Consider the following 57671-nt stretch of genomic DNA (forward strand, 5'->3'; position numbering starts at 1 on the left):
ACTGTCTTAGCAATTTCAGATATTGAAATTCCCCGTTCCAAAAGGGCAGAAATTTGATATCTTCTTCCCTCGGTCAACTGCTGATAATTCATAGTAGTTCTGCTTGTTTCTTTGGCGAGAAGAGCGTACCACTTTCGGCAGTTGGCTTCTTCTTCTATGCCTTTCCATGAATGTCGCAGTTATTATCTGAAATCGGGGGTATATGTCTATTCAGTGTTGCTACTGGTACGCCCTAGGGCGAACGCATGAGTGAACACTTATCGAACCATCATGTACATCATCTCTACAAGACGTCGTGAAATCATCCTTGATGGTTTCACTGTGCTAGATCTTTGTTTTCACACTATTGATTCACTTTCAATGACAGGTGTTTTTTCGTCTAGTAATTGATAAATAACGAAAAGCACAACATTAGAAACCATTAATCCGAATTTTTTGCGAGCACGTATACTCAAAGGCTTAAACTATGACTGGACACATCTTGAGATCGTTGACTAGTCTTACATTCTCAAACATGAGGGATATAAAACTTATGGGCATTATTTTATTTTTGTTGATCGGTGCTGTTGCTGGATGGTTAGCAGGAAACTTTATGAAAGGCGGCGGCTTCGGTGTGGTTGGTAATATCATTGTCGGAGTTTTAGGTGCGGTACTTGGCGGATTTGTCTTTAATCTTTTAGGTCTATCCGCAGGTGGCCTGGTGGGTTCTCTTGTAATGTCTACCGTTGGCGCAGTATTACTTCTGTATATCGTTGGCGTAATAAAGAGACTTTAATCGCTCTTTATCTATCGAGATAAGGGAGTAATTCACGTACCATACGGCCATTATTCCCAATGCATTAAGCGATAATAAAAAGCCATGACCACTATTCCTATCAAGCAAGAGTCTGAACCTGAGGTGAGCTGTAGTACTTGTCGCGCAAGTTGTTGCCGTTTAGAGGTGATGATCATTAGTGATACTGGCGTCCCACAAGAGCACATTGCCACGGATAAATGGGGCGGGGAAACTATGCTTCGTTTAGAGGACGGTTGGTGTTCTGCAGTCGATAGAGACACGAAACTGTGTACTATCTACGAGAATCGTCCGTGGATCTGTCGCGAATTTGAGATGGGATCTTACGAGTGCCGTAATGAGTGGGAATCTCGAAATTAGTTTATTAAACTAGAATCATCAGCTAGAGCTTTGATGATTCGTTGAATATAAAAAAGGGTCGGTATATACCGACCCTTTTGCTATTTTATGAACTCAGTTATTTCTGCACAGCAGAGATTATTGTTGAGTTGCTTGAATTGCTGTTAGAGCAACAGTGTAAACGATATCGTCTACTAGTGCGCCACGAGACAAGTCATTTACCGGTTTGCGCATGCCTTGTAGCATTGGACCGATAGAGACTAGGTCTGCTGAACGCTGTACCGCTTTGTAAGTTGTGTTACCAGTGTTTAGGTCTGGGAATACAAATACAGTTGCTTTACCTGCTACAGGAGAGTTAGGCGCTTTAGAAGCCGCTACGTTTTCCATGATTGCAGCATCGTACTGTAGAGGACCGTCGATCACGAGATCAGGACGTTTCTCTTGAGCAAGTTTGGTTGCTTCACGTACTTTATCTACGTCTGCACCTTTACCTGACTCACCAGTAGAGTAAGAGATCATAGCAACGCGTGGGTCGATACCAAATGCCGCTGCAGAGTCAGCAGATTGGATAGCGATTTCAGCCAGTTGCTCAGCTGTTGGATCAGGGTTGATTGCACAGTCACCGTATACCAATACTTGATCAGGCAGAAGCATGAAGAAGATTGAAGAAACGATAGACGCATCAGGTGCTGTCTTGATGATTTGGAACGGAGGTACGATAGTGTTTGCTGTCGTGTGAACGGCACCAGAAACAAGACCGTCTACTTCGCCATTCTCAAGCATCATTGTGCCTAGGAATACTGAATCTTGAAGTTTCTCACGAGCAACAACTTCAGTCATGCCTTTCTTAGAGCGAAGCTCTACAAGACGTGCAACGTAGTTTTCACGAACTGCATCAGAGTCAATGATTTCAACGCCAGCACCTAGCTCAACACCTTGTTGTGCTGCAACACGACGGATTTCTTCTGGGTTACCAAGAAGAACACAGTTCGCGATACCGCGCTCAGCACAGATAGCCGCAGCTTTAACTGTACGTGGCTCATCACCTTCAGGAAGAACGATACGTTTGTTAGCACGACGAGCAAATTCAGTTAGTTGGTAACGGAATGCTGGTGGGCTTAGACGACGAGAAGCAACAACACCTTCAGTTAGTGTGTCGATCCAAGGACCATCAATGTGGCTTGCAACGTGTTCGTTAACGAATTCGATACGCTCTTTATCGTCTGCAGGCACTTCAACGCTGAAGCTTTGAAGATTCAAAGAAGTCTGCCAAGTGTTACCTTGTGCTTTAAAGATTGGAAGACCAGCTTCAAATGCAGGCTTACATAGTTCGCGAATTTGTTCTGGGATGTCGTAACCGCCAGTAAGCAGTACAGCACCAATTTCAACGCCGTTCATTGCTGCAAGAGCTGCTGCTACGATTACGTCAGGACGGTCAGCTGAAGTCACTAGAAGTGAACCAGGCTTGAAGTGCTCAATCATATTTGGAAGAGAGCGTGCACAGAAAGTGATGCTCTTAATACGACGGCTAGCGATGTCACCTTCGTTGATGATGTCAGCGTTTAGGTGTTTAGCCATGTCAATCGCACGAGTTGCGATTAGCTCAACGCTCCAAGGCACACAACCTAGTACGCGTACTGGGCTAGTGTTGATAACTTCCATTGCTTGGATGTTTGCTTGTTGAGCTGCATCTGAATCGTCAAAGATTTCAGATAGGTCAGGACGTGTACGGCCTGCTTCATCTACTGGAGCGTTAAGTTTGTTGATGATAACGCCAGAGATGTTTTTGTTTTTCTTGCCACCGAAGTTTGAAACAGCAACTTCGATACGCTCTTTAAGTTGAGAAGGGTTGTAAGTGCCAGGAGTAGCAACAAACACGATCTCAGCGCCAAGAGTTTTAGCGATTTCTTCGTTCACTTGGTTAGCGAACGGGTGTTTACGAGTTGGAACTAGACCTTCAATTAAAGTCACGTCTGCATCGTTAATTTGGTTGAAACGCTCAACAATAGTTTCTAGCAATACATCCATTTGCTCATTACGGATAAGTGCTTGCGCTTCATCCATAGGAGTTGGAGTGCCAATTTTGATATCGTTGTTTGATTCAAGAATGGTAGACGTTAGATCGGGTTGGCTGCCACCTGTACGTGGTTGAGCGATAGGTTTGTAAAACGAAACGTTTACACCTTTACGCTCCATAGCGCGAATAACACCCATGCTAACACTAGTAAGACCAACACCGGCGCTAATTGGGACAAGCATAATGGTACGAGACATAGTCTGAAGACCTCGAAATGTGTAAAAAAAAGTCTCAGCTGGGGGAACAGCTGAACCAAAAGTAAACAGGTGAGGAAAACCTCACCTGTTTAGGATATTAAAGACCAGCTAAGCGAGCTGTGTCTTCTGCGATAACTAACTCTTCATTTGTAGAGATAACCATGGCAGGAATGCGGCTGTCAGCAGCAGTGATAGTACCTTCGCCACCGAAGCGAGCTTTAAGGTTTGCTTCACCGTCTACTTCAATACCAAATACGCCAAGACGGTTTAGTACCATCTCACGAATTGGAGCAGAGTTTTCACCGATACCACCAGTGAATACGATAGCGTCTAGACGACCTTCTAGTGTTGCTGTGTAACCTGCAACGTATTTCGCTAGACGGTGACAGAATACGTTCATCGCACGAGTTGCTTCTTCTTTTTTGCCGTAGTTTTCTTCAACAAAACGACAGTCAGAGCTCACTTCAGTTAGACCTTGTAGGCCAGACTCTTTCGTTAGCATAGTGTTGATTTGATCAACAGTGTAACCAAGAGAATCGTGTAGATGGAAGATGATCGCAGGATCGATATCACCACAACGAGTACCCATTACTAGGCCTTCAAGTGGAGTAAGACCCATAGACGTATCTACACATTTACCGTTTTTAATGGCACAAACTGAAGCACCGTTACCTAGGTGACAGTTGATGATGTTAAGTTCATCAGCAGGTTTGCCTAGTTGCTCAGCAGTTTCGCGAGCGATAAATAGGTGAGAAGTACCGTGCATGCCGTAACGACGGATGCTGTGCTCTTTATAAAGGTTGTATGGAAGAGCGTATAGGTACGCTTCTTCAGGCATAGTTTGGTGGAATGCAGTATCAAATACCGCAGACATTGGTAGAGTAGGGAACGCTTTTTGCGCCGCTTTAATACCAATGATAGCCGCTGGGTTGTGTAGAGGTGCAAGTGCTGCACACTCTTCGATACCCGCTACAACAGCATCATCAATAAGAACAGACTCAGTGAATTTTTCACCGCCGTGTACCACACGATGGCCAACAGCACCAAGTTGTTCTGATAGTTCAGGTCGAGAAGCTAGGATAGTGTCTACTATAAAAGTTAGCGCTTCATCGTGTGCCGCACCATTACCTAGAGCCGCTTCGTGTTTGCCATCTAGCTTCCACTTGATGCGAGCCTCTGGAAGGTGTAGACATTCAGCAAGACCAGTAAGGTGCTCGTCACCGTTGTCTGCGTCAACGATAGCGAACTTAAGAGAAGAACTACCGCAGTTTAAAACTAAAACTAGCTTTGACATGTTTGTTTCCTGTATTTCATCTGATTGTTCAGAAAGAATGAATTTAGTCTTTATGAGTACCCACAGCTCGATATTGAACCGTTACTCAGTTTGTAGTTGCAACAATTTCCCTTTGTTGACTGTATATACCTTTCATCAGGATACGTTTTCAATCCTTGCTAACACGCCTCACTGTCGCCTAATATGTAGTTAACAGCGAAGCATTGATAAGACGCTGACAAGGATAGCGATAATAGGCAAATATAACAAAAAAAATTGAAACTTCTTTATCTTTTATCAATTTTTTGTGTTTATTTTTTAAATTTTAAAATATTTTTTAGCGGTTTAAGCATGGTTGAAAAAACAGGTATGTTCCACAGGTTGAGAGAGGGTCAGATGTATATGGATCTGTGGCCTATGCGAAAAGAGCTGTCACCTATGTTTCCAGAGCATAGAGTGATTAAAGCCACTCGGTTTGGTATCAGAGTCATGCCTGCGGTTGCGGCAATCAGCGTGCTAACTCAGCTGACATTTCAAAATGGCAATAGCTTACCTCAAGCCATTGTGGTGGCTTTGTTTGCTATTAGTCTGCCTTTGCAAGGATTTTGGTGGCTAGGTACGCGTTCAAATACTTTGTTACCGCCGGCTTTAGCAAGTTGGTATCGTGACATACACCAAAAAATTATTGAATCCGGTATTTCTCTTGAGCCTCTTAAAGCTAAGCCTAGGTATAAAGAGCTAGCTCAGTTATTGAACCGTGCATTCAGACAGCTGGATAAAACGGTATTAGAGCGCTGGTTCTAGTTGGCAGCCATTCCCTTAATATGTTCAACGCAATAGCGGATTATTGTGTTGAATGATCCCTACCTTGCATGACATTTTTCTTTTGACTACCACTTTATACCAATCGTACTAAATAACTGGTCATTCTAGCTTGTTAAAATACTCGATAACTGCGTTAGAATTTTTGATTGTAGAATAACTACTTATCGAAAAATTCTGCCTTGTTTTCGAGCATTTTTCCTGCGCTATTTCTGAACACTTACTTAGTGTGATTGGTATTATTGTGACATTTCATTAACATCTCATTAAATATGAGATCTCTATCATATTATTCACTTTTGTTTTCTGCGTCTAAAGGGTAATAATGGATTGTTGGGCTGAGGACTGCGCCCAATATGATGTTTATTTTGGCCTAAATAATGGGCAAGACACTGTCATAGAAACGGATATCAAACTCAGCTTGTTTGCTGAATCAAGGAGTGAAAATGAAAACAACTAACCTTATTATGAGTGCTTGTATTTTAAGTGCCGCTGTTTTATCCAGCGCCAATGTGCTGGCTAAAACAGCCAAAGTGGCCGTATCACAGATAGTTGAGCACCCCGCTCTAGATGCCACACGTCAAGGTTTGCTAGATGGCTTAAAAGCCAAAGGATATAGCGAAGGGGAGAACTTGCAGTTTGATTATAAAACGGCCCAAGGTAACCCTGCGATTGCGGTACAAATAGCCCGTCAATTTGTGGGTGATAATCCTGATGTGCTGGTGGGTATAGCCACTCCTACAGCGCAGGCATTGGTATCAGCAACTCGCACTATTCCTGTGGTATTTACCGCTGTCACCGATCCGGTTGGCGCAAAATTAATTTCTCAACTAGAAAAGCCGGGTAAAAATGTCACCGGTCTATCTGATCTTTCTCCAGTGGCGCAACATGTGGATTTGATAAAAGAAATCCTGCCACAGGCAAAGACGATTGGCGTGGTGTATAACCCAGGAGAAGCCAACGCAGTGAGTTTGGTTGAGATCCTTAAAGCGACCGCCAAAGAGAAAGGGTTGACGGTAGTTGAGTCCACGGCACTAAAAAGTGCGGATGTATTATCTGCAACTCAAGCTATAGTGGCAAAATCGGATGTGATTTACGCCCCCACAGACAATACGGTAGCCAGTGCTATTGAAGGCATGATAGTGGCGGCTAACCAAGCGAAGAAACCGGTATTTGGCGGAGCGACCTCTTATGTTGAAAAAGGGGCGATTGCTAGCCTAGGTTTTGATTACTACCAAATTGGCGTGCAAACGGCGGACTATGTGGCCGCGATTCTGGATGGGCAAGCTCCCGGTTCACTGGATGTGAAAGTAGCCCAAGGCTCTGATTTGGCCATTAGCCAAACGGCCGCTAAAAAACTAGGTATCGCTATCCCTCAATCCGTTGTGGCTCGAGCTACCGAAATTAAATAAGCCTATAGTTCCTCTTATACAAGAGGAGCGATGTCACTTTGTGGATCTTTAGGTAGCAGAGGAGTATGTATGTCTGCTTTCGCGTTTTTTGGGGCTTTAGAGCTGGGCTTGGTATACGGTCTGGTTGCTTTAGGTGTCTATCTTACTTTCCGCGTGCTGGATTTTCCCGATCTTAGTGTGGATGGCTCTTTTCCTATGGGAGCGGCGGTGGCTGCCACCGCTATTGTCGCCGGCGTTAATCCGTGGTTGGCAACGGCTATGGCGATGATTGCAGGGGGCGTCACTGGATGGGTGACGGCGTTTCTCGCGGTGCGCTGTGGCATTTTGCATTTATTGGCTTCGATTTTAACTATGATTGCCGCTTTTTCTATCAACATTCGTATCATGGGTCGGCCCAATGTTGCTTTGCTAGGGGAAACCACTATTTTGACCCCTTTTGAAAGCCTAGGAGACCCAATGCTGATTCGTCCTTTGTTGGTGGGGCTATTGGTGTTGATCGTGGCGTTATTGTGCATTCGTTTATTGAACAGTGATTTTGGTCTTGGGCTGCGCGCCACAGGAGTGAATGCCAGAATGGTGCGAGCGCAAGGGGGGAGTACCTCTTTTTATACCTATTTTGGATTGGCTTTATCCAATGCTCTGGTTGGATTTGCTGGCGCATTATTTGCGCAAACCAACAGCTTTGCCGATGTCACCTCTGGGGTGGGCACTATCGTAGTGGGCTTAGCTGCGGTGATCTTGGGACAAACCTTGATACCGGGACGTAAAATCTGGGTGGCGGTGGTGGCGGTCATCGTGGGTTCCGTGTTGTATCGATTAGCGGTCGCTTTTGCATTAAGTTCCGGCATGTTTGGTTTGCAGGCGTCGGATCTCAATCTGGTTACTGCCGTTTTGGTGGCAGTGGCTTTGATCGCCCCCAAAATGAAAGCAAAATATAAAGCCAAGCAGCAACTGCTGCAGGCACGTAGCAGTAAGGAAGTCGCATGATAGAGCTCAACGATATTCAGGTTACCTTTAACCCCGGAACCATCTTAGAAAATCGTGCGTTACGCAGTGTTGATCTTGTGGTTCCTGAACATGAGTTTCTTACGGTTATTGGTTCTAATGGTGCGGGTAAATCCACTTTACTGGGTGCAGTCACTGGCGAAACACCTATGATTGACGGCAGTGTGATTATTGATGACATTGATGTAACACGTCGCACGGTAGATCAAAGAGCAAGCCTTTGTGCTCGTGTGTTCCAAGACCCTTTAGCGGGCACTTGTGGTGAACTCACCATCGAGGAAAATATGGCCTTGGCATATCGCCGAGGGCACCGCCGTGGTTGGAGCCTATCATTATCTAATAAGCGTCGGAAACTGTTTCAAGATCGTATCGCGATACTAGGTTTAGGCTTAGAGGATAGGCTAGGGGACAGCATCGGATTGCTCTCTGGAGGACAACGACAAGCGGTTAGCCTGATAATGGCAACACTTTCTGATAGTAAATTATTATTGTTGGATGAGCACACTGCCGCACTGGACCCAAGAATGGCGTCTTTTGTGATTGATTTAACTAAAAAAGTCATCACGGAATTTAACCTGACAGCCATGATGGTTACCCATTCAATGAAAGATGCACTGGCCTGTGGCGACCGCACGGTTATGCTCCATCAAGGCAAAATTGTATTGGATGTCGCCGGTGAGCAACGGGCGAATATGCAAGTGCCCGACCTATTAGAGATGTTCAGCAAAGTGCGTGGTGAAGAACTTAGCGATGATGGTTTGTTACTGAGTTAGGGGCGAGAGACACTTTGTGGTATTTCTTGTTTAAGTTGAGCGTGATGTCTTTACTTCTAAGTTAAAGACATCACGTTTTTATTGGCTGTGGCAACAACGGATGATGATTTAGGCTTGAGCTAATAATTCACTGTGATAACGATGAATATGTTCAACAATAGGTTCTGCGGTATTAAATCGGCGAATATTGTGGAATAGCTCTTTTGCTTCTGGGTATTGCTGACGTAAGTAAGAGAACCATTGTTTGACTCGGTTTGGGTAATATAAGCCTTTATCGCCTTTCATTTCATATTCGGAATATCGTAATAATAAGGCAACCACATCACTCCAAGGCATAACGGCTTGATTGTGTTTTACGACATTGCCTAAGTTAGGGACATTAAAGGTTCCTCGGCACACCATAAGGGAATCAATGCCTGTTGTGTTAAGGCAGCGTTGACCGTCTTCATAATTCCAGATCTCACCATTAGCAATCAATGGCATTGTGGTGTGCTGGCGGATCTTAGCTAAATAATCCCAGCGAATTTGATCCGCTTTATAGCCACCCATTTTTGTTCTGGCATGAATGGCTAACTCATTAGCCCCAGCACTTTCTACTGCATCCACTATCTCAAAGCAATCTTCAGGGTTTTCCCAGCCAAGGCGAATTTTAGCGGTCACAGGGATATGACTAGGCACGGCCGCTCGGCAAGCATTGATGATTTGATACATCAAATCAGGCTCTTTCAATAATACCGCACCCCCTTTGCTTTTGTTGACTAAGCGGGCAGGGCAACCAAAGTTAAGATCAATGCCCGCCGCACCTAGTTGATAGGCTTTGTGAGCATTTTCTGCCATCCATTGTGGGTGTTGACCGAGCAATTGAAGGTGTACAGGCGTACCTGACTTAGTTTTTGAGCCTTGCAGCAGTTCAGGGCAAAGTTTGTAGAACGAACGATCAGGCAATACTTGGTCACTGACGCGCACAAACTCGGTAACGCATAGATCAAAATCATTGATATCAGTAAGGATTTCTCGCATTAAATGATCGAGAACACCCTCCATAGGGCCAAGAACGAGACGCATGTTATTCTACCTTTGTGTACAGGAGGCGGGATTTTAGTGGGTTTTGGGTAAAATGTCACCGATAAATATCCGTGGCAGATCCTAGTGTAGAAGCGAACGCGCTTTTCACTCATACTAGATAGCTATTATATGTGCAGATGTGGATGAGTGGATATTATGAGTCATTTAATTACCCTACCTAAAGGTGAGCAAGAAAGTTCCTACTTTTGGGAAGGGGCCATATTAGCGGCTAACCTAACGGTGAAACCTTTAGAGCCGGAATTATGGGCCGAGGATCTATGCAGCGGTGCGTTTGAGGTGGCAAAGCCCAATATTATTGAGCATATCAATGGCCAATACGGCAAGCTCAAAGCCAATCAGTATTCGGTTCTTGAGTTAACCCATAACGATAGCGAACATTTAGCTGATGTAGCGGAAGGCTTTTTGGCCATTTGGCCAGCGGTTGAGCAAGAGTGGCAATCCCTAGATATTGCCGATGGTACGGCAAGAATGTTATCCGCATTATTAACCACTTGGTCTTTATTGGTTGATGAACAGCAAACCCATCAACAAATGCAACAAGCAGGCTATGAGCAACTGCCACAAATTAGCGATTTACAACCGCAACTTGATTTAATGATTAATGAAGTGGCGCAAGCGGCGGATGAGCTTATGCTGGGCAATAAAAGCCAGACGTTGAACCCGTTTAAAGAGGTGGGACGAAACGATCTATGTCCTTGCGGTAGTGGAAAGAAATTTAAAAAATGCTGTGCTGCTTAGTTTGTAAGTGATGAGTTTTTACAAGACTGGCCAAACGATTAAAAAGAGGAGCAGATACGATCTGCTCCTCTTTTTACGTACTTAATATTAACCAGCAATCATTGCTGCTATAGGTAAACTGAAATTAGCCCGCTGTTGGCTTTTGTAAGCCCTTCAATTGCAGCAAAGTGAAAAGAGAGGCAACAACAAGGCTGGCAGAGAAAATAATCACTAGCCACTGTGGCATGGAAAGATTGAGGAAGCTCCATACAATCTCACTACAAACACCAGTGGGGTGGAACATCCAAGGTACCCATTGATCCAGTGGTGCCCAACTTGGAAATTGAACAAAGATGTCACAGGTGTTAAACGGCGAAGGATGCAGTTGGTAGCCAACATGTTCAAGTGCAAGTTGCAGCCCTTTAGCACTGGCGGCTATCCAGCCAATTAAGCCAATACTGCGAAAAACAGGGTTGCTAGGTTGGCATAAGCCAATACCAGCTGCGGCGATAATCCCCATCATAGCCACTCGTTCATAAATGCACATAACGCAGGGTGCTAGCAGCATAACATGCTGAAAGAACAGAGCGCACAGTTCAAATGCCACAATAGTGAGAAGCAGTAACAGCCAAGATAAGCGTGAGCGAGAAAATTGATATAAGTTTTCGAGCATGACATTAAGTCCTTTTATGCACAAAAAAGCCAATACAACAGTTATACCAGTGGTAAATAATGGGTCATGTGGGGAGTAAAAACACCGAATAACAGGGTTTTTACTACGCTATAGATAACCATTAACCTACTATGATTGGTATTCATTATACTGGCTGATAATAGTCACTCCTTTTTACCTTTTTATTAAGGGCAAATCAATAGAGTGTTACTTGGCTTAGTGACCTAAAGCAGAACTTGCCGCACCTATTGCCTGCATCGGTGGATCGGTTATCCAACCGAGGTCATAAAAGGCGGCTGTCATAGGGTCTAATAAGAACATGATCCCAAACATCCCCACCAGTGCCAAAACAATGGTGTATGGGAAAGCCATAATCACCATTCGTCCATAAGAGAGACGAATTAGTGGCGCAAGTGTTGAGGTGAGTAGGAATAAGAAGGCCGCTTGACCATTAGGCGTAGCAACAGAGGGTAGGTTGGTTCCGGTATTGATGGCAACGGCAAGTAAATCAAACTGTTCGCGATTGATCACACCGTGCAACAGAGCCTCTTTAACTTCATTAATGTACACTGTCCCCACAAACACGTTATCTGACACCATAGAAAGGACGCCATTAGCAATGTAAAACAGCACTAATTGTGTGCTTTGATCTTCCACAGCCAATACAGCATCAATAATAGGTGCGAATAAATCTTGTTTAATAATAACGGCAACAATCACAAAGAAGACAGCAAGAAGCGCAGTAAAAGGCAGTGCTTCTTCAAATGCTTTGCCTAAGGCGTGCTCTTCAATAATCCCAGTAAATGCGGTGGCAAGAATGATCACCGACAGGCCCACAAGCCCTACAGCCGCAACGTGAAAGGCTAGACCAAAAATCAGCCAAACTGCAATGGCACCTTGCACCCAAAGTTTGGCCACATCTTGTTTCGTGCGACGTTTTTTTTCTTCTTGGTTGTAATTCACTAATATTTGACGCACCTGAGGTGGCAATTCAGAACCATAGCCAAAGATTTTTAGTTTTTCGATAACAATGGTGGTTAACAAACCCATTGCCAATACGGGCAAGGTTATGGGTAGCATGCGTAAAATAAATTCACCAAACAACCAACCCGCCTGATCGGCAATAATGAGGTTTTGTGGCTCGCCTACCATGGTCATTACACCACCAAGGGCGGTACCAACGCCAGCATGCATAAGTAGTGAGCGTAAAAACGCGCGGTACTCATCAAGATCATCACGAGTGAGTTCAGTAAGGTGACCATCTTGAGTGTGGTCATGCTGACTGTTGTGGCCTTTCCCTGATACCACTTTGTGATAAATGGCGTAGAAACCAATAGACACACTAATGACAACGGCAATAACAGTCAGAGCATCAAGAAAAGCAGAAAGAAAAGCGGACGCGGCGCAAAATGCGACCGATAACATGGCTTTAGAGCGAATCCCTAGCAATATCTTAGTAAAGATAAGTAGCAATAACTGCTTCATAAAATAAATACCGGCCACCATAAAGATCAATAGCAACAGTACTTCTATATTTGCGACCAGCTCATGCTTAACCATTTCAGGGGTTGTCATGCCAATGGCGATGGCCTCAATGGCGAGCAGTCCGCCGGGTTGTAATGGATAACATTTTAGCGCCATGGCTAAGGTAAAAATGAATTCAACAACCAGTAACCAACCGGCGGCAAAGGGGTCAACATGGAAATAGACGAAAGGGTTAATAATTAAAAAGCCAATAATGGCGAGTTTGTACCAGTCTGGAGCCTTGCCAAGAAAATTCTTGATAAAGGCGTTTCCTAGACTCAAGGGCATAATGCTTCTCTCTATAAGTAATGTAAATCGGGTTAGGTCGCTATTTGACCGCTCCTGCAATAACCGGATTCAATTAGTAGGTAAACTTAAGATTTGCAGTGAGATAAGTTCATATATTGGTGGGCAGCGAGATGTAATATCTCGTAACACTAATATTATTGACGCAAATTTACTCTAATAGCTTTGTTAGTCAAATTATTAATGTGATCTAACTCTCAATACGAGTGAAAACAAATTAGGGGAAAGTGGCTGTTTTAACCGCTGTTTTGTAAGTGCTTGGTTGTGTTGGTAAAAATTCAGTGTGTTAGTCGTACTCTAGGGTTTGATTGTGTTGAATTTTTAGGGGTTATTTGTGATGTTTTACTGATTTTGTAATTAAGTGTCACTTGCATAATCGGTTTTGTTTCATTTTGTTTTGTTGTTGCTATGAAACATAGGCTTGCTTTTTTGATTTTTTATTCACTTATATTGTTTGTATTTATTGGTGAGCCTTTGATCCTATTGACTACAAGTGTCGGACTTATTTTTGTAATCGTAAATTAGGTGGTATGATGAGTTATATTTGAATTAATTTTTGACTTGGAACTGCCAATCTATGGTTATTAAGGCGAAAAGCCCTGCAGGCTTTGCAGAAAAGTACATTATCGAAAGCATTTGGAACGGACGTTTTGCGCCTGGTTCTATTTTACCTGCGGAACGTGAACTTTCTGAGTTGATTGGGGTAACAAGAACCACGTTGAGAGAGGTGCTACAGCGCCTTGCTCGTGACGGTTGGTTGACGATTCAACATGGCAAACCCACTAAAGTAAATCAATTTATGGAAACTTCAGGTTTGCATATTTTGGATACTTTAATGACTCTGGATGCGGATAATGCTACGAGCATCGTAGAGGATCTGTTGGCGGCGAGAACGAGTATCAGCCCAATCTTCATGCGCTATGCGTTTAAGGTGAATAAAGAGCAGTCTGAGGCTACATTAAAGCGTGTCATTGAGTCTTGTGAGGCGTTAATGGCTGCAGATTCCTTTGCTAGCTTTATGGATACTTTCCCATACTCAGATAAAATTGCGCAGAATGTGAAAGAAGACAATGAGAAAGACGAGTTGAAACGTGATGCAATCATGATTGCCAAGACGTTTAACTATTATGATTACATGTTGTTTCAGCACTTAGCTTTCCACTCGGGTAATCAAATTTACGGTTTGATTTTTAACGGTATTAAAAAACTGTACGATCGTGTGGGAGCTTTCTACTTTTCAAGCCCGAAATCACGTGACTTAGCCTTGCGCTTTTATAAAGATCTTCTGGCTATATGTGAAGACGGAAATCGCGAACGTATTCCTGCGGTTGTACGTCAATATGGCATTGAAAGTGGTCAATACTGGAACGAAATGAAAGTCAGTCTACCGACTAACTTTACAGAAGATGACAGCTAAAATAACGCGTCAGTATTGATGATTTGACCCTGCCTTAGCGCAGGGTTTTTTGTCTGTCACGCCTCTTAGTACACGGCTGTTCACTATTTTTAATGGCAACATTATCTCACCTCCCTTTACACAGTGATAATAGTCAATAATATCTTTGTGGTGGATGTGCGACTAAACTATAAAAGCACGTATCAGTTAAAGGATGGTGTTCTAATGAAAAGTACAATGAGCTTAGTCTTGTCCATTATCGTGTTCTCCCCCGTCGTTTTAGCCCAACAAAATGTTGATACGACGAAAGTTAACTCCACTTCAGTGTTGATGGCGGAAAACAAAAGTGGGTCAAGCACAGAGAGAAAGGTGGTTCCGTCAACATCCATTAAAAAGGATGACATGATGAACCCAATGCAGAGTACTACTGACTCACCTATGTTAGATAAGGCGGATAAAGAGCCTCGTAAACGGATTCATCACAAACGTAGCTAATTTGCCGGTGAGCTTATAACTGCTTCTTTCTAGAGGCAGTTTCCCTGAGTCGCTTTTTACTATAAATACCCCTTCACTTGCACACCAATAAGCACAATCAAAAACTAATATATATGCATTGCTGCCATGCCCATCTATCAGAATTAATCAGTGAATGACTTATACCAACCGTACTAAAAAACGGGTCATTCTAGCGTGTTAAAATACGCGATAACTGCGTTAGAGTATTTGATTGTAGAATAACGACTTATCGAAAAATCCTGCCTTGTTTTCGAGCATTATTCCTGCGCTATTTCTGAACACTTACTTAGTGTGATAGGTATTAAAAGTCTTAAACTGATGTCGGTTGTTCGATGTTATGTGAAAGATTTACTTATCCGGTAAGGTCTATTTATAGCAATCACAGTAAGTGAGCATAGGGTTTCTTTTGCAAAAAGTAGTCGAGTTAAGCCTAGGTTAGGAGGATCCGTTACTTACTTTGATGGCAGGTATCTGCCTCATAAAGGGTCATGTTTTGGCCGATGAACGGAATGGATAATGGAGGCGAGAGTGAACCTTTTTGAGGTGGATACCGTAAACAATCGTTAGTCCCTAATTGAAAATGATAGCAAATTCTGTGTCAGCATAGGTCGTTGATATCATCAAAGTAGTACAAAGTAAGGGACGCTCGTAATGTTAACTTTGTTTAATGAGGGCGTGAAAATGAAATATATTTCTGGATTATTAGTGGCTTGTATTGCGCTGTTTGCACCTGTGGTTTTAGCGCAAGTAGATTCAACTACTGGCTTTATGGGTTCTTCTGCGATAGTGGTGGCGGAAAATCGCAGTGGCGACAGCACTGATAGAGTGAGGAAGGGTTGGCATTCAGATAGGCAAAGCCAACCTAGCATGACAGATAGCATGAAAAAACACAGCCAACATGACAATGGCATGAAACAACATAAATTCATTAACCATAAACGGGCTTAATCCTCACGGATAATGATACCAATCGTACTAAATAACGGGTCATTCTAGCTTGTTAACATACACGATAACTGCGTTAGAATTTTTGATTGTAGAATAACGACTTATGGAAAAATTCTGCCTTGTTTTCGAGCATTTTTCCTGCGCTATTTCTGAACACTTACTTAGTGTGATTGGTATAACCCATTGACCTGCACAGAGAGTGAAAGGTGTCTTTGTTGTTTCAACCTAGCTGGTTTGTTGATTGCTTTCGAGCAATAAAGCTTCAAAGGCTTCTTTAGATAACGGACGGCTATAGTAATACCCTTGTGCAAATTCACAGTTATGGGTTTGCAGATAGTTTTTATCCCAAGCGGTTTCAACGCCTTCAGCAACTACTTTCAGGCCGAGCGCTTTTGCCATAGCAATAATGGCATTAACGAGTTCTTGAGACGACGGGGTACTTTCCATATCTTGTAAGAATGATCGGTCTATTTTCAGTTTACTGAATGGAAATTTCTGTAAATAGCTCAATGCTGAATACCCAGTACCAAAATCATCAATAGAGAAATGGATGCCAATTTTCTTGATGTCTTCTAATAAGCGATTGGTCTCACTGTTATTGCTAACCAACAAACTTTCAGTAATTTCAATGTCGAGCAAACTTGGATCGAGCCCTGATGACTGCAGAGCGGTTAACACATTCTGCATAACGGTGTCTTGCTGTCTAAATTGAGCCGAAGAGAAATTGACGGCAATAGATAACGGTTGAATGCTTTGCCACTGCTGTATTTGATGACAGGCCGTATGTAAGGCAATTTCACCGACTTTATGAATAAGTCCATTTTTTTCGGCTATAGGGATAAACTCATTGGGTGACACAAATCCTAACTTATCATCATTCCAGCGCATTAGAGCTTCAGCGCCTGCTATTTTTTCACTGTTTAAGTCGATGATCGGTTGGTAATAGACTTCTAGCTTACCTTGGTTGATGGCTTGGCGTAGCCTTGCATCAATATCAAGGTTACGTTGAACATTGACGTTCATATTCGGTTCATAGAAGCTAAACCCATTACGGCCTTCTTTTTTGACCCGATACATAGCAATATCAGCGTGTGCCATGAGATCTTCAGCTGTTTGACCATCTTGAGGGTAAATGGACATACCGATACTGGAAGAGACAAAGAACTCACTTTTATCGAGCAAGAAGGGGTCTTCAAAGGTAACGAGTAGTTTTGATGCTAGAGATTGTGCTTCTTCTATTGAAGATAACTCTGGAATTACTAATAAGAACTCATCGCCACCAATACGAGCCACCACATCGGTTTTACGCACCGAGTCACGCAGACGTTGCGCTGTCTGTTTTAATAGTTGATCCCCAGCTAAGTGACCTAATGTATCGTTAATTTGTTTGAAGTTATCAAGGTCAATAAAAATGACTAAGACATTTTTATTGCTTCTTTGCGCTTGTAACAAAGCGTGCCTTAACTTCTCATCACCTGACTTCCTATTTGAAAGTCGAGTTAACGCATCATGGGTAGCTTGATAGGCTAATTCCAGTTCATACATTTTTCGTCGATCAATTTCGGTTTTAAGGCGATTGTTTTGACGGGTTAATGCCGATTGTTGCTTGTGTGTTTCTTTAATCTTGGTAGTAAGAACAAGATTGGTGTTATTGATACGCAGCGAGTAGTACAGCCCAAAGATAACCGGTAAAGCTAAAAAGGATAAACCTGCGGTAAACCATGTCGAGGTAATGATTTGGCTTTCGGATACAGGCTCAAACCAAGCATGCAGCCTAAAAGGGGTATTTTTAACTTCTCGGCTAAAATATAAAGTATTTTTTTGGTTTGCGTTTAGGTGATCTTTCTTTGATTCAAAGGTATTCCAAATGGGCAGTATGGCTTGGTTGGCAACGAGATCAAGTTGACTGCTGCTGTTGAGGTACTCTTGAGAGGTCAATAAGTGAATCAAAACGTCTCTTTTTACGTAGCCTACGACGACACCGACTAATTCGCCATTAAAGTACACATTTTGTAGCATTCTAATGAGCATGTGGTCGTGTTTAAATTGAATATCAATTTTGCTATCCACATGACGCATTTCATCAAATGGAATACTGCTAACATCAAAAGGCTGTTTACGATGAGAATCTGAAATGACATTCGATTTAAAGCCGACAATCAGCATTCGATCAAATAGGGCGACCTTATTATGGGTTGATTTGGTTAAACTTATGAGATTGTGATTGAGTTGCAGTAGGCTAGAGCCTAATCCATATTTCATGGACATCCCCGATGCGAGGTTAGCAAAAAACGTGTAAGTCGTTTTATGTTTTGCGACCCCTTGGACGTCATAACGCGTCTCAGCTAAAAAATAGCTAAGGGATTCAGCATATGTTTGCACCTTTAGGTTGAGTTCATTAATTTGAGACTCTTTTAGGCGATCTTGTCCTGCCTGGGTGACAATAATCATTAATAATAGGTAAGCTCCCAGCAGGAAGCCTCCGATTAATATTGCATTTCGGCTATGTAGTTTAAGCCTCATTCTCATTTGTCGTTGTTCTCGTGAGCCTCGAAGTAATCACTATAAAAGTAGAAAACAGAAGGATAGTATTTTTCAATTAAAAGATGATACGTACCATTACTTCTAATCAGTTTTAGGTAATCATTAAACGCCTCACGCAATTGTGGGGAATCTTTACGAAAACCGGCAGCCATAAATTGCTCTTCTGATACCGGGCCGATCACTTTGATTTCACCTGGCCATTTCTCTAAAGCGATTAAGGTGTCAGGGACATCTAGTAAAGTATTGGCCGCATCGTTATTTAAAATGACGGGAACCATTTCATTTAACTTACGTGCCTTTTCTGGAAGTATAATATTAGCGCCTGTCTCGTAGAGATCATAAAGGTTTGGATCTAAACAGGTTTGTTCCATTACCAAGACATCTTGACCTTTAATTAGTCGCTTAACCTCCACGATATCATTATCGATAGAGTCGCTTGGGGAGATAGGCTTTAGTTTTGAGTCTGACCGAGAAACAAGCCATACAGCAGAAGGGAAATAGTCATCAGAAAAGTCCACTAACTCCTCTCTCCAAGGAAGAATGGTTGCCCCGTTAGCTATTATATCCCCTGTAATCGGTTCACTGGCACCATATTGTATTTTATTGTCTTTAAATACAGCTCTCTTGCCGGTAAGTTGTCCAAATGCACGGCTCCAAGTGCTAGGTACAAATTCGTATTTTACGCCTATGTATTGAGCAAAGCCTAGCACTAGTTCAACATCTAACCCTCGCGCAGAATATAATCCGTCGGTATTGATGTAATTAATAAAATTGGCATAGGGGATGCCGATATGTCTAATGACACCAGCTTCACGAATCTCTTTTAAATCATGGGCGTAGCATGCCTTAATACTCAACAGTAATGTAATTAAAATACTGCCAATAAACGTCCACAGAGTCTTGGGTGCTGTCATTAATGAAATTATCCTAAGTAGAGTATTGGGCTCGCTCAAAACAAGTGAGCCCAACCAAGGTTACGCCATGCGTTTGTATAAATGAGCCATAGCCTTAACTAGCTCTTTTACATCATCTTCATCATGGAAAAGGTGAGTTAAGATACATAGTGCATATGTATCAGTAGTGTCACCTAGATGCAACGGGAAGTTCGTGGTACGGATAATATAGCCGTATTCTTCGCGAAGGCGATCACGAAATTCGGTAAGGCGAGTAATGTTAGCCACATCGTCAAAGAATGGGTTAAATGCAGTTAAATCACTAGACAGTTCGCGGTTTGGCGGATAGAAGAAAGCCCCTTTTGGTAACTGCTTAGCTAGCTCTTCTTTACATAAAGCACTGAGGTCTAAAATGCGCTCTTCGATCTAATCACGGCCAATTTGATCCCAAAGTTTACAAGAGTCCGTTAATGCTTGCTTTGATGGGTAGTGATCATTACCAATATATTGCATACGAGTTGCAAAGCTTGAGGTTTCATATTTATCATCCACCTAATGAAGAGTTAATTTGATAGAAAGGACGGCGATCTGCAGGCCAGAAACGTACTAGACGCTCAGCTTCTTGGCGAATGTATAAAATACCGGGCCACAGTGCTACTTATGGCCTGAACCTGCGTAGAAGTCACAGTCAAAATCGTGTAGGTTTACATTCATCATACCGATAGTATGTGCGGCATCAACTAGGGTGGGGGTTCTGTTATTACGGGCAAGTGCACAGATTTCTTTTGCTGGAAGTAACGCCCCTGTTTTATAGGTGATGTGTGAGAACATGACTAGACGAGCTTTGTCTTTAGCATCCGCAATCGCTTTAGCAAAAGGTTTTACGTAATCCGCTTTACTGAGTTTTTTCTCGCCAGTGTAAACAGGAATTTCTACTACGACTATTTTGGCACCAGAGCGCTCTGCTGCTGCAAATAGAGGGGAAGTACCACCAATATGCTCATGGTGGGTGGTAATAATGATGTCGCCTTTTTTAAAGTCTAGTCCACCAATGATAGGGCTCATGCCATCGGTCGTATTACGGCTAAGAACAATCTCATTCTCATCAGCACCAAAGCCTGGAGCAATGTCTGCAACCATTTCGCTCACATAAGGCCATGCACCAAATTTGTTTTGCATGTCCCAAGGGTATTTAGCGACCAGTTCGTTATTCTCATTAAAGGCTTGCAACACGCTGCTTGGCATAGAACCTGTGGTGCCAATGTTCATATAAACACTATCTTTAGCAAGGGAGAATTGTTGCTGCACTTTCTTCCAAAAGTTTTTATCTGAAGATGAATTACCTACGAAGTTTGGTTGTTTTGCAGAAGCACTTGCTGAGAAAAGAGAGGTACTTAATCCTGCAACTGCGACACCAGCGCCACCTTTTAAAAAGTTCCTGCGATTAAACTTAGACGTGATTTCACTCATTGTTCCATTTCCTTTGATTAATAAACTATTAATGTTGATAGTGTATGTAAAGTTAATATTAGGTTTTGCTAATGCGTATGAGCATTTAAAATTAAGAAATGCACTTTCGAACGCAAAAAATAAGATATTTCCTGGTAAGCAATGAACTAGGCTTAGTGGAAATACATTATGTTTTGTGCACTCTAAATTACATTGATGAGGGGTACACACACTCGATAATCATTGGTTGTCTGAATGATTCCATTATAAATAATAATGTTTGGTTATATTTATTATGCAATGTCATTGGTATTCGTTCGGGGAGAAAGTTTGATGAAATGTGATCTTTCTAGAGTAATGTAAAAATATAATTGATTGAAAATCAAGGGTTTGAGCTGAAATATGTTATAGGATTGACTTTTAGTATGCAGTGTTGATGAATGTAAAAATACGCGAAAGGAGGGAGGAAGCTATTTTGAGTCTATTGCCGTACAATAATAAAAACAGTTTGTAAATATGAGTGTTTTGACTCTGTTTGTATTTTGCGCCGTGCAGTACGGGTTGCTTATATCAATGAATGAAATAATAACAATGAAATATCAATAGTGGATTGAATTGTTATGCTAGTGTTTGTATATAATTATTAATTTTAACTAAGGCTATACCTTGGCAAAGAGAACTCCAATAATAGAAATTACCTCTTACGGTCTCTACTCTCATTGGGATGCAGACTCAAAAGATCTTCCTAAAATAGTGCAGTTTACTAACACTATAGTTGCCGATGAAAATATTGAGTTCGGATTTACGGTCAATATTAAGAAAGCAAAAGGGACGTTGCTCAATTACTGCATTTATCATCCAGGGATAATAAATAAGAAGGGTAAAGTCCTTGAGGCATTTGCTGGTGACATTTATGTGCGAAGTAATGATTGGAATTTCTATTTAGGAGATACCATACAACTGTTACACCCAGTTGACGGTTTAGAAAGTAATCTAGGCGAATGGCGTATGGTACTTGAAATGCAGGGTAGAATAATTGCCGAGAAGACGTTTAAGGTAGTGGCTCGTGATGAAGGGCAGTTTTGGAAGCAAAGAGGTTTTTAGAACAGTATTTTTCAAATGATCAGATAGAAAAAAACCTGACGGTTTCAAAGAAACAGTCAGGTTTTATTTTTAAACCGTAAGGTTTATCTTCTAATTACTTCTTAAGGTTAGTGAAGTAGTCGAAGATTACTGGTACGTCGTTGTTACCCATGCCTGCATCAACAGCAGCTTGTAGGCTAGTAGAAGTACCTTGAGCGATTAGAGACTCAGTACCAAGCTCTTCACAAAGAGCAAGGAAGTAACCAAGGTCTTTGTTTGCGTTAGCAACAGAGAAGCCTAGTTTTTCTTCGCCGTCTACAGCGTAGAATTTACAGAACTGCATGAACGGAGAGTTTGAAGGACCAGCTGACATGATGTCAAACAATTGTTGGCCGTCAACACCTGCAAGTTTCGCTACTGCGAACGCTTGAGACATAGTAGCAACAGTTGTCATACCCATGAAGTTGTTAACTAGTTTAGTTACGTGACCTGAACCTAGAGTACCTAGGTGGAATACGTTTTCGCCTTGCTCTTCTAGAAGAGGTTTAACTTTGTTGAACGTATCCATGTCGCCAGCAGCCATGATGTTTAGAAGGCCATCTTTAGCGTGTGCAGGAGTACGACCTAGAGGTGCGTCGATCATGCCCGCGCCTTTAGTTGCTAGTTCAGCACCGATTTTCTTAGTAGAAGCAGGGATAGAAGTACCGAAGTCGATTAGAGTAGAGCCTTCTTTAATACCCGCTAGGATACCGTCTTCGCCGTAAACAATTATTTCAACAACTGCTGAAGTTGTTAGGCAAAGTTCAACAACGTCACTTGCTGCTGCAAGTTCTTTTGCTGAAGTAAATTGTGTCGCGTTACCACGAGCAAGAACAGCGTCAACTGCGTCTTGGTTAAGGTCCATTACGTTTACTTGGTAGCCGCGTGTTTGTAGGTTTTCAACCATGTTGCCGCCCATAAGGCCCAGGCCGATGAAACCAATAACAGGTTTAGTCATGTCTAACTCCGAAATATACTATTGTATGATTATATCGACAGAGAGGATATACGCCCTACTGGATTTAATCAATCAGAGATTGCTTAGAAATGTATACTTAGCTCAAATTTTTGGCATAAGGGCTGAAAGTAGAGTAACTAAATGTGTCAGAAAGCCCACTTATTGCCAATAAAGTGACCTTTATGAGTGATTGACAAGATTGTTGATAGTGACGTTCTTTTTGATAAATGACAGCGCGACGTGTCAATCGGTGACAAAATACACCGCTATAACGTGGTGACACTGGCGGGCAAAATCTGCTGTGCGACTAATTTCTTCAGCAACTGCTGCGTTTGCTGTCTAAAGTAATCTCGTAACAATCTTACTGTTGGTGTGATGGATTGCCTACTCGGGCAGACTAACCAAAGTTCAGTGGATTCGGCGGTAAATTCCGGGAGAACATTGATCACCCGCCCTGAGAGTAAATCGTCTGCCATATCTAAACAGGATTTGATCGCAAAGCCATGACCTGTGACGCACCAACGACGTACCAAATCGCCATCATTTGAGGCTCTATTACCGGTAAGTTTGACTTTAAAGCTTTGCTCTTGCTGTTGAAAGCGCCATTCATTTTGAACAATGTCACCTAATTGATAAAAGAGCCCATTATGCTGTTTTAGCTCATCTGGGTGGGTGGGGGTGCCATGTTGTTCTAAGTAGGATTTAGTGGCGCATAAAAGTCGGGGCACATTGCAGATTTTAAACCCATACATGCTGGCATCAGTAGGCCGGCCATAGCGTAGTGCCATATCCACAGAGTCTCGATAAAAATCAATATTACTGTCGCTGATGTTACTGCGCAGTTTGACTTGAGGGTGCGCTAGAAGAAACTCATCAATCCAAGGGGTGATGACATTTCGCCCCAGATCGGAGGAAAGGGCAATTCTAATTTCACCGCCGAGGACATCCAGATCATCCTCAACATTTAGCTTCGCTTTATCTAACAGTTGTAAGGCTTGTTCGCAGAGGGGTAAATATCGTTCTCCGGCCGGTGATAAGCGTAATTGTCGGGTGGTGCGAATAAAGAGCTCCACTCCGACCGCTTTTTCTACTCGTTTGATGGCAGCGCTAGCGGTCGCCATTTGCATGTCTAAACTGTTGGCCGCCGCGGTAATGCTACGAAATTCAGCAACTTTAAGCAGCACCTTAAGGTCATTTAATAACATTTACTCAATCCATTTTTGAAAATATATCAATTAATATAGTGTTTTTTGTTGAACTCACAAGTCATACCATAGCCATCATCATTTAAAAATAGACGAGTCGTTGTCATGCCATCACTTAATTTCCAACAAGGGCCAATTCGCCCCCCTTCAGAAGCAGAAAGTTTATTAATTAGAACGACACAAGGGTGCCCTTGGAACAAGTGCAGTTTTTGCACTTTATTTGAAGGTATGTCCTTTTCTATACGTTCTGTTGCCGATATCAAGCGTGATATTTGGGCGGCTAAGGCCTTTTATAAACAGCGAAAATTTACCACCTGCTTTTTGCAAGATGGTGATTCATTTGCCATGCCAACAGAAGATTTACTCGAGGTTTTAGCCACCCTTAAACAGGCATTTCCTGAGTTGCAACAAATCAGTTCCTACGGGCGCGCCCAGACGATGACCAAGAAAACGGCTACAGAAATGAAAGCCATATGTGACGCGGGTTTAAATATGCTGTATTGCGGTATGGAATCCGGCTCGGCTCAAGTATTGAAGAAAATGAAAAAAGGCATTACCCCTAAATCAATTCTTAAATCGGCTGAGTTTGCCAAGCAAGCGGGCATGAAAATGATGACCTTTATCATTATGGGGTTAGGGGGCAAGGAGTTGTCTGATGATCACGTGCAACAAACCGCACAACTGTTAAATCAGATTAATCCACATGAAATACGTGTACTGTCATTGGCGGTTAAGCCGGGGACGGATTTGGATGATATGGTGCAAAAAGGGCTGTTTACGCCTTTAACTGAGCAGGAGATGGTAGCCGAGCAACAAGCATTAATTGAACAGTTACAAGGCATTGATAGCCAATATGGTAACTTCCATTCCATCAACTTACTTATGGAGTTGAGTGGGCGTCTTCCTGAGGATAAAGCCTCATTGTTATCGACCATAGATCGCTTTTTTAGTATGAGCGAAGCCGAACAGAACAACTTTATTTTAGGGCGTCGAACTCACTATTATAACGCATTGAGTGACATGAATAACCGCTTGTATTTCGATACGGTGCAACAGCAACTATCGACACTTAGCCATCTTGATCCCCAAGCGCTGGCTGCGATGTTTTATCAGCTTCGCCAGCGGATGATTTAAGGTAAGCGTGGCAACGCATCCACGGTAATAGCCGCAACTTAAGAGCTATGTACGAACCAGCGACCAATATGGGTCGAGTAAAACTCATTTTCTCGCTGTGTACACCAACCTTTGGACAGTTTGCGACGGTTAAACTCACTGCCTATGGCCGCATGAGTCTGATTGGTAGCGCGACCATAATATAAGGTATCGCAAAGCTGAATGTTGGTCATATGCTGTGGGTACACATTTATTGGGGATGTGTTCATATCCAGTTTTTTCGCTTGGTTGTGCGTACACCCGGCCAAGCTAAAGAAGAACAATAGAATAAAGCACCGTTTGACCATTGTCGTGAACCATATATTGCTAAAAAGAAACACCATTATGCAAGGTAACTGTGCGGTCTATGTCAAATTATCGACAGGAAATTAAAGGCAAAAAGCAGAGTGTAACTGAGTGTGTCAAACAGACATAATTCACTGCAACAATGTGTGTATGACAAGGTAGTATTTAAAAGTATTGATATGTTTGATAACGATTTTTCCTCGTAACAATATCCAATAACAGCAGTAACACATAAAGCACCATAGAAAATGGTGCGTTTTTTGAATCCTACTGAACTTTTGAATCTATGAATAAAAAACGGAACAGTTTTACTTTTGCAATTCTTGCCTCTTTTTCATTATCTATTACCGCCGCCCCCATGGCTGTACCAAACCCGCCATCGCTATCGGCTAAGGGCTATGTACTACTCGACTTCTATTCTGGGGAAATCATTGCTGAGCAAAATTCGAGAGAACGCTTAAAGCCTGCCAGTTTGACTAAGTTGATGACCTCCTACACCGCAGGCCAAGAGCTTAATCGAGGTAATATTTCAAAAAATGACAGCGTGACAATTAGCCGTAATGCTTGGGCAAAAAACTTCCCAGACTCATCGAAAATGTTTATTGAGGTGGGCAGTAACGTACAATTTAGTGATCTGTTACGTGGCTTGATCATCCAATCAGGGAATGATGCCTCCGTTGCAATTGCAGAGCATGTGGCGGGTTCGGAAGGAGCATTTGTCGACTTAATGAACTCTTGGTCACAACGTTTACAGATGACGGATACGTATTTTGCGAACCCTCATGGCCTAGATGATCCTAACCAAATGACCACCGCTTACGATATGGCAAAGTTAGGGCAGGCATTAATTCGTGATGTACCGGATCTTTATCCCCTTTATAGTGAGCGATCTTTTACCTACAACAATATTACTCAGCATAACCGTAATGTGTTACTTCGTGACAGAAGCATTAATGTTGATGGAATGAAAACAGGTTACACCTCAGGCGCAGGATACAGCCTAGTGAGCACCGCCACTAAGGGAGAAATGAGGTTAATTTCTGTTGTATTAGGCACCTCCAGTGCCAGCACGCGTGCATCGGAAAGCAAGAGTTTGCTCAATTATGGTTTTCGTTTCTTTGAGACAATCAAGCCTCACAGCGCAGAGACGGAGTTAACCAGTACACGAGTGTGGATGGGTAAGGATAACCAACTCAGTGCGGGTGTGGAGAAGGACATCTATATGTCGGTGCGCCGCGGAAGTGGAATAGAAGCCGTGGTTGATGTGCACCGTCAATTAAAGGCGCCTATTTATAAAGGGGACACCATTGGTTCTGTTAGCTATGTAGACTCAAGCAAAAATGTATTAAAAACAACGCCCTTGATTGCGCTACATGACATACAACAGGGCAGCATATTTAAAAGGTTGTTCGATCACATTCGCTTACTGTTTGTTTAAGTACGCGCATTCACAGTTTTAATCTCGTTACATAGTTTTTTAATGTCAGTTAATGCAAAATACAATCATTATCATTAACTGAGTGAGTGACGATGAAAAAAGTGTTTGTATTTGGTGCTTCCAGTGGCTTAGGTGCGGCGATTGTGGATCATTTTGTCGGTTTGGATTATGCGGTGACGGGGGTAGCTCGTCATCCTACTCACAATCCATTGCTAGCTAATATCTCAACAATTGCTTGTGATGCCACAAACAAGGTACAGGTGGAAGAGGCGGTTGCACAAATAGCAAATGATGCTTGGGTTATTTCCACTATGGGCAGTTTTAAATCTGATAACCCTGTGGATTACCTTGGCCATCGATATTTAGTGGATGCATTACAAGCTAAAGGGGTAAAACGTTTTTTGTTGGTGACATCACTAGGCTGTGGCAAGAGTTGGCAGTACTTATCACCCCAAGCAAAAGCGATGTTTGGTGATTCGGTTCGAGAAAAATCTTTAGCGGAGTCTTGGTTACAAAGCAGCACCTTGGATTACACTATTTTGCGACCAGGTGGGTTGCAAGATGGGCCGAGCAACGGACAAGGTGTTTTGTCGCAAGACACAGAGGTGCATGGCTCTATTTCACGTGGGGAAGTGGCTCATTTGATACAGCGCCTGTTGTTCTCTGAGACGAGTATCGGCCAAATCTATCAATGTGTGGAATAGGGTAAAATAGGGGATGGGTCGCAGTGTCTTTCGGCTGCGATGCGTTAAGGCGGTGGTGATTGCTCACTGTATACAGATAATGTCATACGAACAATCACCACTGTGACTTATTGGGGCTGTTTTTTAAAAATCAGAGAGGTATTAATGCCCCCGAAGGCAAAGTTATTGCTCATAAAATACTCTACATTGAGAGTGCGACCTTTATCTGTGATGTAATCTAGATCGCCACACTGCTCATCCAAGCTCTCTAAATTAAGAGTGGGGTTAAACCAATTACAGTGCATCATTTCAATGCCTAACCATGCTTCTATTGCGCCACAAGCCCCAAGAGTGTGGCCAAAGTAACTCTTGAGCGAACTGATCGGCACTTTACCTAGAGCATTAGCCGTAGCGTTACTTTCGGCAATATCCCCGCGATCCGTTGCAGTGCCGTGAGCGGAAACATAATCAATTTTTTCAGGAGCCAGTTTTGCGTCACGCAGTGCCATCTCCATACAGATTTGCATGGTTTCTCTTTGCGGTTGAGTGACATGGGTGGCATCGCAGTTACTGGCAAAACCAATCACTTCAGCGTAAATTTTGGCGCCACGCGCTTTAGCATGTTCATACTCTTCAAGGATCAGTGATCCTGCACCTTCACCTATCACCAAACCATCTCGGTCAGCATCATAAGGGCGAGGCGTGCTCTTTGGCGTGTCATTTTTTAAACTGGTAGCAAATAAGGTATCAAACACGGCTGATTCTGTCGGGCAAAGCTCTTCTGCACCACCGGCAACCATCACGGTTTGATAGCCATGCTTAATGGCTTCATAAGCGTAACCAATGGCTTGGCTACCAGAAGTACAAGCACTGCTGGTGGGGATCACGCGTCCCTTTAACCCAAAGAACAAGCCCACGTTAACCGCTGCGGTATGGGGCATCATTTGCACATAGGTAGTGGCGGTAATGGCTTTAGTGGATTTATCGTTTAGCATCACGCCAAATGCACCAATGGCATCGGTACTGCCGGTAGATGAGCCATAAGCAATGCCCGTTTGACCGTTGCTTAGTACCTCAGCGCCAATAAGACCGGCTTGAGTTAAGGCGTTTTCGGTTGCTACTGTGGCCAACTTAGAGACTCGGCCCATGCCACGAACTTGCTTACGCTTATAGTGCTTTGGCAGTTCAAAGTCATTAATGGGCGCGGCCAGTTTGGTATTTAGCCCTTCATATTGCTCAAAAGAGGGCATATATTGCGTTGCGTTTTCGCAAGCACGTAGTTTCGGTTCTATGCTTTCCCAGTCATCACCAAAGGCGGTAACACCAGACATACCCGTTACAACAACTCTGTGTGTCATATTAGACCTCCATTGACAGAAATGACTTGGCGCGTGACATAGCTTGCAATGTCAGACATAAGGTAACTCACCAATCCTGCGACTTCTTCAGGTTCACCCATACGGCGCAAAGGCACTTGCGGAAGGGCATGCTCTTTAACATGCTCGTCAACCATACCGGTATCAATCAAACCTGGGGCAACACAGTTGGCGGTAATTTTTCGTTTAGCCAGTTCCAGAGCCAGTGATTTGGTCGCGCCGATGACGCCAGCTTTTGCCGCGCTGTAGTTGGTTTGCCCTCTGTTGCCCATAAGGCCAGAAACCGAAGTAAGGCAGACAATACGGCCCCCTTTACGTTTTTGTACCATAGGCATAATGCAAGGATGCAACACGTTATAGAAGCTATCTAAGTTGGTGTGAATCACACCATCCCACTCTTCTTCGGTCATGGCTGGAAACGCGGTATCGCGAGTAATACCTGCGTTATTGACTACGCCATAATAGGCCCCATGCGTGGCGATATCCGCTTCCAGTTCCGTGCGACATTGCTCACGATCACTAATATCAAATTGAATGAGACGTCCTGTACCACCATTTTGTTCAATTACCGCTAAGGTATCTTTCGCACCATTAATATCACCCATATAGTGAACCGCAACGGTAAACCCATCGCTGGCTAATTGAATGGCGATTGCTTTACCTATGCCTTTACTGGCACCAGTGACTAAAACTTGACGGGTCATTGTTGACTCCTGATTTTCATTTCTTTTAATTTCTCTTCAGAGGGTACGTACACATTGAGTTGACACGTGGCAACGACGTGCTTATCTAACTCAATGCGCGCAATAAAGACGGCCATACCATTATCTTCCATTAACTTCTCTGCATATATATCTAAAATTTGATTTTGTTGAAATGCATCGCAATGAGAAACATAGCGGCGACTACCCAGCAAAAAGCCTATTGCTGGGGCTTGCCCTTGTTGCATGGCATGATAGCCAGACCATGCAGCAATGGATTGAGCCATAAACTCAATACCCACATAGGCTGGAATACTGTTTGATTCGACATTGAAGAAAGGGTTCTTCTGGCCAATTTGCACCTGACAGTGAATCGACTCTTGTTGAATATCTACTGCTCGGTCGATGAGGATCATGGGCTCATCATGCGGGAGCAGTTGTTGAATCTCAGGATAGTCAGTCATTTACGTAACCAAAAATTAAGCTGATGTTATTCCCACCAAAGGCAAATGAATTACTTAAAATCGCTTTTCCTTGTAGCGTTATTGGCGCTTCTACAAGGGATATCTCGATGTCGTCAGCCTTATCAATGCACTGTTGTTGGGGGAGGGGTAAATTGTATTTTAATATATGCCAGGCAATGGCCGCTTCTGTTGCGCTGGCCGCGCCTAATGTGTGACCGGTCAATGGTTTGGTCGAACTCACCGGTACCGCACTGCCAAACAAGCGATAGATGGCTTTACTCTCCATACTATCGTTAAGGGGCGTGGCCGTACCATGCGCATTCACATAACCAATATCATGCGCTGCTAACCCTGCGTTATCTAAAGCTTTTTGCATGGCTTGTTCGGCTCCCAATCCTTCCGGTTGCGGCGCTGAAATATGGTAGGCGTCAGAACTGTCCCCTGCACCCAGTAGAGCAGTCTCAGTGCGCTGATAACTCAGTAGCATCAGGGCTGCAGATTCACCAATATTGATACCATTTCGAGAGGCCGAAAACGGCTGACAAAGGGTTGGTGATAAAGCTTCAAGGCTGTTAAAACCGTTTAAAGTGAGCTGACAAATAGAGTCAACGCCCCCCACCAACACCGCATCGACTAGGTGGCTATGTAGCAGTCTTTGCGCGCTAATAAACACTCGCCCACTAGAAGAGCAGGCTGTTGAGACAGAGTAGCATGGACCGCTGAGACCAAAGTAGGCGGCAATAAAGTCACTGGTGTTGCCTAGCTCTTGTTTTTGATAGTGATAGTCCTCTGGGAAGTCACCACTATCTAGTTTGCTTTTATAGGCGATCTCACCATCGGCAATACCGGAGGTACTGGTGCCAATAATAACGGCAATGCGATCAGCACCAAATTGTGCAATAGCCTGCTTCACTGAGTCTTCTATTTGCATCATTGCCGATAGCGCTAGGCGGTTATTGCGAGAGTTAAACGCCATAAGATGATTAGGCAGCGCGGGTAGGCTGTGCTGTATTCGGCCTATAACCGTTGCTGACTGGGTATTGAGTATATGATCATCGAGCACCATGTTAGACCGTTGCTGGCCTGATAAACATGGGTGAATTTGCTCGTTGTGCATCCCCATCGCTGAGTGAAGGGCACAATCTTGAATAAAAATAGGTTGCGATGTGTGTGTCATAATAATGGCTTATCTATGGCGCGCTAATGGGGGCGCGAGTTGTTTTTTCAAATTGAAGTGTCGTAATAGTGATCGTGTAGTCATCCACTAACTGATGAAACACGATATTCCCCTTCAATCTATTTTTATCACTGTACTGGATATGGATAACCTCAGTCCCTTGATCATCATAGATGCTTCTGGAATGGTCATTATCAATTATTTTCCACCTTACCCCATTTAATGGGCCTTCCCAAGCAGAAACCGGCCACAGAGTAATCATTAAGTTGAATAATACTTGCTGTGGTTTTGGCAGTACACCATCTAAGCCTGTAAGCACATCAGTTGTGATCTCATCCCCTTGATATTCAACGGAAAGAATGCGAGTTCCCCATGATGAAAATCCAGCCAGAACCAGTGTATCTTGGTTAACTTGCAGCTGTACGGGCAGTTGCTGGGTTTGATCCGATTTACCGTTATGCCATGTTGCTTCGATGAGTTGACTGGCGGTAACGGAGTAACCTAATGACTGTGGTGTAGGTAAATGCACTTTATGTTGTGCGGTGATATTTACCGCAGGTGTGTGGTGCTGTGGTGTAGAGGTGCACGCGCCCAGTAACGTGCCCAGTATTAGGGTAAGCAGTATTTGGCTATATCGCGTCATTTTTCTGCATCTGTGACAGGTTAAGTGGTTTGCTAGAACTATGGATAATTTCATCACGGCTCCTTTGCGTTAATGGCGAGAGGAGAAAGTAACCAAGCAACTAAAATGCCCCATAAAACGGTAATACCAAAGCTATGGATGGCATGAGTTTGGCTTAAAGAGAGCAAGCCAAAAGAGAGCAAGGTGGTCAGGGCGGATAAAGTAATGGCCAGTAAGGTGCTTTGACTGCGAGATTTTTCAGCAAAAAACAGCGTGTAGTCAATGCCAATGCCAATAATCAATATCAATGCCAATAGATTAAATAGGTTTAAAGATGCGCCAGTGGCCGCAGCCGCTGCAAGACCGGCAAGACAAGCAAGCAGTGACGGCAATAAAATTTTCAGTGCGTGTTTAACACCATAGCGTTTGAGTAAAATCAGAGTAATGACGGCAAGAGCTGCCAATAATAACTCAACCACCTTGACGCGATACTTAGCAAATAACGCCGAAATCTCTTGAGCTTTATTAAGATAGCTAATATCGGAATGGGAATGGGCGTAGGCTTTGACCTGCTCATCATCAGTGAGGTTGTGCAATACCACAACACTCGCGACTTGCTTCCCTGTGACGCCCACATATAAAAATTGTGTAGGGTCAGAGACGGCAGAGGCAAGGTAGTCTTGAAGTGTTATTGGGGCAAAGGCCAGTGACAGCTTTGGTGGCTCATGCAAGTTAAGGGCTTGGCTTAATCGAGCGCCTTGCTGTTGATAAAGCTGTTTGATCAATTGGTAGCTTTCACGTTGGCGCTCGGTGGAACTGATGTATTGTGATAACGATTGATAACCGCTAATTTCCCCTTTGCTTTGCCAAGTTGCAAACTCAGTCTCTAGAGACTCTAAGCGTTGCAATAACTCTTCGTCGCTGGAGGCGGTAACGACTAACATCTGTTGCGATGAGTGCATTCCGGTGAGTTTTGAAATAAACAGCTCTTGCTGCTTGAGGTTATCGGGCATAGCTTGCAGTTGCCTAATGTCATCATTGTAATGCAGCCCTTTAAGAGGAATGAGTGCTGCAGCCAAACATAGGGCCGGTAGAGAGATCTTAACCCAACGTTTTGACCATAAGATAAGCCAATATTGGCAAAGTTTTTGCCCCGGTAACGGGCGGTTTGCGGTGGGTTTAGTGGCTAAAATGGGATACCAAGCCACAACTGTTGCGTAGGCGGCAATTAAGCCAATAGACGAAAACAGTGCCAACTGTTGCAAGCCGGGGAAGGGGGCAATCAGCATCCCTAAATAACCAATTAAGCTGGTGGCGAGTCCCATAGTGATGGCGACAAAAATATGCTGTAAACCTTTACGGCTATCCCAGTGTTCACCGGCGGCGAGGCGCTCAGTTAAATAATGGAAAGCGTAATCAATGGATACACCAATTAAGCTTGCGCCAAACACTAAGCTAAATAAATGAATGCGTCCAAATATCAAGGTGGTCAAAGCTAAAGCCGATAACAGTCCTACCGTGATGGAGAGAATGGCCAAAGACAAAGGTGCGGCGCTGCGAAATACCCCAATAATTAATACGATGACACCCAGTAACGAAAACAGGCCGATGGTGCTGATTTCAGATTTGGCGCTCTGGGTGCCAAATTCCGCATAAAATAGTACGCCAGTATGCCAAGTGTGCGCTTGATACTGCTGAGTGAGCGTCTGCTCAATAGCGTGTATCTTACTGACTCCACGCTGAGCGCTTAAACTGTATGGCGAATCTTTTAGAGTGGCGGTGACTAAGATGTACTTTTTATCCGCAAGGGTTCTAGTTAAATAGCCGTTATCTAAAGAAAACGCAGAGTTGGCTTGGGTTAACTGCGCCAAGTAATCGCGAAACAGTAAAAAAGGATCGCTGCTTAACTCTTTGCCCGTAACCCCAGAAAATGGGTTGTAAAGTGACTGAATGACATATTGAACTTGATCTTGTGGGGCATGTTTAAGGCGTTCACGTTGCTCAACACTTAACTGCACAAAGCGATGAGTAAAGTAATAGGAGGCCCACTGTTGCTGTTGCTTGGCATTGACCTTGCCTACGACTTCTGTAAACAGCCCCGTCCCCATAAGAGAAGACTGTAAATGACTGGCCGCGGTGAATGCGTGTTTATCATCATTAGCGGTAACAACAAAAACCACTTTATTACTTAAGTTACTAGAGAGTGACTCAAAGGCTTGCTCAGCTACCGGATTTTGTTCATTGACGGGCAACAGTTTAAGAATATTAGTTTCTATAGGCGAGTGGGCAGAGCCTAGCCATTGCTTGGCAAGTATGGCTAAAAAGAGCAATACCAATACCAACCATGCCCAGGCGATATGTTTACTGGTGGAATTGAGTCGCACGTTACAACTCGTTGTTGAAGCTGAATTGTGCTTTTTCAGCATCATTAAGTGTCTCAGGTTGATGGGTTTGATTGGAGAACAGAATCTCTGTTTTATCCCCACGGATCTCTTGCAGTGTCAGGCTATTAATATCTTGACTGCCGACCAATACAATCGCTTGAAATACGGCGTTTAATGGCGCTTTTTTCGGTGTCAGAGTGAGGGTCCACTGCTTTTCCTTAGTCGCAAACGCAATAGCAAATTGCTGTTGTAAGGCTTGGGTGTCCCCATGAAATACCGATAAAAACACATGGCTAAAATAGAACGCCATAGGGTTCTCTTGCGCGGTAATGACTTGCGCTGCTTGACCTGAGAATGTTTGGCGTAATTTATCTTTGGTTAAGACTAAATTAACCTTAAAAGGGCTGTTTTGTTGCCACAGTAATCCATGCTCTTTACTGAGTACAAATTGTCCTTTTGAGCTTAAAGGCTTGGCAAACATTTGAATGGTGCGCAGTTGGGTAAAGTCTCCACGCACAATAGAATGTTGTGAGAGTTGTGCTTGTAATGAAGTGAGATCGGTCACCTTAGCCCAAGCGCAGTTAACCCAAGCACATTGAGAAACGATGATAAGGGCAAATGCTAACCACTTTTTCATTTTACACACTCCCATTTTGATGCCAACTTTCGACCTTGTCGGTAAATACCTTAGGGGAAACAAAGTTCATCTCTTGTTTTTCAATTGAGACGGCCACTTGCATGGTGTATCCCTTAGACATTCTTTGCCCAGTATTGGCATCATAAATAACGTAATCTACGCGTAATCGATTTTCCCACTCACTCAGTTTAGCGGTGATTCGAATTTGATGACCAAAGGGGATCGCTTTTACGTATTTAACACGGGTATCTATGATGGGCCACATATAGCCCGATTGCTGCATGGCTAAATAGCCGTAGCCAATTTTATCCATCAATACTCGACGTGCTTCTTCAAAAAAGCGGAAGTAATTACCGTGGTAAATGACCCCCATAGGATCAGCATCTTGAAATGAGGTGACTAATGTCACCTCAGATTCGAGCGGAAATCGAATTTCTTGCTCCATTACTCCTCCGGGTACAGAGCCCAATGGCGCTGTTGGATACGAGCCATAAAGTGGCGTAGATCCTGCTCAAGAGGGCGATCTTCTTCAACAAATTCAAACTCTTCAAGAACCGCATCACGAATTGCTTTAAGGTTATCGCTTAAATGCTCATCATCTAATTGATTGTGACGACGACGGATTTCAAGGGCTTGAACACTGGCGAGTAAGGCTGCTGAAGCCACTTGCTCGGTGAGCTCTAGAACGCGTATGCAGTCTCTTGCGGAGATAGTACCCATGCTCACTTTGTCTTGGTTATGACATTCTGTTGAGCGAGAGAATACGCTGGCAGGCATGGTGTTTTTCAATGCTTCTGCCGTCCATGCCGAAATACCAATTTGTACTGCTTTAAAGCCGTGGTTAATTGGTTTACGTTCACCTTCAGCGCCGGTTAGGTTAAATGGCAGGCCGTTATTAAATTTGTAATCCATTAACTGCGCCATTTGACGATCAAGTAGATCCGCAAGGTTAGCAACGCCGGTTTTTAGCGTATCCATTGCCATAGCGATATGACCGCCATAGAAATGTCCACCGTGGAGAACGCGTTCGTTGTCACCATCGATGATAGGGTTATCGTTGGCGCTGTTAAGTTCGTTTTCAATTAATGAACGCAACCAAGGTAGGGAATCTTGAACCGTACCAATAACGTGCGGGGCACAACGCAAAGAGTAACGATCTTGCAGGCGATCGCTGTTACGCGGTGGGCGCTCAGCGTTAAGATCTTCACGTATCCATGCGGCAATTTGTTGCTGACCAGGATGAGGTTTAACCGCAAATAATGCTTCGTCAAAGTGGAATTGATTACCGTTCATGCCAACAGAAACTAATGCTGTAATTTTGGCACATAACTGGGCTAGGTATTCGGCGCGTTTGTAAGCAAGACAAGCTAGGGCTGTCATTACCGCAGTACCGTTCATCAATGCTAAGCCTTCTTTTGGCTTCAGCTTAATTGGGGTAATGCCAAGTTCAGCAAACACTTTCGCTGTTGGCTGAATTTCCCCTTTATATAACACTTCACGTTCGCCAATAAGGGCGGCCGCAAGGTATGACAGTGGCGTTAAATCACCACTTGCGCCAACGGAACCTTCTTGAGGAATGCGCGGCGCAATATCGTGGTTAATTAGGGTAATGATTTGCTGTAGCAATTCAGGAGTGACACCTGATACCCCTTGCGCTAGAGAACAAAGGCGAGTAGCTAATACCGCTCTTGATTGCTCATGAGTTAAATCAGCGCCCAGTCCACAACCATGGAAACGAGTTAGGTTTAAAGGTAGGTCATCAATTAAGTGTGGTGGAATTGCAACAGTACAAGAATCACCATAGCCTGTAGTGACACCATAAATAATGCCCTCTTCACGCAAAAGTCGCTCTAAAAAGGCGACGCCACGGTCAATTTTGGCCGTGTATTCTGGTGAGTTATTGAGGTTAGCATCAGCACCTTGTGCAATGTTAACCACGTCTTCGATAGTCAGCGCCTGTGCGCCGAACGTAATGGTGTTACTGTTTTTTACTGTCATCTTTCTGATCACTTAATGTCCAAAAATTAAAAAAATTATACCACTGCAAAGGGGCTTGCAAAGTGTAGTGCTGCAGTCGTTTGGCATAATCTTGTACTACCTTTTGTAAGGCTTGTTGACGCTCCTTTCGAGGTAAAGTAATGCAATCACTAAACGGTTCGAAATACACATCAAAATGAGGCTCTTTTTTAGAATCGTCTCTTAATCCAAAAAGCAGGTAAACCGGCGCTTTAAGAACAGAGGCCAATAAAAAAGGGCCTTGTGGAAAAGGAGCGGGCTTTCCTAGGAAATCCGCCCAAATTGAACGGCTTTCTTTGCTGGTAGAGGTGCGGTCACCCACAATGACCACCCATTCACCTGCTTCAATTTTTTGTTGTAATAAAATGGCGGTATCTGGGCCCATGGTATTAACCTGAATAAGGTTTAAATCCGAGCTTGGGTTCACCGCTTTCATTACCGTATTAAAGCGCTCAGCATGTTGCGTAAACACGAGCGCATTAATCTTTACATGAGCGTGCCTACGGGCTAAAGCGCGGCACAGCTCAATATTGCCTAAATGGGATCCAATCAATACCACGCCACGGCCTTCTTTAGCTAACTGACTAAAGTGTTGCTGCCCATGAATGGTTAAGTTATCAGCATTAAAATCCCCTTTCCAAGCGGCCAATTTATCTAACATGGTATGCCCAAAAGAGAGCAGGTGATGGTAGCTATCTAGGGGCTCAGGTAGAGTCAGTTGCTGCTGTTGTGCATAGGTTTGTAGCTGAGTTAAAAATGCCTCTGAAGCCTGTTTGGCCTCTTTACCCGTTAGATAGTAGTAGCGCATAACCCCTTTGAGGATGACATTAAAGACTTTGCGCCCCAGTAAGCTATAAATAGCCAGCATGAGTTTGATGCCGAAAATCGTGCCTTGCTCTTGCCGTTTAGACCAATGGGTTTTGCCATTAACGGCTTCTTTTCGCCATTTTCTAGCCAGTAATTTCGGTATTCTTGGCAACATCCCAAAAAAGAGTCGCGTATGCATCCAGCTGATTTTGACGTTATCCCATAAGGCGTCAAAGTGGGAGATGCCCCCTTCTGGATAGATGACGCGCGTATCTACAAAATCGATATCCACACCCTCCCAGTACATACGTACTAGAATTTCGATATCAAAATCCATACGAGTGCCAATAGCGTACTTATCCAATACTGAGACGGTCTTGGCAACAGGGTAGGCACGAAAACCGCACATACTGTCTTTGATGGATAGCGATAGAGTTTCAATCCAAACCCAAATGTGCGTCGCGTAACGCCCATATAAACGAGACTTAGGTACGCTGGCATCGTATACAGGTTGTCCTGAAATGAGTCGTTTAGGGTTTTGTTTTGAACTGGCCAGTAGGCGAGGCAGGGCATCAATATCATGTTGGCCATCAGCATCAATTTGAATGACGTGACTGTAGCCAAGTTGGTGTGCCTTACGAATCCCAGCCATGACAGCGCCACCCTTACCTGAATTTTGCGTAAGGGTTTCGAGAGTTATGCTACTGTCTGATGCCAACTCTTGTAATGATTGTTTGGTTTCGAGGTTACTGCCATCGTCTACCACAATACAAGGTAGAGAAAAGGGCTTCAGTGATGCAACGACTCCGGCCATGGTACTACCATGGTTATAACAAGGGATCAAAAAACACGCTTGGTATGGTTGCAAGTTATTCCCCTAACTTCATTTTGCCAGAGGAGTGAACAATACGGTTGCCGTTTTTTTGTGAGCTGTAGGTAAAAGCGAGCTTTTCTTTAGCCGGATCCCAGCTTAGGGATAACGTCACTTCCGCATCGGGTAAAATAGGCTCTTGAAATTTAATTACTTCCATCCCTTTAAATAAGGCTGGGGTATTAAGGTGCTCCACAGCGTAAAATAGCGCCCAGTCAATTTGGCTCACCCCAGGTAATAGGGGAAAGTGAGTAAAATGACCGCGAAAATCCAAGATGTCGGCATCAACTTTGAGTGTTAAGTTGGCTTCGTTATCTGAGACGTCGAGCTTGATAAGGGTGGGTTTTCTTTTATCCATGGCGGTTCACGTCTTTATGCTTGGAAGAGTGTTTTAATGTCATCTACTTGGCGCTTCCCTTGGCTATTAAGGGGCACTTCACAAACGAGACGATATTTTCTGGGAATGGCGACCGGCTCTAGCCAGTCTCGCAGTTGCGCACGTAGCGCCAACCAAAATTTGCCTTTGCCTAATCGTGCCACTTCTTCAGCGCCAGATGCCGTTAAAACCAATACTGCGCAAATGGCTAAACGATCATTCACCTCAAGGGCAATAGTGGCACTTTCTTCTATCCAACTAAGCTGCTCAAGGCGCTTCTCAACTTCAACTAAAGAGACACGTTTTTCTTCAATTTTAACGACGCGGTCGGTGCGACCTTTTAAATCAAAGGTGTGCTTATCATGAAATTGACATTCATCCGCGGTTTGGTACCACTGCTTGCCTGCAATATGAGGGGCGCGCAAGCGAAGGCAGTTTTCACCATTAAGCTCAGCTTCAACACCAGGGAAAAGCTGCCAAGGAGTGGTTGAAGAATGTTGTTGCCTAAAGGCGATACCGCCCGTTTCAGTACTGCCGAAGACTTCAATGGGCAATGCAGAAAATAGCTGTTGGCTGTCTTTGGCTGCTTTTTCGGGTAATGGGCCACCTGATGAGAAAACAGCAGCAAACGGTGTATGGGCGGTGCTTTCTACTGGGTGGGCATTTAAGCGTTTTAGCAAGGCAGGGCTGCTAATCAGTGTAGTTTGCTCATTGGCATGGGCCATGACCTGCTCTGGAAATTCAAGATTGTCGCAGGCAAAAGGGCGAGCAGCGCACAATGGCCATAACAGGCGGAAAAGCAGCCCGTAAATGTGCATATGAGACACCGTGCTTTGAATGTGGCTATGAGCAAGAGTCGCTCCCCAAAGGGTTTGTAAAATCGCTACTTCGGTATCAAGTTGTTGCACCGTTTTGCAAATGGCTTTAGCTTTGCCACTGGAGCCCGAAGTAAATAAAGTCACCGCTATATTTTCAAGCTGTAACGATGAAAAACGTATCGAGGCGTTGCGCTGAGGCTGTGATATTACCTGTAGCGATGCTAAGTGAGTTGTGGCTGCCATTTCACCATCGTGAAGCAGCAGATCAAAGTGTTCGCTGAGCTCTTTGAGTGACTCTGTTTGATAGTTACCTGGTAAAATTAAGGATTTATTGGCATGACAGGTCGCTAAGAATCCCACCGCAAACAGGTAGCTATTAGTAAAACACAATGCAATGCGTGTTGCGCTATGTTGGGTTAATTGAGCCGCATAATGGTGCACGTCATTTTGAAAGTCAGCCCATGACATTTCGTCAGTTTGGTCGCCATTACTCTGTGCAAACGCGACAACGTGGCTGTTGGCGCGTTTTGAGCTAAGTAGATTAGCAATAGAGTCTATGTGAGCGTGCTGAGCATTCATTTTTGCTAACGATCCTTACGAATAAACTGACGAACAGCCCACTCACCAGCAAATAAAGAGCCAGCAAGGATATAGCTGATAAAGCCGTTGTATAGGGTCCAAAGTTTTAATGAGTAAAAGCAAGTGAAAAGTGCAAATAACCCATTAAAAATAAAGAAAAAGCACCACATTATGGTGACTTTTCGTGTGTAGATAACGCCACTTTGTGGTAGTTCGGGTTCTTGCAGCCGTGCTAGTCGTTCCACGATAGTTTGTGGCTGACGTAAGCTGGATGCAAACACAGCCAGCATGCAGATATTCACCACCACCGGATAAAAGGTGAGCCAACCATGTTGCTTAAATACAGCCCCTAAACAAACCAGAGTTATTCCCACAACCGCACTAATTTGTGCAACGTATTTTAACTCTTTTAATTGAGTTCGTTGCACACTGAGCAAGCGAATGCCTAATGCGAGAACCAGTAGCAGTCCCACGATGGAAAAACCAAACCTATCAATGCCAAAGTATATGGCAAAGGGATAGGCCAGTAGAACAATCGCTGATGCAATGGTCAGCAATCGACGCATTAATCTTCCTTAAGAAGCTCGGCGACTGCATTCACAACGTCATCAACGCTGCGAACCGCGCTAAATTCAGCGGGTTTAATTTTTTTACCAGTGACATTTTGTAAATGCACTACTAGGTCAACGGCATCGATGCTATCTAAGTCGAGATCGGTATAGAGTTGAGCTTCAGGGACGATATCTGCAGCATCCAGTTCAAATAACTCAACTAATGCATCTTTAACTTGTTCAAATACCTGATCTTTACTTACGTTTGTCATGACTACTTATACCTACAAATTATTGGCTGATTTGTGAAGAAATATAGTTAGCAAGATTGCTTACTGAAGCAAAATGCTCACGGGTATTTGAATCATCAGCATCAATGATGATGTTATATTTCTTTTTAATCGCTAGACCTAATTCTAGGGCATCGATTGAATCTAGGCCTAATCCATCACCAAAAAGCGGTGCTTGTGTTTCAATGTCATCAACGGTTAAGTCTTCTAGATTCAGCGCATCAATAATCAATTGTTTAATTTCGTTGTGTAGTTTTTCCACTTGGACCCACTTTGTAACTAATGATTGTTAGGAAATAGTATCTCAGCTAAATGCTGCTGCAAACGGCGCGCGGCAATTGTCGGAGATTTAGCTTGTTGTATAAAAGGTTTTACCTGCACTTTCTCTTTTACTTCAATAAGGAAAAAAGGTTTATTTAACGGTACGTTATACCATTTTTTCTCTTTAGTTAGAAAGCTCGGTGAGACGGTTATATGCACTAAACGTAAATCCCGTTGGGTGCGTATTGCAATTTGAGCTGCGCCTCTTTGTATTTTTGAACTTACCCCAGGTGTGGTTCGGGTTCCTTCTGGAAACACCAGTAACACATTACCTTGTTGGAATCGCTCTTCGCATCGTAACAGAAGATCGTCCGCTGTCTCATTTGGAATATAACCTGCCGCTTTTACAATGTGTTTCATAAAAGGGTTAGCCCAAATGGAGGACTTTACCAAGCAATCGCATCGTTTGAGTTGGGATGCAATCAACACGTAATCTATCAAGCTTGGGTGATTGGCGATGATGAGACAATCGCTATCTTGCTGTAAAATATCTGCCCCAATGATTTTATAATCAATGGCGCCGGTAAACTTCATGAGCTTACAAAACCCATTAAAAGATTTTTGGATAGCACCTTGAACTCTGTATTCTTTATCCCTTTGTTTTTTAGTAAATAAATGGATTAAAGGGATAATTACAAAACTAAGAAATAAGCCACCAAGCCCAAACACAGTAAAACAAAATCCGGTAGCGAGCACTCGCCAACCTTGGTTGAATGACTTCATCTGTTTTTATGCCACTGCCATTTTTGCAAAGGCGATGAGATCGTCCAATTTGCATTTTCTGATAAAAAATGACGCATAAAAGTCAATGCCTGCGGCAGTGGAGACCTTGCCGTATCATTGGTTGTTTGCTTGGTTGCCGAAATTTTGTCGCCGGATGATAACACTAGCCCTAGCCCAAAGCCGCGGTAAACTTGGTTTTCATATATGGTATATGCATCAGGCAGAGGTTCATCAAAGTTAATAACCAGTACTTTATGGCTTGGATAGCTCTGTAAGTAGCTCCAAGCTTCAACCAATGCACTATGAAATGTATTTTGTGAGGCGGCAATAGAGGTGACCGGAATAGGCTTTTTAGCAGCAATGGTGGCAAGGCCCGCAGCCGTATTGTGCACCGATTGCGAAAACGCCATAGGGGAGGCTTGCTCTCCTTGCACAATATCATTAATTAATTGCACGCTACGGTGTAATTCACCATGGCGACTGCTAAACACAAGGTAATCCACCTCATGCTCATCAAGTAACTCAAGGGTCGTTTGAACGGCAAGTTTACTTAGATTGCTCATTCGGCGTCGCATCATTGGTGGAATGAGAGCGGTGACGAGTTTGCTTTCTTCGGGCCAAGTGCCACTTTGTGCCCACAGTCGCCATTCGGCAGGTGTTGAAACGCCGGGAGAATAGGCATTCCACGCATCAATGTTGAACTGTAGTTTTGTATTTAATTTATGCATAGTATCTTGAAAGGTAAAGGGTTTCATAAGCATGTAAACAATTGATGGGATCTTATAAGAACCATCACCGATAAAAAACAGACACAGTTTGCGGATATCCATTCATTTTTGCAAAAATTATTTTCACTGCAACTAATACATTAACGCAATAAACTCAAAAGCAAAAGGTGGTAGTATTTGGCGCAATTGCTATCGTTGAAAAAAACGTGTCAATATTGTTATAGTTTGGCTCAAACGGCTAAAAAGCATCTAATTACTTACTGAAGGTTTATCTGTGTTAAATAAAGTTCAAGACCCATACACCGCTCTGGAAGCGAAAACGGAAGCGCAAAAACTCTCTTTTGCTCCTATCGTCTTCCATACTGCGAGAACATTGCGTGACTTAGGGATTTTAGCCGTATTAGATTCAGCCGGTGAACAGGGACTCTGTGCGGACGATATTAGCCAGCAGGCAGGAGTATCGGAGTACGGTGTTAAAGTGCTTCTTGATATGGCGGTTAGCGCCAATATCGTCACCTGGAACAAACCAAACTACGCTATTGCCAATTTGGGTTTCTTTTTACTGCACGACGGCATGACTAAAGCCAATATGGATTTCACTGCGGACGTTTGTTATGCCGCCATGATGCATTTAACAGAAGCGATTGTGGAAGGGAAACCGGCTGGTTTGAAAGAATTAGGGGATTGGGAAACCATCTATCAAGGTTTATCTAAACTGCCGGAGCAAGCCAAGCAAAGTTGGTTTAACTTTGATCATTTCTACTCTGATCGTTCTTTCCCTAAATTGCTAGAAACGGTATTTGGTAATGAGCCGAAAACTTTGGCTGATATCGGTGGTAATACGGGTAAATGGGCCATGCAGTGTTGTAATTACAACACTGCTGTCAATGTCACTATTGTGGACCTTCCGCAGCAGTTAGAAATGGCAAAACAAAATGCCATTGAGAACGGGTTTGAGTCTCGTATTAATTTTTATCCCGCCAATATGCTCAATAAAGAGCAGACGTTACCGGAAAATATTGACGTATGGTGGATGAGCCAATTCTTAGATTGCTTCTCACCTATGGAAATATTGACCATACTTAAGAAAGTGAAGCAGCAGCTACGTGAAGGGGACTCTATCTATATTCTTGAGCTCTTTTTCGATGCACAAAAATACGATGCCGCCACTTATAGCTTAAATGCAACCTCACTGTATTTTACCTGCCTTGCTAATGGTAACAGTCGTTTTTACCGCAGTGATGACTTCTTAGAAATTGTTGAAGCCGCGGATTTAGTAGTTGAAGAGCGCATTGATAACATCGGTTTAGGCCATACCTTGCTTAAAATTAAAGCGCGATAAGCGAGTTATTCAGTCGCAGTAAATACCAAAAGGCCCTCAATGCTGGTTAACTAGAAATAGTTTCAGATATTGAGGGTCTTTTTCGTTTTAAGATCAATGATGAGCAGAGCGGTTATATTAATCACACTAAGTAAGTGGTCAGAAATAGCGCAGGAAAAATGCTCAAAAACAAGGCAGAATTTTTCGATAAGTCGTTATTCTACAATCAAAAATTCTAACGCAGTTATCGAGTATTTTAACAAGCTAGAATGACCCGTTATTTTGTATGATTGGTACTAATTAGCCGTTGCCCCTTAGCCGCAATGATTTTGTTGGCTAATTCAGCAAAGCCAAAGCCGCCATTGTGCTCTAGTAAATGGCTAGGTTTATGAGTTAGCTGCGTCAGCACTTTACGGATATTGTTGACGCCATAGGTCGTTGGCAACCACTCAAACATGGCTTCATCATTGAGTGAGTCTCCTACATAACTCACTTGTTGAAATCTGCTTCCTTGATTATGACCGTTGGCTCTTAGATAAGCCTCTGCGGTGGCTCGTTTATTGTGATCGCCAATCCACACATTGAGATGAATGGAGCTGCGGGTTGCGTGTACGGGCTGTCCATCAATGACAAGGGATCGACATTGATGCATTAATTGTTGAGCTATTTTATCACTCACCGGTAGGCGGTCTTGGCTTAGGTTTATCGCCACATCGCACCAGCGAAAGCTTTGATCAGAGGCAAAAGTAATATCAGAATATTGAGCCAATAGCACTTGTAAATGCTGTTTCAATTGAGCTTGCTGGTTTTGCATTTTTGATAATGGTAACTGCGTGTGCACTTTGAACCCTGTAAGGTGTTTTACCATCCAAAAAGCACCATTTTCGCCAATTACACCGTGAATAGGCCAAAGTTTGGCCATTTGATCGCACCAACCAGCGCATGCGCCTGTTACAGCAACCACGTTGACACCCACTTGCTCAAGTTCATATAGCGCTTTTAACGTGACATCGGGAAGTTTTCCCTGCCATGTTAGCGTGTCATCAACATCGGTAAGTAGCCATTCTATATTCTGTAAATGCTCATTATTTAGTGAATCAACGGAGCTTAGCATTGGCGAACTCTTATTGGGTGATAATCAAAAGTTAAGTTTAAACGAATTATCTTATGGTAATAAGTCGCTAACACGACATTGATGTAAAGTTTTTGCTACATCATTAGATTCGGGGGTGCGCAGTCTGAAGGTAAGAGTAACATAGTATTTGTGGCCGTTTGGTTAAGTAAGATCTGAACAGAGTTTTCTCATTAGCATAATATAATTCGTTAAAACAGGAATACCTTATTTTATACTGGTCATCTTTGATGTGTGATAACCGCATAAAATAGAGGCCTAACTTTTCTTGCCTTTCTCATTCGTTGTCACTTAATTTGGACATAGTGTCGACATTAATCGCTACATAAACGTAAATATGGATGTAGCCAACCAATGACAGGCAAATATTAAAATTGGATTTAAAATTGAACAGTAAAAATGGACTTAACATTGCAATCTTAGCGCTACTAATTTCATCTGCTGCTAGCGCACAAAATTTTGATCGTGAAAATATGGGGCAAATTGGTGTTGGACTAGGGTATTCATCATACTCAGATACGACGTCGGTTAATGTGTTTTTTCAGAAGAATTCTGCAGGGCACTTGGGTTTACGTGGGCAAATTGGTATTGCTGGTGGTATAGAGGATACGAAAGACTATAGTGAGGTGATGAATAAGCCGTTTTCTTGGCATAAAAGAACACCTGAAAAAGATGTTGATAGTGCTGTGACTTTTTCGGTGGCCGCAACTTATACGCTAAATACAGAGATACCTATTAGCTTTTGGGTTGGACCTGAATTTGCTTATACGAGAAAATATAAGGCTTATCACTCCAATTATGCAATGGGAAATTACTTCTTAAAAGGAGATTCAGGGAGTTTATGGGGGGGAGCCGCGGGATTGAATTTGACCGCAAATAATGGCTTAAATATGGGCTTAGCTTACTCGTCAACGACTGAAGCCGTACTCTTTGATATCGGTTTTACCAATTAATATTTATGGTGTTACTGACGCTAAATATAAGCAGCTAGCAATGTGTGAGCACGACTAGCTGCTTTTGTCTTCAATACCTCTTAGTAAAATGAAGAGGTATTATGCGCTATTTTAATTATTTGAACGCGTAACGAATGCCTAGAGCTGCATTGACATTGAAGTGGAAGTCATCAGGTATATCTACAGATGGAGCTAATGATACGTAGCCATCCCATTGTGGAGCAAATTGCCAATCTAGGCCTAGAGGGACGCGAATACCATATTCATTAAAGTATTGATCTTCATCTCTTGCCCAGTATCCATCATGCCAATGATGGCATTGACCATTAGCATCATAGGAATCACATTGGCCGTTATGACCGTGCCAGTGACCATGGTTGCCATGCCAAGTTTTATTGAAGTGATAAAAGCCACCAACACCTACATAATAAGTGAATGGTAGTTTAGGGCTAAAGCGTTGATTTTTTACTACAAGATAATCAGCAGAAAGACCATCATTACCAATGAATGCATCTACAGTGTCATAGAGCTCTGCACTTACCCCAAAGCCTTGGTCGAAACCAACACCGAGTTTGAAATCAGAATGGTTTGAGTAACTACGCGGTTTCGTGTTTACAGGCGTTCCTGTATCCGCATGAGCTGCAGTGGCGGATAAAATGACGCCTACGGCCAACAATGCTTTAAATTTATTCATGATATTCCTAATAGTGTACTTGCCCATACATCTGCCTATATATGCGGCAGAAAACATGTGTAATTTTCCATGGATGTGATGAGTATCGCAATAATTCTCAGTAAAGTTCAATCGAGATGGTCTTTTTTGCATGTAAAGATAATTTTCATAAATGAAGAGAGCATGAATTAGAAGGGCCGTATGGCATACTGTTAAATAGAAAGGTTACCGAGGTATCCAGTGCATAATCTGCTTTAGTTGCAATAAAATATCATTAAATAAAAATATAATTCCAAAAATAAAATTTCATTGTTAGAGATAGGAGTATTACTATCCATAATAGTGTCCTACTTTTAAAAAAGGTATAATAATGAAACGCTTGCTAATAATATTTCTTCTATTTAACTTAGGAGGTTGTGCATCTACTTTAAAAGATAAGGTTGTTTTTGAACATCATGATAATACTGTAAAAGTAGACAATCTTAATATGCAGGCAACGTTGGCTGACAATTACACCTTTGTGCGTGATGTTGCATTCGACGGTTATAGAGCATATAGCAACACTCCTGGTGGAGAGACCAATAGATTTAAAGAAGCAATTTATAAAGATAATAATAGCAATAACTTTATTGTTTTCATGAAAAAATCATGTACAAATTGTTTCTTTACACCTGAATCCATATCAACAAATAGCATAGATTCAATTAAGGTAGACAATAATAGATACTATTTACGCAATACAAAATTTGAATTGCAATCTGGCAGCAATGGCGGTGTTCTTGCAAATGTAGTGTTTGATTCTATGAAAGGTGCTAAGAAAACGCAGAGCTTTTGTGGTCAAAAATATACAACAATAAATTACAATCATTTATATAACATCATGGAGTTTAGTCCTTGTGGACAACAAGATGTTGGAATAAAGAATGTGGTGTCTTTTAGTAAATTAAATTAAATTTACATCTGATCGCTTTCACGGCCATATTTTTAATAAAATATGGCCGTGTTATTAAGTAAAAGACCTTAACTAATGAGCAGTTGGTACACTTTACCTTGTTCTGTTTCACTTACAGTGTCAGTGAGTTTTTGACATAAAGCATGACCTGCTTCATTATCGCTATCAACGTGGAAGTTGACTGAAAAGGAAGTGATGCTATTACGTGCTAAACCATTTTTAAGCTCTGCCATCGCTTTTTCAAATACAGCAGTAGCATGACCTTGTTTACGAAACTTTTGAAAAGTAGCAATCTCTATATCAAAATTTAAGCTATCTGCTGCAGAATCCTTCACTGTTGCAACGCACAATGCTTTAACTCGAGTTCCCGTCCCCATGAGTGCGTAAGAGTAGCGAGTCTCGCCATCTGGTTGGTCTAAATAGACAATTATATCTGGGTATAACTCACCTTTATCGGTAAAAATGCTGTTATTGTTTAGTGCCTTTTGAAAGTCACTAAATGCAAATTCTGCGGTATTTTGCTCACTCATATTTATCCCTTAAACAATGTAGCTACGAAGCTATAGCGTCCATTATGCCACATTGGACCATCAATAAACCGCACCATAATTGCAAGGTTAGCTTTCTTGCTCAAACTGTTAATGGGTCGTCAGCCCAATTAAGTTGGAGGTTATGTAAACTTATATTAGGCCGGCATAAAAGATGGGGGATTGTGTTAGTTTTCGCTATTACTCTACTATTTGGTATCTTTCATGAAAAAACATAATCTCATCGCCCTTTGTAGTTTAGCTTTGCTTTCTTCATCGGCATTTGCCAGTTCAGATCAATCAGGTTTTTATGTGTTAGGTGCCGTTGGTACGACGGGTATGGACGATGGCGGTTATACAGAAGATGCTGAGGATACAGTTCGATTAAATGGAAATGATCCATACTTCAAGACGGAGTTGGAAGGTAAAGGTGTAACTAAGCTATACAGTGCAGGCTATCAAATAAACCGCATTGTAGGTATAGAGGCGACCTATACGGATTATGGTCATATTAATGCTAGAACGCATCATGATTCGGTGAAAGTCTTTGATCCAGAATCATTTTCTGTGTCTGCAAATTTAGGCTACTCCTTCCATAACGGTTTACGTCCATTCGCCAAGATAGGGCTTTCGTATGTTGATTTAGGCCAAGATGATTCACAAAATTCGGCAATAAAAAACCCTAATAAATTAGGTGGCGTTCATGTTGGCGCAGGTGTTGAATATGCGTTAGACCTTGGCGAGAACAATGGTAACCTTTTATTTAGAACTGGTGTTGAAGGCGATATAGTTAATGCTGAAATGAAACAAAAAAGCCCCAACAATTTTTATGATGACAACTACAGTTGGTCATTGGCCACCCTATATGCAGGCGTAGGTTACCGCTTCTAATCAAAACATCAAAGGGAAGTACATCTTCCCTTTTTATATCCAGACACCCACCATAGCATCCATGAGATTCTACTATATGTACTATATGGACATCCATAACTAACCCCAAGACTTAGTAGAATCAATGCATCATATTGAGCATGGTGACTACCAATCAACTTGGTTTTGAGTTTCTAGGCGTTGTTCAACAGAAAGAGCACCCTGTATAGGTTGAAAAATAAGGCAAATTAATTGAATAGCGGATTTTGTTATATGCCTTGACTCCCAAAAAAATGAGAAGAGGATCTAGCGAAATATCTGTGGGTTAATTTGCTTTTAGATATTGGCAACACCAAGAAAAGTGTCGTCGTCGTTTTTCTAGGTGCTCACAATAGCAGGTGAGTTCATCAAGTGTACCAACTGGACCACGAAACAATTGACCAAATTCAGTGGTTAATTTTAACCAATTATCACTAGGGATGTGCATTTTGGTGAGTAATTCAGCGCTTTTCTCACTCATCACACCACGTTTACCATTACTAATAATACGTCCTGTTTCTGCTACTAACGTGAGGTAATCTTTGACAGAGAAAGGGATATCTTTATGGTTTGCATTGCGTTCATTTTCATTAAAAGGTAATAAATTTTTCGGTTGTTCCCCTTTTATTGCTGCCTTAATGCGAAGTTGAATGCTCGTATGATCGGATTGCGTTGGGGTGTCGGCCATCTTTGCTCTGATAGGGTTGAGATCGACATAGGCCATACATGTTAAAAGGGCTGCGTCATCCAGTAAGGCTTGCGATTTAAATCGCCCCTCCCAAAATCGACCAGTGCAGTTATCTTCTTTATTTGCTCGGCGAGCAATAGGCTCATTTAAACAACGCATGAACCAACTAATGTCACACAGTCTACTGCGGTAGGTTGCAACTGCATGTTTTAATAAAGATATTTCTTCCGCTGTAACTAAATTACCTTTCACAAACCGGTGAGTAAGATCATCCCCTTTAAATAACTGATGCCATTGCAGTAAAACCTCCCTATCTGTCCAGTTATTAGCCGTATCAATGTCAACACGTAATATCACATGTAAATGGTTAGACATAACAGCAAAAGCTGCCACATCAATGGCAAAAACACGCTCTAATTTCATAATAAGAGATTCAACCCAACCTCTTCTGTGGTCATAGTTTTTACCTGAAAAAGAGTCATTCCCACATAAAAATGCGCGGCGAACTACACGACTACAACAGTGATAGTAGGGTGTATCTTCAATACTAATTTGAGTGCGTCGAGAACGTGGCATCAGTGACTCCAACATGTGTGGCTCACTTTAGTTTAGTCGATCGTTATAATTTGTCCTATATAGTCAATTATTAAAGATGGCTGTCTCATTTTGATTTGGCTTTTTGATTTGTCATGGGTGTCCAAATTTTGATATTAGATTTGAGTTCGGCGAGAGTCTCACAAGAAGGATGGGTGTCTTGATATTTTTTTTGATATTTTTATCTAGTTATTTTTCTATTTGACTTTTTCCCTAAAAAGAGCAATGAGAGCTTGGGTTTTCTTTGATAAATTCTTTGCTGAAGGGTAAATGAGCGTCAAGTTCAGACGAGGAAACTCAATGTGAGGCAACACTTGTATTAGCGCATCATGTGCTACCGAGGTTTGAGAATGAATTTGCGTTTGTGGCAGAAAAGCAATCCCTTTACCTTGTAATGCCATAGAGTGCATTAAATTTAAGTCATCTGTTTTTAGGTGAATGGGAATATCAGCACTCAATAAACCTGCGTTATAGCGATTTGCGAACACGCGGTGAGATTTGAGATCGGCGAGAGTCTCACAAGAAGGATGGGTGTCTAGATATTTTTTTGAGGCGACTAGGTGGGAACTGTATGGGATGAGGCTAAATTGGATATAGTTTTCATCGGCCACGGTTACTCGTTCAGGTAACACTTGAAGATCAAAGCCTTGGCGTTTTAGATCGATACTGTCTTGATGATTTTCGATTTCTAACCTGATATTTGGAAATTGAGTTGAGTACTCGGTAATTATTGAGTTGAAAACTTGTGATGTCATCAATGCTGATGGTACAGCAAGACGTAAAACGCCAATATAATCTTGTTGAGACTCTTTCATTGCCCGCATACCTTGCTCAATATGGTACATCTGTTTATAAGCCAATTGATAAAGGTGTTTCCCTGACTCTGTTAACTCGATTGTACGAGTCGTCCTAATCAATAATTCACAGCCGAGTGCTTCTTCAAGTACCTGAATTCTACGGCTTACTTTGGAGCGCTGTAAGTTATTGGCGTTTGCAGCTGCACTGATGCCACCGTGTAGCACCGTTTGTGTAAATAACCAGAGATCATTGAAGTGAGTGTTCATTGTCCTATTTTTAGCTCTCAAATGTGTGTTTTTTCAGTCTACCAGACTAAAACTATAAACCCTATAATTGCGAAAAGTAAGCAATAAGGCCATTATTATGAGAGAAAATCAGACATTTATGCGCAGCATAACCATTCTAATTATCATTTTTTTTGTTTCATTTGTGTATCTAATTATTTCAGACAGACGTGCGCCTTTTACCACAGAAGGGCGGGTATACGGGCAGGTCGTTCAAGTGGCCTCAGAGGTGACAAGCCGTGTTACCGATGTGCGTATAGAAAATAATGAGCAGGTTAAAAAAGGAGAAATCCTATTTACCTTAGATTCACGTAAATTCGAGATAGCATTAGACCAGGCAGAACTCGCGTTACAATCTGCACAAGAAAAAGAATTGGCACTACGGGCTCAAAAACGAGCCGCAACAGCTAATATTGCACGGGTGGAGGCCTCTTTAAACAACACTCGCGCGGAATATCGACGAATTGCCAAATTAGCCAAAAAACACGCCGTTTCAGCTTCAACCTTAGATAACATAAAAAAACAATATCAAATGGTTTCCGCAGAGTTGGAAATGGAAACCCAAAACTTGCAAATGTTGAATGCACAACTTGAAACCAAGCAAGGCACCATTACCGATGTGCTTGTGGCACAAAGTCGCGTACAGCAAGCAAAGTTGGATTTAAGTAATACCGTAGTTCGCTCCCCAAGTGATGGCATAGTGACAAACCTGAGATTGGAAGTTGGAACGATTGCCAATGCCAATATGCCACTCCTAACATTTATAGCAGACGGGTCTTTTTGGGTGGCCGCAGACTTTCGTGAAAAATCGGTTTCTCGCGTCACAAATAACTTTAATGCCTTGGTTACCTTTGATGCGTATCCAGGAAAAATTTTTGAATATAACGTCGCCAGTCGAGATAAAGGCGTTTCATCCGGTCATCAAAACCCCAACGGCACTTTAACTCAAATTGATGTCAATAATCGTTGGGTACGCGATGCGCAGCGAACCAGAATTAATCTAGACACTGACGGCATTCTACCTGAATCCTTATTTATAGGATCTCGTGCATCCCTCGCTCTTTACTCTGGCGAAAGTCGTTTTTGGCACTTTATTGCTAAAACACGAATTCGATTAACTAGCTGGTTTCACTTTATTTATTAGGTGGTCACGATGAAAGCATATCGTATCTGGTTTGCCTGCTCATTTGGCTTAGCGCTGAGTATGTTATTTGGCTGGAATTTCGGATTTTTAGCCATAGTACTGCCAATGTTTGTGCTCAGTAATACTGACCATTTCCATCTACCTTTGCTGTTGATGATATTTGGTACGGCCATTTGGACGACGCTACAAATGAGTCTTGTATGGGATATATTTAAAGGCTACCCGTTTGCCATGACAGTATTAGTCGGGATTATCTTTCTATGTAAATGCATGGCAATGACCAACAAAAAAACGTTTTTGATGGGCTACATGGGGTTATTAGTCGGCTCAATCATGCTTAATTTTAGTAGCTACTCATTTATGGATATAGAAGAGTTCTCTATCACTATTTGGGTATATTGCATCGTAAATTTCATCATTTGTGCGCTGGCCTATTGGCTGTTTCCTGCATCTGACCAGACAAAAACAGAAACAAACAAAGAGACAAAGGTGCAACAGTCTTCTCAACAAGAACCTCCCATGCAAGGTGAGCAACTGACGATACTGTGGTTACTGCCAATGATTGCATTTATTATTTTTCAAGTAGCAGATCTCCATGACTCGGCCGCAGCTCACGCTTCAATACTCATTATATTGGCACCAATGACCTGTGTGGGTGCACTGCAAATGGTGAAGGTTCGTATTATTGGCACTGCACTGGGCTGTGGCTTAGGATTGGCTATGCAGCTCACCCTTGGTCTTTGGTTTGAAAATGCGTTCTTATACTGGTTATTACTTACGATTGTGATGGCCCCATTATGCTATTGGCAAACACAAGGTGTCGTTAAATCGGCGATTTCCTTTTCTGCCATGGCAGCACTAACCGTGCCAATGACAACAGTACTGACCCCCGGTGAAACAGACGCCTTTTTTGCCCTATTATACCGTTTTAGTTCCATTTTATTCGCTGTTGTATTAAGCGCATTGGTCATACTGCTCATTCAGAAGGTTCTGCAATATCGAAATAGAGAGCGATTATGCAATTAATAATAAGTTCGATAAGAGGTTATAGCCACTGTGACACCCAGTTAAATAGCCGAACCAAAAATGCACTGATAGGCTGTTTGAGTTGTGTGCTGTTACTGCTGCTGCAAGGTTGCGCCGCCCCCACTGAACGCAATGCCTCTATACATTCAGAACTCATGAATCCCTTAGATACTTCAGGGCTTAGGTTTTGGGACGAATATCGTTCCGAAACAGAAAACTACAATGTGGTATTAGAGCTTGAGGCATTGATTGAAAATAAACAGATCTCAGATGAAGTGAACCATTTAGCCCTTTCTGGTGGCGGGGTAAATGGTGCTTTTTCTGCTGGCATATTAAACGCTTGGAGTGAGCAGGGCACTCGACCAGACTTTGACGTGGTTACGGGAGTTTCCACCGGTGCAATTGTCGCCGTCTTTGCTTATTTAGGCGCTGAGTATGATACAGAGCTGAAACATTATTACACCCAAACACCAGTCAGCGACATGTTTCGCAGGAATTCATTAATCACGTTACTTTCAAGAAATGCTTTCGTAGATACCACAGGTTTTGAGCGAAAAGTACGTAAAGCCATTGATAGTAAAATGATGGAAAGATTAAGTATTGAGCGGCAAAAAGGACGAATATTACTCATAGGTACCACCAATCTAGATAATCAAAAAATGGCACTATGGGACATTGGGCGCATTGCACAAGTAAACACATCAGAAGCACAAGCACTGATTCAAAACATAGTCATTGCCAGCAGCTCTATACCAGGAGCATTCCCTGCCAAAGTCATACCTCTTTCTTATCAAGGAGAGACGTATGATGAGCTTCATGTGGATGGAGGCATCTCACGGCAAGTCTTTTTGATCCCACAATGGATTAATAAATCCATAAAAACTTCAGCAAGAGCGCAAAACATATATGTAATACGCAACGGCAGTTTAAAACCGAGATTTAATCAAGTGGAGAGTGGTATTTCATCGGTATCAGCCAGCTCAATAGCGACCTTAATTCGACGCCAAGGAGTCGGTGATGTGGAATATATTTATCACTATAGTGAGCGCAACGGTTATCCGTTTAATCTCGCGCATATTGATGACGATTTCGTCAACTATGAACTTGATCCTTTAAGTTTGGATTACATGAATGCTGTGTATGAATATGGATTCAACAAAATGAAAGATAATGCGTTGTGGCTAGCACACCCGCCAAGCATTCCTTCGCCATCAAATACGGTGCATCATCCGTAAATGAATGACTGAAATCGAAACTGCAATGCATCATTGAGCCTTAGGGTATCCTAGCTTGATATTGAACAAGCGCAGGGATAGGAGTACTATTTTTTGCATATTTACCCATAAATTCACTCAGGTTAGAGCATGTCAAAAACTCGCATTTTATTTTCTACTTCATTTGATCCGTGGTTTAACTTAGCGGTAGAAGATTGCATCTTTCGTTCAATGCCAGCAGATCATAGAGTACTGTTCTTATGGCGAAATGCAGATACGATTGTCATTGGACAAGCTCAGAACCCTTGGAAAGAGTGCAATACATTAAAAATGCAACAAGATGGCATTAAACTCGCCCGTCGACAAAGTGGTGGAGGCGCGGTTTTTCATGACTTGGGTAATACCAATTTCACTTTTATGGCGGGTAAATCTGAATACAACAAAACAGTATCCACCCAGATAGTGTTAACGGCCCTTAACACCTTAGGCATTAAGGGCGAAGCTACAGGTCGCAATGATCTCGTAATAAAAGATGCCACAGGCATTCGCAAATTTTCAGGTTCAGCTTACCGCGAAACGACAGATAGAGGTTTTCATCACGGCACGCTTTTATTGCATGCCGACCTAAGTCGCCTAGCGGATTACCTTAATCCCGATGTCAAAAAACTGCAGGCAAAAGGCATTAATTCGGTACGCTCTCGAGTCAGCAACTTAAATGCCATTAACCCTGATATCGATCATCAATCAGTGTGCGATGCAATATCAAAGGCTTTTTGTGAACATTTCGCGGAAACCGCCGAGGTAGAATACATTTCTCCTGATTCATTACCTGATATGGCAAATTTTGCAGAAAAATTTGCCAAGCAAAAAAGTTGGGATTGGAACTACGGTAAAACGCCGCAGTTTACGCACTCTGTAGATGAACGTTTTACATGGGGTGGGGTAGAACTGCTATTTAACGTAGAAAAAGCACGGATATCTGATGCCAAAATATTTACAGACAGTTTAAACCCTGCGCCTTTGCAACTTTTGTCCCAAAAACTGCAAGGTACCCCCTACCAATCCGCAGCCATTATGTCCTGTATTGATCAGGTCATCGCAGAATATCCAGCAAATAAAGATGAACTTATAGAAATGAAACACTGGTTAGCCACTGCCATTATTTAATATTGCCCTTCTAGGGGAATAATGAATTGATGGGTATTGTTTATATTATTCCTTGCATAACTTATTCATGAGCATAGAATTTGGCAAAACCCATCACACTTTCACTTTATGAAAAACTTACTTCTATTATTAGCTATTATTTTTGCACCATCTACCTTTGCCGCTTGCTATGGCAGTGACTCGTATAAAACTTGCTCAGATAATAATGGTAATACTTATAACGTCCAAAAATATGGTAACACTACGACAGTTAATGGTTCAAATAGCAATACAGGCTCAAGTTGGAACCAAACAAGCACTTCTGTAGGCAATTCGACGTATACTAATGGGACCTCAGCTGATGGAAAGTCTTGGAATAGTACCAGCCACACCGTAGGTAACAATACTTATACATCAGGTACTGATTCTGATGGTAATTCATTCTCATCTACTTGTAATCAGTACGGCTGCAACTAGATAGGATTTCCTATCAATAGGTTTTATCAGGTTAGTCGCAGTAGTGGACGACGGATAAACAAAAGCCAACAAACAAAAATGCCTTATCAAACGATAAGGCATTTTTGTTGCTAGTGACTATTTATACCAATCGTACTAAATAACTGGTCATTCTAGCTTGTTAAAATACTCGATAACTGCGTTAGAATTTTTGATTGTAGAATAACTACTTATCGAAAAATCCTGCCTTGTTTTCGAGCATTTTTCCTGCGCTATTTCTGATCACTTACTTAGTGTGATTGGTATTACTCTATCCCACTAAAAGGAAAAAAAGAGCGGTTGCGACAATGCCAATTAATGCGTAAGGGAATTGCGTGGTGGCATGTTGCATTGAAGTACACCCAGATCCTTGAGCTGACAATACGGTTGAATCACTGAAGAAGCATGAGTGACTGCCTGCAGCTGATGCAGAAAGTAGCGCTGCGATCGTCAAATGTAGTGGTACTCCTAGTTGATCTGCAAGAGGTAAAACTATGGGCATAGCTACTGCAAAGGTCCCCCATGAAGATGCCGTAGCAAAGACCAATGCACCAGTGATAATAAAGATAATGGCAGGGAACATCGAAGCTGATAAGTAGGGGCTTACTGTATCAATAACAAAAGGAGTCACCCCTAAAGAATCGTTCACTGACTTTAGCATGAACCCACCAATCACAGTTGCAAGAGGGAGTAGCATCACCTTGATTCCGTCGTAGATTGCATCAAACATATCATTCATCGAAATTAAGCGTTGAGCGCCATAAAAA

Annotated in this window: 56 protein-coding genes and 1 pseudogene (2 of these 57 cut by a window edge); 22 read left to right on the forward strand and 35 right to left on the reverse strand. The window is 42.6% G+C overall.

Going from position 1 to position 57671, the window contains the following annotated elements:
* Window positions 1-92: the start of an IS30 family transposase gene (locus OCU56_RS03565; RefSeq protein WP_261872596.1), read on the reverse strand. Its footprint begins 856 nt before the window's first position; 92 of the gene's 948 nt are visible here — the first part of the coding sequence; it begins with the start codon at window positions 90-92; its stop codon lies beyond the left edge, outside the window.
* Window positions 93-532: 440 nt separating this feature from the next.
* Here OCU56_RS03565 and OCU56_RS03570 point away from each other — a divergent pair, with 440 nt between their 5' ends.
* Window positions 533-775, forward strand: coding sequence for a GlsB/YeaQ/YmgE family stress response membrane protein (locus OCU56_RS03570; RefSeq protein ID WP_261874183.1), 243 nt, complete (start codon window positions 533-535; stop codon window positions 773-775).
* 84 nt (window positions 776-859) lie between these two features.
* Window positions 860-1153 (forward strand): YkgJ family cysteine cluster protein, encoded by a 294-nt coding sequence (locus OCU56_RS03575; protein ID WP_261874184.1) that lies wholly within the window; start codon window positions 860-862, stop codon window positions 1151-1153.
* Between the two features lie 117 nt (window positions 1154-1270).
* On the opposite strand, the gene pta is transcribed toward OCU56_RS03575, so the two are convergent.
* Both pta and OCU56_RS03585 read right to left on the reverse strand, forming a co-directional pair.
* A complete protein-coding gene (gene pta, locus OCU56_RS03580) occupies window positions 1271-3406 on the reverse strand; it encodes a phosphate acetyltransferase (RefSeq protein WP_261874185.1) in 2136 nt (711 codons plus the stop codon).
* A 97-nt stretch (window positions 3407-3503) separates the two neighbouring features.
* Window positions 3504-4700: an acetate kinase gene (locus OCU56_RS03585; protein WP_261874186.1), complete on the reverse strand. Its 1197-nt coding sequence runs from the start codon at window positions 4698-4700 to the stop codon at window positions 3504-3506.
* 330 nt (window positions 4701-5030) lie between these two features.
* Between OCU56_RS03585 and yfbV the strand changes: the two genes are divergently transcribed.
* The 4 genes from yfbV (at window position 5031) to OCU56_RS03605 (ending at window position 8691) form a co-directional block, all read left to right on the forward strand.
* Window positions 5031-5483 (forward strand): terminus macrodomain insulation protein YfbV, encoded by a 453-nt coding sequence (gene yfbV, locus OCU56_RS03590; protein WP_261874187.1) that lies wholly within the window; start codon window positions 5031-5033, stop codon window positions 5481-5483.
* Window positions 5484-5947: 464 nt separating this feature from the next.
* A complete protein-coding gene (locus tag OCU56_RS03595; RefSeq protein ID WP_261874188.1) occupies window positions 5948-6913 on the forward strand; it encodes an ABC transporter substrate-binding protein in 966 nt (321 codons plus the stop codon).
* A gap of 69 nt (window positions 6914-6982) precedes the next feature.
* Entirely contained in the window at window positions 6983-7900 is a 918-nt protein-coding gene (locus tag OCU56_RS03600; protein ID WP_261874189.1) for an ABC transporter permease, read from the forward strand.
* Complete coding sequence (locus tag OCU56_RS03605; protein ID WP_261874190.1) at window positions 7897-8691, forward strand: ABC transporter ATP-binding protein; 795 nt, start codon at window positions 7897-7899, stop codon at window positions 8689-8691. The genes OCU56_RS03600 and OCU56_RS03605 overlap by 4 nt, the downstream gene beginning before the upstream one ends.
* A gap of 108 nt (window positions 8692-8799) precedes the next feature.
* Here OCU56_RS03605 and dusC read toward each other — a convergent pair whose 3' ends face one another.
* A complete protein-coding gene (gene dusC, locus OCU56_RS03610; protein ID WP_261874191.1) occupies window positions 8800-9756 on the reverse strand; it encodes a tRNA dihydrouridine(16) synthase DusC in 957 nt (318 codons plus the stop codon).
* 156 nt (window positions 9757-9912) lie between these two features.
* Between dusC and OCU56_RS03615 the strand changes: the two genes are divergently transcribed.
* Window positions 9913-10515, forward strand: coding sequence for a YecA/YgfB family protein (locus OCU56_RS03615; protein WP_261874192.1), 603 nt, complete (start codon window positions 9913-9915; stop codon window positions 10513-10515).
* A gap of 124 nt (window positions 10516-10639) precedes the next feature.
* On the opposite strand, the gene dsbB is transcribed toward OCU56_RS03615, so the two are convergent.
* Window positions 10640-11167 (reverse strand): disulfide bond formation protein DsbB, encoded by a 528-nt coding sequence (dsbB, locus tag OCU56_RS03620; protein ID WP_261874193.1) that lies wholly within the window; start codon window positions 11165-11167, stop codon window positions 10640-10642.
* Between the two features lie 216 nt (window positions 11168-11383).
* Window positions 11384-12979 (reverse strand): Na(+)/H(+) antiporter NhaB, encoded by a 1596-nt coding sequence (nhaB, locus tag OCU56_RS03625; RefSeq protein WP_261874194.1) that lies wholly within the window; start codon window positions 12977-12979, stop codon window positions 11384-11386.
* A gap of 595 nt (window positions 12980-13574) precedes the next feature.
* On the opposite strand from nhaB, the gene fadR reads away from it, so the two are divergent.
* The 3 genes from fadR to OCU56_RS03640 all read left to right on the forward strand — a co-directional run bounded on the left by fadR (window position 13575) and on the right by OCU56_RS03640 (window position 15857).
* Window positions 13575-14414: a fatty acid metabolism transcriptional regulator FadR gene (fadR, locus tag OCU56_RS03630; RefSeq protein WP_261874195.1), complete on the forward strand. Its 840-nt coding sequence runs from the start codon at window positions 13575-13577 to the stop codon at window positions 14412-14414.
* 204 nt (window positions 14415-14618) lie between these two features.
* Window positions 14619-14888, forward strand: coding sequence for a hypothetical protein (locus OCU56_RS03635; protein ID WP_261874196.1), 270 nt, complete (start codon window positions 14619-14621; stop codon window positions 14886-14888).
* A 702-nt stretch (window positions 14889-15590) separates the two neighbouring features.
* Window positions 15591-15857, forward strand: a complete 267-nt coding sequence (locus tag OCU56_RS03640) for a hypothetical protein (protein ID WP_261874197.1) — start codon at window positions 15591-15593, stop codon at window positions 15855-15857.
* Window positions 15858-16082: 225 nt separating this feature from the next.
* On the opposite strand, the gene OCU56_RS03645 is transcribed toward OCU56_RS03640, so the two are convergent.
* From OCU56_RS03645 to OCU56_RS03655, 3 genes and pseudogenes are all read right to left on the reverse strand, one after another.
* Window positions 16083-18308, reverse strand: a complete 2226-nt coding sequence (locus tag OCU56_RS03645) for a putative bifunctional diguanylate cyclase/phosphodiesterase (protein ID WP_261874198.1) — start codon at window positions 18306-18308, stop codon at window positions 16083-16085.
* Between the two features lie 74 nt (window positions 18309-18382).
* The gene (locus OCU56_RS03650; RefSeq protein ID WP_261874199.1) at window positions 18383-19315 is read right to left on the reverse strand and encodes a transporter substrate-binding domain-containing protein; all 933 of its coding nucleotides are present in this window, start codon (window positions 19313-19315) and stop codon (window positions 18383-18385) included.
* A 60-nt stretch (window positions 19316-19375) separates the two neighbouring features.
* Window positions 19376-20764 (reverse strand): annotated as a pseudogene (locus OCU56_RS03655) (aminotransferase class V-fold PLP-dependent enzyme).
* Window positions 20765-21409: 645 nt separating this feature from the next.
* Between OCU56_RS03655 and OCU56_RS03660 the strand changes: the two are divergent.
* Entirely contained in the window at window positions 21410-21847 is a 438-nt protein-coding gene (locus OCU56_RS03660) for a DUF3859 domain-containing protein (protein ID WP_261874200.1), read from the forward strand.
* Window positions 21848-21941: 94 nt separating this feature from the next.
* Here the strand turns inward: OCU56_RS03660 and OCU56_RS03665 are convergent, their stop codons facing one another.
* Both OCU56_RS03665 and OCU56_RS03670 read right to left on the reverse strand, forming a co-directional pair.
* Window positions 21942-22823 carry an NAD(P)-dependent oxidoreductase gene (locus OCU56_RS03665; protein ID WP_261874201.1) on the reverse strand — a complete coding sequence of 294 codons (882 nt, stop codon included), beginning with the start codon at window positions 22821-22823 and terminating at the stop codon, window positions 21942-21944.
* 266 nt (window positions 22824-23089) lie between these two features.
* Window positions 23090-24028: a LysR family transcriptional regulator gene (locus OCU56_RS03670; protein ID WP_261874202.1), complete on the reverse strand. Its 939-nt coding sequence runs from the start codon at window positions 24026-24028 to the stop codon at window positions 23090-23092.
* 105 nt (window positions 24029-24133) lie between these two features.
* Between OCU56_RS03670 and OCU56_RS03675 the strand changes: the two genes are divergently transcribed.
* A complete protein-coding gene (locus OCU56_RS03675; protein WP_261874203.1) occupies window positions 24134-25162 on the forward strand; it encodes a B12-binding domain-containing radical SAM protein in 1029 nt (342 codons plus the stop codon).
* 38 nt (window positions 25163-25200) lie between these two features.
* On the opposite strand, the gene OCU56_RS03680 is transcribed toward OCU56_RS03675, so the two are convergent.
* Window positions 25201-25488 carry a hypothetical protein gene (locus OCU56_RS03680; RefSeq protein WP_261874204.1) on the reverse strand — a complete coding sequence of 96 codons (288 nt, stop codon included), beginning with the start codon at window positions 25486-25488 and terminating at the stop codon, window positions 25201-25203.
* A 284-nt stretch (window positions 25489-25772) separates the two neighbouring features.
* Between OCU56_RS03680 and OCU56_RS03685 the strand changes: the two genes are divergently transcribed.
* A complete protein-coding gene (locus OCU56_RS03685; RefSeq protein WP_261874205.1) occupies window positions 25773-26924 on the forward strand; it encodes a D-alanyl-D-alanine carboxypeptidase family protein in 1152 nt (383 codons plus the stop codon).
* A 92-nt stretch (window positions 26925-27016) separates the two neighbouring features.
* The gene (locus OCU56_RS03690) at window positions 27017-27628 is read left to right on the forward strand and encodes an NAD(P)-binding oxidoreductase (protein WP_261874206.1); all 612 of its coding nucleotides are present in this window, start codon (window positions 27017-27019) and stop codon (window positions 27626-27628) included.
* A gap of 107 nt (window positions 27629-27735) precedes the next feature.
* On the opposite strand, the gene OCU56_RS03695 is transcribed toward OCU56_RS03690, so the two are convergent.
* The 17 genes from OCU56_RS03695 to OCU56_RS03775 are packed head-to-tail and all read right to left on the reverse strand — an operon-like array spanning window position 27736 to window position 43048.
* Window positions 27736-28965, reverse strand: a complete 1230-nt coding sequence (locus OCU56_RS03695; protein ID WP_261874207.1) for a beta-ketoacyl-ACP synthase — start codon at window positions 28963-28965, stop codon at window positions 27736-27738.
* A complete protein-coding gene (locus tag OCU56_RS03700; protein WP_261874208.1) occupies window positions 28962-29687 on the reverse strand; it encodes a 3-ketoacyl-ACP reductase FabG2 in 726 nt (241 codons plus the stop codon). Before OCU56_RS03700 ends, OCU56_RS03695 begins: the two co-directional genes overlap by 4 nt.
* On the reverse strand, window positions 29684-30148 hold the full coding sequence (locus OCU56_RS03705; protein ID WP_261874209.1) for a hotdog family protein: 465 nt from the start codon (window positions 30146-30148) through the stop codon (window positions 29684-29686). The genes OCU56_RS03700 and OCU56_RS03705 overlap by 4 nt, the downstream gene beginning before the upstream one ends.
* Window positions 30141-31325, reverse strand: a complete 1185-nt coding sequence (locus OCU56_RS03710; protein ID WP_390904853.1) for a beta-ketoacyl-[acyl-carrier-protein] synthase family protein — start codon at window positions 31323-31325, stop codon at window positions 30141-30143. Before OCU56_RS03710 ends, OCU56_RS03705 begins: the two co-directional genes overlap by 8 nt.
* Before the next feature lie 13 nt (window positions 31326-31338).
* A complete protein-coding gene (locus OCU56_RS03715) occupies window positions 31339-31968 on the reverse strand; it encodes a DUF3261 domain-containing protein (protein ID WP_261874766.1) in 630 nt (209 codons plus the stop codon).
* Between the two features lie 53 nt (window positions 31969-32021).
* Window positions 32022-34373 (reverse strand): MMPL family transporter, encoded by a 2352-nt coding sequence (locus tag OCU56_RS03720; RefSeq protein ID WP_261874767.1) that lies wholly within the window; start codon window positions 34371-34373, stop codon window positions 32022-32024.
* Complete coding sequence (locus tag OCU56_RS03725; RefSeq protein WP_261874210.1) at window positions 34333-34968, reverse strand: LolA family protein; 636 nt, start codon at window positions 34966-34968, stop codon at window positions 34333-34335. Before OCU56_RS03725 ends, OCU56_RS03720 begins: the two co-directional genes overlap by 41 nt.
* Before the next feature lies 1 nt (window position 34969).
* The gene (locus tag OCU56_RS03730; protein WP_261874211.1) at window positions 34970-35413 is read right to left on the reverse strand and encodes an acyl-CoA thioesterase; all 444 of its coding nucleotides are present in this window, start codon (window positions 35411-35413) and stop codon (window positions 34970-34972) included.
* Window positions 35413-36966, reverse strand: coding sequence for an HAL/PAL/TAL family ammonia-lyase (locus OCU56_RS03735; RefSeq protein ID WP_261874212.1), 1554 nt, complete (start codon window positions 36964-36966; stop codon window positions 35413-35415). Before OCU56_RS03735 ends, OCU56_RS03730 begins: the two co-directional genes overlap by 1 nt.
* Window positions 36947-38605 (reverse strand): glycosyltransferase family 2 protein, encoded by a 1659-nt coding sequence (locus OCU56_RS03740; RefSeq protein WP_449362082.1) that lies wholly within the window; start codon window positions 38603-38605, stop codon window positions 36947-36949. Before OCU56_RS03740 ends, OCU56_RS03735 begins: the two co-directional genes overlap by 20 nt.
* A gap of 55 nt (window positions 38606-38660) precedes the next feature.
* Window positions 38661-39020, reverse strand: a complete 360-nt coding sequence (locus tag OCU56_RS03745; RefSeq protein ID WP_261874214.1) for an ApeI family dehydratase — start codon at window positions 39018-39020, stop codon at window positions 38661-38663.
* A gap of 14 nt (window positions 39021-39034) precedes the next feature.
* A complete protein-coding gene (locus tag OCU56_RS03750; protein WP_261874215.1) occupies window positions 39035-40435 on the reverse strand; it encodes an AMP-binding protein in 1401 nt (466 codons plus the stop codon).
* A 5-nt stretch (window positions 40436-40440) separates the two neighbouring features.
* Complete coding sequence (locus tag OCU56_RS03755) at window positions 40441-41001, reverse strand: COG4648 family protein (RefSeq protein WP_261874216.1); 561 nt, start codon at window positions 40999-41001, stop codon at window positions 40441-40443.
* Window positions 41001-41258 (reverse strand): acyl carrier protein, encoded by a 258-nt coding sequence (locus OCU56_RS03760; protein ID WP_261874217.1) that lies wholly within the window; start codon window positions 41256-41258, stop codon window positions 41001-41003. The genes OCU56_RS03755 and OCU56_RS03760 overlap by 1 nt, the downstream gene beginning before the upstream one ends.
* 19 nt (window positions 41259-41277) lie before the next feature.
* On the reverse strand, window positions 41278-41538 hold the full coding sequence (locus OCU56_RS03765) for a phosphopantetheine-binding protein (protein WP_261874218.1): 261 nt from the start codon (window positions 41536-41538) through the stop codon (window positions 41278-41280).
* Window positions 41539-41555: 17 nt separating this feature from the next.
* Window positions 41556-42320: a lysophospholipid acyltransferase family protein gene (locus OCU56_RS03770; protein WP_261874219.1), complete on the reverse strand. Its 765-nt coding sequence runs from the start codon at window positions 42318-42320 to the stop codon at window positions 41556-41558.
* On the reverse strand, window positions 42317-43048 hold the full coding sequence (locus tag OCU56_RS03775) for a beta-ketoacyl synthase chain length factor (protein WP_261874768.1): 732 nt from the start codon (window positions 43046-43048) through the stop codon (window positions 42317-42319). Before OCU56_RS03775 ends, OCU56_RS03770 begins: the two co-directional genes overlap by 4 nt.
* Before the next feature lie 274 nt (window positions 43049-43322).
* Between OCU56_RS03775 and OCU56_RS03780 the strand changes: the two genes are divergently transcribed.
* On the forward strand, window positions 43323-44390 hold the full coding sequence (locus tag OCU56_RS03780) for a methyltransferase (protein ID WP_261874220.1): 1068 nt from the start codon (window positions 43323-43325) through the stop codon (window positions 44388-44390).
* 256 nt (window positions 44391-44646) lie between these two features.
* On the opposite strand, the gene OCU56_RS03785 is transcribed toward OCU56_RS03780, so the two are convergent.
* Complete coding sequence (locus OCU56_RS03785; protein WP_261874221.1) at window positions 44647-45483, reverse strand: HAD-IIB family hydrolase; 837 nt, start codon at window positions 45481-45483, stop codon at window positions 44647-44649.
* Window positions 45484-45887: 404 nt separating this feature from the next.
* Here OCU56_RS03785 and OCU56_RS03790 point away from each other — a divergent pair, with 404 nt between their 5' ends.
* Window positions 45888-46454: a hypothetical protein gene (locus OCU56_RS03790; protein ID WP_261874222.1), complete on the forward strand. Its 567-nt coding sequence runs from the start codon at window positions 45888-45890 to the stop codon at window positions 46452-46454.
* Between the two features lie 115 nt (window positions 46455-46569).
* Here the strand turns inward: OCU56_RS03790 and OCU56_RS03795 are convergent, their stop codons facing one another.
* Window positions 46570-47148: a hypothetical protein gene (locus OCU56_RS03795; protein ID WP_261874223.1), complete on the reverse strand. Its 579-nt coding sequence runs from the start codon at window positions 47146-47148 to the stop codon at window positions 46570-46572.
* A gap of 349 nt (window positions 47149-47497) precedes the next feature.
* Here OCU56_RS03795 and OCU56_RS03800 point away from each other — a divergent pair, with 349 nt between their 5' ends.
* Complete coding sequence (locus OCU56_RS03800; RefSeq protein WP_261874224.1) at window positions 47498-48079, forward strand: hypothetical protein; 582 nt, start codon at window positions 47498-47500, stop codon at window positions 48077-48079.
* A 68-nt stretch (window positions 48080-48147) separates the two neighbouring features.
* Here the strand turns inward: OCU56_RS03800 and OCU56_RS03805 are convergent, their stop codons facing one another.
* The gene (locus OCU56_RS03805) at window positions 48148-48609 is read right to left on the reverse strand and encodes a GNAT family N-acetyltransferase (RefSeq protein WP_261874225.1); all 462 of its coding nucleotides are present in this window, start codon (window positions 48607-48609) and stop codon (window positions 48148-48150) included.
* A gap of 222 nt (window positions 48610-48831) precedes the next feature.
* Here OCU56_RS03805 and OCU56_RS03810 point away from each other — a divergent pair, with 222 nt between their 5' ends.
* Window positions 48832-49497 (forward strand): outer membrane protein, encoded by a 666-nt coding sequence (locus OCU56_RS03810; RefSeq protein WP_261874226.1) that lies wholly within the window; start codon window positions 48832-48834, stop codon window positions 49495-49497.
* A 304-nt stretch (window positions 49498-49801) separates the two neighbouring features.
* Here OCU56_RS03810 and OCU56_RS03815 read toward each other — a convergent pair whose 3' ends face one another.
* Both OCU56_RS03815 and OCU56_RS03820 read right to left on the reverse strand, forming a co-directional pair.
* Window positions 49802-50779, reverse strand: a complete 978-nt coding sequence (locus tag OCU56_RS03815) for a transposase (RefSeq protein ID WP_261874227.1) — start codon at window positions 50777-50779, stop codon at window positions 49802-49804.
* Between the two features lie 215 nt (window positions 50780-50994).
* The gene (locus tag OCU56_RS03820; protein WP_261874228.1) at window positions 50995-51861 is read right to left on the reverse strand and encodes a LysR family transcriptional regulator; all 867 of its coding nucleotides are present in this window, start codon (window positions 51859-51861) and stop codon (window positions 50995-50997) included.
* Between the two features lie 97 nt (window positions 51862-51958).
* Here OCU56_RS03820 and OCU56_RS03825 point away from each other — a divergent pair, with 97 nt between their 5' ends.
* The 4 genes from OCU56_RS03825 to OCU56_RS03840 all read left to right on the forward strand — a co-directional run bounded on the left by OCU56_RS03825 (window position 51959) and on the right by OCU56_RS03840 (window position 56430).
* The gene (locus OCU56_RS03825; protein WP_261874229.1) at window positions 51959-53023 is read left to right on the forward strand and encodes an HlyD family secretion protein; all 1065 of its coding nucleotides are present in this window, start codon (window positions 51959-51961) and stop codon (window positions 53021-53023) included.
* 9 nt (window positions 53024-53032) lie between these two features.
* Window positions 53033-54049, forward strand: a complete 1017-nt coding sequence (locus OCU56_RS03830) for a DUF2955 domain-containing protein (RefSeq protein WP_261874230.1) — start codon at window positions 53033-53035, stop codon at window positions 54047-54049.
* Window positions 54040-55284 (forward strand): patatin-like phospholipase family protein, encoded by a 1245-nt coding sequence (locus OCU56_RS03835; protein ID WP_261874231.1) that lies wholly within the window; start codon window positions 54040-54042, stop codon window positions 55282-55284. The genes OCU56_RS03830 and OCU56_RS03835 overlap by 10 nt, the downstream gene beginning before the upstream one ends.
* Window positions 55285-55413: 129 nt before the next feature.
* Entirely contained in the window at window positions 55414-56430 is a 1017-nt protein-coding gene (locus tag OCU56_RS03840; protein ID WP_261874232.1) for a lipoate--protein ligase, read from the forward strand.
* Window positions 56431-57175: 745 nt separating this feature from the next.
* Here the strand turns inward: OCU56_RS03840 and OCU56_RS03845 are convergent.
* Window positions 57176-57671: the end of a Na+/H+ antiporter NhaC family protein gene (locus OCU56_RS03845; RefSeq protein ID WP_261874233.1), read on the reverse strand. It continues 980 nt past the right edge of the window; only the last 496 of its 1476 coding nucleotides appear in the window; its start codon lies off the right edge, out of view — the gene reads right to left on this strand; the stop codon is at window positions 57176-57178.

Source organism: Vibrio rarus (assembly GCF_024347075.1).
Taxonomy (GTDB): Bacteria; Pseudomonadota; Gammaproteobacteria; order Enterobacterales; family Vibrionaceae; genus Vibrio; species Vibrio rarus.

Coding starts and splice junctions, on each gene's coding strand:
- OCU56_RS03570 (WP_261874183.1), top strand. CDS start 533: ATGGGCATTATTTTATTTTTGTTGATCGGTGCTGTTGCTGGATGGTTA.
- OCU56_RS03575 (WP_261874184.1), top strand. CDS start 860: ATGACCACTATTCCTATCAAGCAAGAGTCTGAACCTGAGGTGAGCTGT.
- pta (WP_261874185.1), bottom strand. CDS start 3,406: ATGTCTCGTACCATTATGCTTGTCCCAATTAGCGCCGGTGTTGGTCTT.
- OCU56_RS03585 (WP_261874186.1), bottom strand. CDS start 4,700: ATGTCAAAGCTAGTTTTAGTTTTAAACTGCGGTAGTTCTTCTCTTAAG.
- yfbV (WP_261874187.1), top strand. CDS start 5,031: ATGGTTGAAAAAACAGGTATGTTCCACAGGTTGAGAGAGGGTCAGATG.
- OCU56_RS03595 (WP_261874188.1), top strand. CDS start 5,948: ATGAAAACAACTAACCTTATTATGAGTGCTTGTATTTTAAGTGCCGCT.
- OCU56_RS03600 (WP_261874189.1), top strand. CDS start 6,983: ATGTCTGCTTTCGCGTTTTTTGGGGCTTTAGAGCTGGGCTTGGTATAC.
- OCU56_RS03605 (WP_261874190.1), top strand. CDS start 7,897: ATGATAGAGCTCAACGATATTCAGGTTACCTTTAACCCCGGAACCATC.
- dusC (WP_261874191.1), bottom strand. CDS start 9,756: ATGCGTCTCGTTCTTGGCCCTATGGAGGGTGTTCTCGATCATTTAATG.
- OCU56_RS03615 (WP_261874192.1), top strand. CDS start 9,913: ATGAGTCATTTAATTACCCTACCTAAAGGTGAGCAAGAAAGTTCCTAC.
- dsbB (WP_261874193.1), bottom strand. CDS start 11,167: ATGCTCGAAAACTTATATCAATTTTCTCGCTCACGCTTATCTTGGCTG.
- nhaB (WP_261874194.1), bottom strand. CDS start 12,979: ATGCCCTTGAGTCTAGGAAACGCCTTTATCAAGAATTTTCTTGGCAAG.
- fadR (WP_261874195.1), top strand. CDS start 13,575: ATGGTTATTAAGGCGAAAAGCCCTGCAGGCTTTGCAGAAAAGTACATT.
- OCU56_RS03635 (WP_261874196.1), top strand. CDS start 14,619: ATGAAAAGTACAATGAGCTTAGTCTTGTCCATTATCGTGTTCTCCCCC.
- OCU56_RS03640 (WP_261874197.1), top strand. CDS start 15,591: ATGAAATATATTTCTGGATTATTAGTGGCTTGTATTGCGCTGTTTGCA.
- OCU56_RS03645 (WP_261874198.1), bottom strand. CDS start 18,308: ATGATTATTGTCACCCAGGCAGGACAAGATCGCCTAAAAGAGTCTCAA.
- OCU56_RS03650 (WP_261874199.1), bottom strand. CDS start 19,315: ATGACAGCACCCAAGACTCTGTGGACGTTTATTGGCAGTATTTTAATT.
- OCU56_RS03665 (WP_261874201.1), bottom strand. CDS start 22,823: ATGACTAAACCTGTTATTGGTTTCATCGGCCTGGGCCTTATGGGCGGC.
- OCU56_RS03670 (WP_261874202.1), bottom strand. CDS start 24,028: ATGTTATTAAATGACCTTAAGGTGCTGCTTAAAGTTGCTGAATTTCGT.
- OCU56_RS03675 (WP_261874203.1), top strand. CDS start 24,134: ATGCCATCACTTAATTTCCAACAAGGGCCAATTCGCCCCCCTTCAGAA.
- OCU56_RS03680 (WP_261874204.1), bottom strand. CDS start 25,488: ATGGTCAAACGGTGCTTTATTCTATTGTTCTTCTTTAGCTTGGCCGGG.
- OCU56_RS03685 (WP_261874205.1), top strand. CDS start 25,773: ATGAATAAAAAACGGAACAGTTTTACTTTTGCAATTCTTGCCTCTTTT.
- OCU56_RS03690 (WP_261874206.1), top strand. CDS start 27,017: ATGAAAAAAGTGTTTGTATTTGGTGCTTCCAGTGGCTTAGGTGCGGCG.
- OCU56_RS03695 (WP_261874207.1), bottom strand. CDS start 28,965: ATGACACACAGAGTTGTTGTAACGGGTATGTCTGGTGTTACCGCCTTT.
- OCU56_RS03700 (WP_261874208.1), bottom strand. CDS start 29,687: ATGACCCGTCAAGTTTTAGTCACTGGTGCCAGTAAAGGCATAGGTAAA.
- OCU56_RS03705 (WP_261874209.1), bottom strand. CDS start 30,148: ATGACTGACTATCCTGAGATTCAACAACTGCTCCCGCATGATGAGCCC.
- OCU56_RS03710 (WP_390904853.1), bottom strand. CDS start 31,325: ATGACACACACATCGCAACCTATTTTTATTCAAGATTGTGCCCTTCAC.
- OCU56_RS03715 (WP_261874766.1), bottom strand. CDS start 31,968: ATGACGCGATATAGCCAAATACTGCTTACCCTAATACTGGGCACGTTA.
- OCU56_RS03720 (WP_261874767.1), bottom strand. CDS start 34,373: ATGCTGAAAAAGCACAATTCAGCTTCAACAACGAGTTGTAACGTGCGA.
- OCU56_RS03725 (WP_261874210.1), bottom strand. CDS start 34,968: ATGAAAAAGTGGTTAGCATTTGCCCTTATCATCGTTTCTCAATGTGCT.
- OCU56_RS03730 (WP_261874211.1), bottom strand. CDS start 35,413: ATGGAGCAAGAAATTCGATTTCCGCTCGAATCTGAGGTGACATTAGTC.
- OCU56_RS03735 (WP_261874212.1), bottom strand. CDS start 36,966: ATGACAGTAAAAAACAGTAACACCATTACGTTCGGCGCACAGGCGCTG.
- OCU56_RS03740 (WP_449362082.1), bottom strand. CDS start 38,605: ATGGCCGGAGTCGTTGCATCACTGAAGCCCTTTTCTCTACCTTGTATT.
- OCU56_RS03745 (WP_261874214.1), bottom strand. CDS start 39,020: ATGGATAAAAGAAAACCCACCCTTATCAAGCTCGACGTCTCAGATAAC.
- OCU56_RS03750 (WP_261874215.1), bottom strand. CDS start 40,435: ATGAATGCTCAGCACGCTCACATAGACTCTATTGCTAATCTACTTAGC.
- OCU56_RS03755 (WP_261874216.1), bottom strand. CDS start 41,001: ATGCGTCGATTGCTGACCATTGCATCAGCGATTGTTCTACTGGCCTAT.
- OCU56_RS03760 (WP_261874217.1), bottom strand. CDS start 41,258: ATGACAAACGTAAGTAAAGATCAGGTATTTGAACAAGTTAAAGATGCA.
- OCU56_RS03770 (WP_261874219.1), bottom strand. CDS start 42,320: ATGAAGTCATTCAACCAAGGTTGGCGAGTGCTCGCTACCGGATTTTGT.
- OCU56_RS03775 (WP_261874768.1), bottom strand. CDS start 43,048: ATGCATAAATTAAATACAAAACTACAGTTCAACATTGATGCGTGGAAT.
- OCU56_RS03785 (WP_261874221.1), bottom strand. CDS start 45,483: ATGCTAAGCTCCGTTGATTCACTAAATAATGAGCATTTACAGAATATA.
- OCU56_RS03795 (WP_261874223.1), bottom strand. CDS start 47,148: ATGAATAAATTTAAAGCATTGTTGGCCGTAGGCGTCATTTTATCCGCC.
- OCU56_RS03800 (WP_261874224.1), top strand. CDS start 47,498: ATGAAACGCTTGCTAATAATATTTCTTCTATTTAACTTAGGAGGTTGT.
- OCU56_RS03805 (WP_261874225.1), bottom strand. CDS start 48,609: ATGAGTGAGCAAAATACCGCAGAATTTGCATTTAGTGACTTTCAAAAG.
- OCU56_RS03810 (WP_261874226.1), top strand. CDS start 48,832: ATGAAAAAACATAATCTCATCGCCCTTTGTAGTTTAGCTTTGCTTTCT.
- OCU56_RS03815 (WP_261874227.1), bottom strand. CDS start 50,779: ATGCCACGTTCTCGACGCACTCAAATTAGTATTGAAGATACACCCTAC.
- OCU56_RS03820 (WP_261874228.1), bottom strand. CDS start 51,861: ATGAACACTCACTTCAATGATCTCTGGTTATTTACACAAACGGTGCTA.
- OCU56_RS03825 (WP_261874229.1), top strand. CDS start 51,959: ATGAGAGAAAATCAGACATTTATGCGCAGCATAACCATTCTAATTATC.
- OCU56_RS03830 (WP_261874230.1), top strand. CDS start 53,033: ATGAAAGCATATCGTATCTGGTTTGCCTGCTCATTTGGCTTAGCGCTG.
- OCU56_RS03835 (WP_261874231.1), top strand. CDS start 54,040: ATGCAATTAATAATAAGTTCGATAAGAGGTTATAGCCACTGTGACACC.
- OCU56_RS03840 (WP_261874232.1), top strand. CDS start 55,414: ATGTCAAAAACTCGCATTTTATTTTCTACTTCATTTGATCCGTGGTTT.